Origin of the sequence: Fictibacillus sp. BK138, assembly GCF_004216955.1 — a bacterium.
Lineage (GTDB): Bacteria > Bacillota > Bacilli > Bacillales > Fictibacillaceae > Fictibacillus.
The window spans coordinates 1-43,891 of the sequence record NZ_SGXL01000007.1 but is presented as its reverse complement, the minus strand read 5'-3'; the positions used below and the strand labels follow the sequence as shown (position 1 = coordinate 43,891).

Below are 43,891 nucleotides of genomic sequence, written 5' to 3'. Positions count from 1 at the left end.
CTCTCCATAAAAGTGTTTGACTTGCTCTCATTTGTTACTGACGGAATTAATTCTTAATTCCTTACCTTTGCTTTTGTTCAGTTTTCAAAGAACTTCATCGCGTTACTTTCTTAAAGCAGCGACAAAAACTATCTTACCACATATCATCTATGCGATGCAACCACTTTTTTAAAAAAGTTTTGTTTGTTTTTGTCGAGAAATATGTAAGAAAAGCAACAACGTTTATTACTATATCAGCGTTCTGAAGCACCGTCAACGGTTTTTTGAAGTTTTTATAAAAAAACCTCTTTTCACATCGAAAAAGAGGTTCTGCAGTCTATAAAGAATACTTTTCTAGAAGGTCGTTTTTCGTCTTCCACACCTTTTCAGAAAGATCTACAAAGTATTCTTGCGGATTTAATCTTCTTAAATGCTGTGGCCAGAACAACTGAAGCTGCGCTTGGTGGTAGCTTCGGATCTCCTTCAGATTAGGGAGTTCATAAACAAGCTTACCTTCTATATAAATAGGTTGAAGCAGCTCTTCTGCCGTAAATGAAGATACAACCTTATTTTTATAGGTGTGAACGGGATCGAAAAGCTTGATATCTTTTTCAGGGATTACTTCATCCTCCATCGCAATATAATCTGCTTCCGCTTTACCTTTATTATTGATAATCCGATAAACTTTCTTATAACCGGGTGTTGTTATCTTTTCTACATTAGATGAAATTTTAATCGTAGGGACGTATTCACCATCTTCATATTTCGCTACCACTTTGTATACGCCCCCAAGTGCTGGCTGGTCAGATGCGGTAATCAGCTGTGTCCCGACACCCCAAGATGTGATTTTAGCCCCTTGAGTTTTAAGGTCTGTAATCACATCATCATCTAAATCGTTACTTGCAACAATGACTGTGTCATGCAGTCCCGCCTCATCCAGCATTTTTCGGGCTTGGATCGAGAAGTAAGCTAAGTCCCCGCTGTCCAGCCGAATCCCCTTCAGCGACTTTCCTTCTTCCTTCATCTTTAGCCCAACTTTTATAGCGTTAGGAACTCCGCTTTTTAATGTATTATACGTATCAACTAGAAGAATACTTTGATCAGGCAGCGCTTTTGCGAAACGTTCGAACGCCTCTTCCTCAGAATCATGATCTTGAACCCATGCATGTGCATGCGTTCCTTTTGTAGGAATCCCAAAGAGCTTTCCTGCGCGCATGTTTGAAGTTGCATCAAAACCTGCAATATATGCGGCACGCGCACCCCATATTGCCGCATCTGCCTCTTGAGCCCGGCGTGTGCCGAATTCCATTAACTGATCTTCCTTTGCAACATGGCGGATGCGTGCCGCCTTTGTTGCAATCAGTGTCTGATAGTTCATAAAGTTGAGGAGAGCAGTCTCCAGCAAATGAGCTTCAAACACACGGCATTTAATTCGAATTAATGGTTCGTTTGGGAAAACAACCGTGCCCTCTTTTACGGAAAAAAGCTCCCCGGTAAATTGAAAGTTCTTTAGCTCGTTTAAAAAGTCTTCATCATATTGCTCTTCCTGTGTTCTTAAATAATCGATATCATCGTCATTAAAACGTAAGTGGTTTACATAATGGATGATTCGCTCTAAACCTGCGAATACAGCATATCCGCTTTTAAAAGGGTTTTTTCGAAAAAAAGCTTCAAACACTCTAATGTTAGTATGCGTTCCGTTTTTCCAATGGGCGTACATCATATTAATCTGGTATTTGTCTGTATGCAGTGCTAAATCTTCATAGCTCATCTCGGAATCCCGCCTTTCTCTTGTACATTTTTCTCTTATTGTACAATTGTTAAACATTTTAAAAGGCCCGGCAACTGAAATGCCGGGCAAAGTGATTATTCTACAATTGATATTTTCTTTTCTGTTGCTTTGGAATTGCTTTCCTTTACTGTTTCGTTCTGGCTTCATCAGCCGCTTTTTGAATGAATTCTATAACACGCTCTCTCTCAGCTTTAAGAGCTTCCCCTTTGTCTTCATGCTTTTTTTTGGCATAGTCCATTAATGTTTCATATCGTTCTTGTATTAATTCATCAAGCTTTGCCAGCTCTTCATCAGAAAGCTTTTTCTGTTCTCTAAGGTTCATTTTCACATCTTTTAAAAGAGACCACTCATCCTTTAGACTTTCAATAACTGTTCCCGTATAGACTTTACCCATCTCCATACTTTTGTTCGAACTGCTCCAATTAATATCCGTAATATCCATGGCAGAAGCCCAGTTGATTCTTGTATCATGCATCGCTTTTGACCAATTGGATTCTACTTCATCAAACAATTCCTTCTGAGACGAAACGGATTGGAACTCACCGCCACCCGCTTCTGCTACAGCTTTAAGCTGCTGCTGTCCTTTATTATCAACATCAAATCCGATGATGTTTACTTCAGCTTTAATATTTGATTCATGCAGCCTTTTCGCTGCCTCTACCGGATTTCCATCACATGTCTCAATACCATCACTCACGATATAAACCACATTGTTTCCTTCTTTGCCTTGAAGATCTTTTTCAGCTGCAGCAATAGATGCGGCAAGTGGCGTCCAGCCGGTTGGCTTAAATTTAGATAGGGATTCTTGAAAAGCACCTGCTTCATATGTACCTAATAGATACATTACTTCAGTACTGCCGCATGATAACTTTTTATCCTTATCCGCATTGCTTCCCTTATGTCCGTAAACACGAAGCATAACGTTCGCGTCCTCTGGCAATCCTTCAGCAAATTTCTTTAGAGCTTCTTTAGCCGCTGTCATTTTATCTGTACCAGAAACTTTTGCGGCCATACTTCCACTGGCATCTAAAAGAATCGCGACATTAAGAGGGCCTTCCTTTTTCTCCTCGCCGCCTTCTTCCTGATATTTTTCATACTCTTCCACTTCTTCAAACGTGATATCAAAGTCTTCCAGCTCTTGAAAGGCTGGCTGATGATCAGCAGCAAATGCTGCGATAATGCGGTTATACGCGTCTTCGCTCTTAAGATTTTTAGGGAATTCCTTTGTGATGCTCTTTATTTCTTCATCCAAAGCATCCCCTTCTAGTTCCTTCACTTTTTTGTAATGCTCTCCAGCACCATTCGACACCATCTCTTCTGATTCAGTTGGCGCTTTTTCAACCGTTTCTTTCTGGGGCTCTTTCTTCTTCGGTTCAGAATCAGATGCTGTTTTTTCAGAAGAGCAGGCAGATAGTAATAGAACGACTAGTAAAATAAGCGGAATTAAATAATTCTTAAATCTTTTCATCTGTTCTCTCCTCTATCTAGAATGTTTTAGTTAAACACTCATTTCTTTCTCTCTAATTTTTTGAATATGATTTTGCTTCATAACAGGCAATGCAATCACAACAGGAATGATAAAGAACGGAAATGATTCTTCCCCAGCAAAAAACAGGATAAGACTTAAGGGAGCAACCATTCCATAGATTAAGATATAGAGAAAAAGATAAACCCTTCTCCAACGTTTTTCTTTCTTAGACTTACCTTCACCTCAATTGCTTAAAATTCTATTTCTTTCTTGGTATGTGTCTTCTGAAACTCTGCTGGTTTTGGATCGAAGTATTCCATCGTGAATTTAGGCACGAACTTGTTGTTCTGCAGATATCCTGAACCCCAGGTTGGATCCATTACCAGCCAGCGTTCATCCACTTTTGTTTCCACCCAAGCATGGTTTTGGCCTGCGTATCCTGTCACCATCTGAGTTTCCAACCCGCTTGCTCGCAGTAATGCAATTGCTAAATAAGCGAAGTCCTGACATACGCCTTTTTTCTCATCCAGCGTTTTTAATGCGCTATCATCAAATTCAAATGTGCGATTGTTTAGTTTATTAACGTCATAGCTCACGTTTTTGGCAACATATTCGTAGACAGCTAACGCCTTTTCTTTTTCCGTTTTCTTATTTTTTGTCAGCTGATCGGCCAACTTTTTAATTGCTGGTGCGTCTGACTGAATTCCTCTTGAAGGCAAGGTAAACCGCTGATCTTTTGCATTTGTGTTCTCTACTGTAAAACCTGCTACTCCAACAAAGTGCTGAACATACCCATTCGTTAGTGTAAAATCTGGTGCCATTAAAGAAACTTCATATTTACCCGGACCAAATCGCAGGAAGAACTCACCGTCAAATACATTGTTTTTTACCGGAATGGCGTACATAGCCTTCTGATTATCTTTTTCGGTTTGCACAAAAACAACCTCTGTTTTATTCGCATCTTTTCCGCTAGGGTCGATACTTCCTTTAATTCTATAAGTGAGATCTGTCTTTTCACCGCCAACTTCGGGATTCTCAAGATTGAATCCCTTTTCTTTATAAGCCGAAGAATAATTAATAGGTTCATAGGATTCACTTGATAGATTTTTCACATACAGATTTGCAGCTTCTGAATAATAATTCGACATCCCCTCTTTCGGTGTCATGATTTGGACTTCATGAACGCCTTCTCCATAATAAAGAGGGATTTTCTTGCTGAACTTCCCCTTCTCCACAGGAATCATGATTTTAGTAGATTCACTCTCTTTTTTGAGTTCCACCATGAGCTGTTCGACAATGGTATCTTCTACTTCTCCCGCTAACTCAAAAGATCCATCTATTTCCATATACCCATTTATGGAATTTTTTAACACCAACCCGTGTTCAAGAGCATTTTTTGTGAATGCTACGTCACGTCTTACTTCTGGATTCACGTTTTCCACATCAAACTCTGCGATATCGTAGAAATAATCTTCCGCTTTATCACTAGGAACACTGACTTTTACAGAATAGTTTCCCTTTCCGTTAAAGAGTTGTACTCTCTGCTCAAACTTCCCGTCTTTAATAGGTGCATAATAGCTGAATTCCCGGCCAGCAGGACCGTCTTCTTCGCTTCTCACCTTAATCCACACGTATTCAGACTTAAATCCGCTATACTTTTTTGCTTTTCCTTTTACTAAAACGCTAGAGTTCGTCGTAAACTCTTTATATTTTGGGCTTGATAAAGAAGCTTCAACCTCTTCTGCATAAGGAAGCAGCTCAAGCTTCTCTAACTTTTCATCTTGGTTCGCTTCTTCAGCAAGTGCAGTATATTTGTCCTTTTTTTCTTCTTTCTCAGTTTTATTAGAAGCATCCTGATCGGCGCTGCAGGCGGTCAGGGTAACGACAAAAAGTGAAAGAATCACACTCATAAGTTTAGTTTTCATTCTATAATCTCCTCTAAACGTATTCAAAAAGAAAGAGATGGGGTTGCCATCTCTTTGTTGTCAGTTCTAATTAAGACTGCCCTGTTCCTGATTTCTTTTGTTTTCAATCGTTTCCTGTAAAGCATCACGATTGTCTTCTATTTCATTCTGTAGTGACTTAAACGTATCATCATCATATTCAACGAGAGTGTTATATCGACTATTAATTAGTTTTTCAACTTCAAAACCGTTTTCGACTTTTTTTAATTCATTTAACAATCTTACTCCTTTTTCAAGTCGACTCTTTTCTTCAACGATTTTATTTAGGATATCACTATGCCGATTTTGCACTTCATTAAATTTATCACTGGCTATTTGTTGAGCTTGCATGAAATTTTCGTCACTCCAAGTTTGCCATTCCAGCCACAGTTTATTTTTTTCTCCAAGCAGATATTTTTCAAAATCAGCTGCAGAGTTAACCGATTGGTATTCTCCGCCACCAGCTTGAGCAATTTTCTCCAAAGACTGCTGCCCTTTATCATTGACATCAAAGCCAATTACGTTAACTTTAGCTTTTAGTGAAGATTCGACAATTGATTTAGCTGCAGCAGCTGGATCGCCGTCACAAGTCTCTACTCCATCACTCACGACATAAATTAAATTCTCAGCTTTATCATTGCTTTGGCCATCTAAGTCTTTTTGTGCAGCTTGAATCGCACCAGCAATCGGTGTCCATCCCGTAGGTTTAAATTGATCTAAACTATTTTGGAAATCGCCTTCGTTATATGTATTAAGTTCGTATACAACTTCAGTGCTTTCACACGAAACTTTTTTGTCACTGTCAGCATTGCTTCCTTTTTGACCATATACACGCAACATTACATTAGATCCTTGTGGTAACTTACTTGCATAATTACGAACGGCTTCCTTCGCAATTTCCATTTTGGTTTTCTCGCCAATTTTCGCAGCCATACTGCCACTAGAATCTAGTAAAATAGCAACGTTTAATGTTTTTCCATTACCTGGTTTATCACTCCCAGGGACCTCTATTGTTGTATTAAGATTTTTGTAATACTCATAGTCTTCCTTGTAATCCTCAGCCAAGTAATGAATAACAGCATCATAAGCTTCTTGGGTACTTAGCTTATTAGGGATCTTTTTAAAAGCTTCTTTCATTGCCTCTTCAGAATAGCTGTCATTCACCAACTTACCAGGGCCTTCAAGCATCATATCTTCGGGATCTGTTGCCGCTTTAGGAAATTCAGCTTTTTCTTCTTTTTCCTCTTTCTTTTTTGGAGGATCTTCATTCTTCGAAGCAGTTGAATCGGAACAAGCTGTTATTAGAAATAAAGATGACAAAATAATAATTCCTAGTGTAAAGAACCTTTTCATATATGCCTCCTTTTAGTGCAGTTTAGAGATTTACGGTTTTTCGGTTGTTACATACGTTCCGGCTACAAAATCATGTATAGCTCTCTTATCTTTTCTAACGATAATCATAAAAATTGTTACTATATATAATGTTAAAAAACTAATCGTATAAATAATTTGAGTAACAGGCATCCGAAGAATAGTATTTTTAAATCCGAGTTTCTCACCATCAACTCGCACGATTCTTACACCGGTAACCCGCTTTCCAACTGTATAACCATTCCAATAATAAGGAACAAGGATATAGTAGGCCATTACATACAGCCATATAGCGATTCTTGATAGATTGTCATCATCAAAAATCGGCCCAATAATAAGACCAATAATCGCCCCTACTCCAGCATCTATGATAACTGCAACTAAACGTCTCCAAAACCCAGCTGGTTGTTGTATCTCCATGATGTCACTTCCTTATAATTACAAAACTAATTATTAATAAAATATAACCAAACAGCAGCAATTGGAATAACAATAGCTGTATACAATACCGTTTTACCATTAATTTTATTCCCCATAGTTTCTCTAACTTTTCCAAAAACTAGTAAAATAGCACATAAGACAAGTAATCCGGCAAGAAAGTAAGTAAATAAATTTTGATCAAATATATAATTACCATTAGGGAGTTTAGTAGCTTGAGTGGTGAACATAATAATTGCTACTATAACTCCTCCTATCATTGGTCCCCAAAAAAAACCGTCTAACGACTTCTTCTTCATGTTTCCTCCTCCATTCACCATGGTTTTTTGTATAAATTAATAATAGACTGTTGAAATTGTGAAAATTTTTCCAATCCTGTATTGTATATTTTTTTTAAATTATTATCTGGATGGGACTTCGAATCATTCCAATAGTATACATCTGCAGTAATGGAATTAATTAAATTACCCATAGGTTGAGTTATTGGTTCTGCAAAATCGTTTAATGTATTTGCAATAACTGTGGTACCAGGAAGCGCTAATAAACCACCTATTCCACCTACGATTACATCTTCTGGAGTAAAGCTTCCATCAAGATACTCAGTAAAACTATATACACTTGCACCAATTCCAGTACTTAAACTACTCCACCCCACAAGACTTTTCCAACTTCTAACCGTAAGAGCACTCTTTAATTTACCAGCAATTGGCCCTCCGATCCCAGCAGTTAAACCATTTATCGCCATATTTCTTATGGTTTCTGTAAGATTAAATTGTTCATCTGTAAATGCTGCCATTGCAAAGTCGTAGAAAAATGATACGCCAGCACCGATACCTACTGCCTTAAAAAATGCACCCCAGCTACCATAAAAACCACCAATAGCCCTAATAGCAGTTCCGCCTCTGGCACCAGCCCAACGCCCGAATCTCATTGCATTTCTTCCAACAAAGCTTCCAAATCTTCTTGCACCTTGACCAATCCAACCGGCAAATGAACGAAGATACCTAGCACCTGTTCTAAGCCCTTGGCCTAGCCAGCCCCCGAACGTTCGCATTCCATTTAAGGCTGCAGTTAAACCTCTAGCTAATCCTGCACGTAGCAATCCCGCCATAGCACCCACAGCACCTATGCTATATAACCATGCACCTAATGCACCAAGGGCTGCTCCACCGAATACCCAAGCTAGCACACCCCAGCCAAATGCATCCGTACCTCCGTATTTCCAAAAATAAAATGCACCTGCTACAATTGCGCCTATGATTGCACCTATTAATAGAGCAACTCCAACAAAGGGAAGTAAGAAAAATGCAGCAACTGCAACAACGACAACGGCTAATACAGCTAGTACTGTATAAATGAGATCCTTCGTCCAGTCGTCTAAGGATTCCCACCAATCTGCAAGTCCTTTGATTCCTTTTGCTGCCCAGTCGATAGCATCCCCTAGAGCTTTAATAACAGGTTCAAAAAACTTTTCAATTTTCTTTAAAGTATCCTTTAATCCATCACCAAAATCAAAGGGCAAGAAATCCCAGAAGCTTCCCGTATCTTTTGCTTGCATTTCGGTTGGCTTTATTTGACTTTTATCATAATCAAGGCCCCCAGCAGAAGCAGGGGAAACACTTACGAATGAGAATAATAAACATAGAATAATAGCACATAACGATAGTTTCCGGCTCATTTTGTCTCCCCCTTAATCACAGCTAATATCAATCCCTTTTGGTGTAGCAATATTTACTGCGGCTTCTGCTCTTACTTTATTTTCATCACCTGAGAACATATTCTCGTCAACCGTAACAAATTCGGCCTTTTTCTTTACCTTCACAAAAACTTTAAATTCTCCTTCATACGGAAACTCTACTTCTATGTCATCCTCTGCACCATTAAGTTTTGCATAATGACGCGCTGCCTCTTCAATTTGAGGGAAGGCATCCTCTATAGATCCACAACTAATCTTATTGATCTCATCTTGTTCAAATAAATATTTTAAAGCCTCATTTAGATCAAGAGAATCAAGGTCTACAATACTCCCATTAATCCATTTCTCCACTCCAGGCGGCATCTCTTTTCCAAAGAGAGCATTACCTATTCCAGGCAGTGGAGTAGAAATCCCTTCATCTTCTGGGAGTTCAGCAGCATCGCTACCTTCTTCTTCAGCTTCTTGTTCGCTTTTAAGCTTTTCCAGGCGATCTTTAATTTGCTTTTTGAGTTCTTTATCATAAATTTGTTTCGCCTCTTCAGCAGCAGCAAGTGCAGCGGAGTCAGCTGAAGTTTGTCCCACCCTTTTTGCAGCAAATGTAGTAAAGAAATCAAAAAAGATGAAACTGATGAAAATGGCTGCCATAAGCAAACCCATAACTACTAAAAGGGTACTTCCTTTTTCATTTTTTAAGTAGTTATTATTCATCAGTTTCATCCTCCTCCATTGGCATGGTTGCATCGGCTTTCAAGTCATAATCAATCTTTCCTAAAAAGGGAACAGATACAGTCGGAACTTTTGCAACTACTGTAACCGTTACATTTTTTCCATAACTAGAATTGCCAGTCGAACTTGAAACACTTTGAAGATCTAATCCGTAAGCAGAGCTTTCTACAGCTGCTTCAAAATCCCCCTCGACCGATGCCACTCGTGCACCATCTCTAGCTGCTGCTTCTGAAACAACTACGGCATAGGCTACTAAAGCAACTTGCCAAATAAATAACAAAGCAAATATGATCATAGGGAACACAGCTAAAAATTCTATTAGCTGCGACCCTCTTTCATTCTTAATGTATTTTTTTATATGTCTCATATGGCACCCCAGAGACTCGGTTTAACCGCCAATCCCATTAATTAATTTAATTAACTGGTTTTTCACTGCTGTACCTACAGACGTGTCTCCCTTAAAAGCAGTAGCAATTGCAGCCATTATCGCTAGCACTAACATACCAAGGGCAATCCACTCTAATGCCTGTGCTCCTCTTTCATTTTGCACTTTTCTTGTAACGTTCTCCCAAGCATTAACTGTCTTTACATATAATTTTGTAAACATTTAAATCTCTCCCTAATTTTATTTTTTATTATTTAAAAGAAGCTATCTAATCCGAATGCTCCTGGATTATAAATAATGTTTAGTAGTAACAGCCCAATAATTAAGAAAAATACAGCAGGTGCAACAAAAAATGTAGTTACAAGTGTAATTTGAGGACTTGCTTTTGCTGCTTTTTCCTTCGCCTTGAATCCCCTCATAGCTCTCAAATCATCCGCTTGAATACGAAATGTTTGAGATACAGGGACTCCTAGCACTGACCCTTGAATAAGCGAATTAACAAGCATTTCAAGTTCTTTTGAAGAATTGCGAGATATTAAATTCTGATAAGCTAGTTTTCTAGTTACACCTAAATCTATCTCATAGTTAAAACGTTCAATCTCTTCACTCAATGGGCCATCCATTTGATTGGTGACTTGTTTTAAGGCTCCATCCAGACTAACACCTGCTTGAAGCGTAACACTCACAGTATCAAGAAAATCAGGCATAGAAACACTAATTGACTCTTGCCTTTCTTTAGCTTTCATCCGCAACCAAAGCTGCGGTCCTAAAAATCCAGCTATTGGAAAAACAAGTAACACCAATAATGCAAAGGGCATACCTAAAATGGAATATATAGAACTAAAGAATAGAGCACCTAGTCCAAGAATAAAACGCATTCCATAAAACTGGTCCAATGTAAGACCTAAAGGGTTTCCAGCTCTTGTTAAAAATAGAGCATCCTGTTCTTTATTCGCAAAAAATGGATATTTTTTGGCGGTAGGTTCAGCATATTTAGCAGCTCTTAAAAGCGGGCTTACCATACTGTCCTTAAAGGTCCGTTTTTTTCGTTTCTTCTTTTCTCTTAAATGCAGGTGTTTGATTAAGTTATCCTTTTTTATAATGTACAAATACAAATAAACAAAACCGATTAATATAAATAGTAAAATGAAAAATGTCATTAACACTGCGAATAAACCTAATATTTGACCCATAGCTTACACCCTAATCCTAGTAATCTTCTTAATAAGCAAGAAAGCGATAAACTGCATTCCTAGAAAAACAGCTAACAGTATTAACCCAAATGGTGTAAACAGAGGATTAAGAAATCCAGGAATAAAAAGATTCATCATCATAGCCATCATAATGGGCATCACAGGCAAAATATAAGAAATGAATTTCGCTTCTGCGGTAACGGTATCTATTTCTTTGCTTACCCGAGCTCGCTCTTCTAAAGTTTGAGCCATTAAACTCAAAACTTCGGCTAAGTTGCCCCCTACCTTTCTCTGAATGAGTAAAGTAGATACAAAAATATGAAGTTCCTTACTATCAAAACGATCTCTCAGTCTCATCATGACTTCTTCAAAATCATCCCCAAGACTAAGCTGCTGGTCTATTTTTTTAAATTCAGGTCCTGCAGGGGCTTTAACTTCTTGAGCAATCATTTCAATTCCTTGTGGAATAGTTAACCCGGCTTTAACAGAGTTACTCATCATCCGGCATATATTGGGAAGCTGTTTATTAAAATTTTCACTCCGCTTATTTTGCCGGGATTTTAATAAAAATTTTGAACCCAGCCAAATAATAAAATACGCAACTGACGCATCAAGCGGAAAAACGAGACTTAAAATAAAATGATTAACAAACCAGAGAATAAAGAAGAGCATAATACAAATTCCAGCATACTCAGATGCTTTTAAAGGAATATGGGCCTGGACAAGTTTTTTTGACAGTTCTTCGGCTAGTTCAGAATGATCGTATTTATCACCTATTCCTACAATAAAACTGCTTCGCTCTTTCTTTTTTTCTTTTACAAACCAAGTTTCCACATGCTTTTTTACCTGTTTATTATTAGAACTTCTTTTAATAAAATAAATGGCCAAGAAAAATGAGAAGATTGCTAAACTCATTGTTGTCCATGCGAGGATCATTGAACCTCCTCCTTGCAGAACATGTTCTCATTAATAGATATCCCAAATGTTTTCATCCGTTTATAAGCTTCTGGAATATAACCTGTAGGTGCAAAGTGTCCAATAACTTCACCATTAGCATTTACACCCTCTTGCACAAATTTAAATATCTCTAGGACTTTAATTTCTCCATCTTCCTCTTTAATTTCTGCGATACTTACAATTTTTCGTTTCCCATCAATTTGTCTGTTCGTTTGTACAATTAGATCGAGTGCTCCAACAAAGTAACTTCTAATAACATCAACAGTTAGCGGTAGACCAGACATAATTACCATTGCCTCTAATCTTCCCAAAGCGTCTTTGGGAGTGTTAGCATGGACTGTAGTTAATGAGCCTTCGTGACCTGTATTCATAGCTTGAAGCATGTCTATCGCTTCTGATCCACGCACTTCACCGACAATGATACGATCAGGTCTCATACGAAGAGCATTTCTAACTAGCTGGCGAATTGTTATCTCACCCTTGCCCTCCATATTTTCTGGTCTAGCTTCCATTTTTACGAGGTTTGCATGATGGAAACGTAACTCAGCCATATCTTCAATTGTAATAATGCGTTCACCTTGTGGAATAGATCCTGATAAAACATTGAGCAGCGTCGTTTTACCGCTACCTGTACCACCAGAAACGAGTATATTACATTTTGCACGAACAGCTGCTTGGAGAAACTCACCCATATCATGAGAAAACGTTTCAAAATTCCTCAGGTTCTCAAGATTAAATGGTATCTTATTAAACTTACGGATAGACAGGACTGATCCTTCAAGGCTTACTGGTGGAATTACGGCGTTAACACGGCTCCCGTCATGAAGTCGGGCATCTACCATAGGAGAACTTTCATCAATACGTCTTCCCAAAGGTGCGATGATTCGGTCGATGATATGCCGGATATGTTTTTCATCTTTAAAACGAATAGGTGTTTTCTCTAAACGTCCTTTTCTCTCAATAAATATCTCATTTGGACCATTTACCATAATCTCTGTTATCGAGTCGTCCTCTAATAATGCTTCTAACGGCCCGTAACCAACAGATTCATTAATGATTTGTGTAACAATCTGGTCCATCTCGTATTGAGGAATAATTACACGTTCTTCTTGTATCATTTGTGTAACCAGACGTTCAATGGTTTGTTTCCGCTCTTGTGCTGGCAGAATCGTTATGGATTCAAGGTTTGCTTCCTTAATAATCCTTGCTTTATAATGTCGGACAAGCTGTTCAAGCTGGCTGTCATTTACATCCCAGTCCTGATCAGGAACTAAAGGTGATTTTGCTGTTATTTCTTTAATCCAAGAACCCATTTTTTATCACCTCACTTTTCCATGCTAGTAACAAATTTCTTAATATCTTTTAGAGCTTTAGATGAATATTTTTCTTTTTTCGAAGTAAAGAACGGTTTGCCAATATTAACATGCGGTTGAAGGTTAAAGAAATCTGCTCGTATTTCGCTTACGATTGGTCTTGAAATCATTTCATCGATATCTTTCTTTGATAATTCATTCTTGGTATGAACTCTATTTAAAAGAATAGAGACATTATTCCTTAAGCCAAGCTGGAAGCGGGCAAATGAATCTTCTGTGTTTTTGTAGCCTCTTAACCCCATGCTATCTGGCGTCAAGATGTAATATATATGGTCAGCTTCTCCTAATGCAGTGTAGGTAATGTGATTAAAATAAGACGGTATATCAAGAAGTACATAATCGTAATGTTCTTTGCAAATACGAATTAATTTAATAATAAGTTCAGTGGTTACTTCTTCTGCTTTTGCAAGATCTTGAGGGCCAAGCACGATTACATTTCCAGTTCTCTCATCCTTATAGGCAATATTTTCGATATGTCTAATGTTCATTTCTTTTATTACGGGCTGAAGATCGTAATAAGACCTTTTATGGTCAATACCCAGAATAGTATCAAGACCGCCAAATTGAGCATTTAAATCAATAATCGCTACTTTGCTGTCTTCGAATATTTGAAGTCCTTGACCAACAGCAGCGGAAAGTAATGTTTTCCCGCTCCCACCTTTACTACTGTAAAAAGCATATGCTTTTCCAGTGCTCTCTTTTTTATCTAGAGATTGAAGTAAACTGATCTTCTCTTTTGCCGTATCAAGAACTTTTTGCACACGATGCTCTTCTTCAGGAAGAATAATTACATCTGATGCATCAGCAAGCATCCATTGACGCCCAAGTTCAAATGATTTTTCATTTAGTAATCCTATTACGATTAACTTATTTTGATTTTTAAAGACTTCAAATGATTTAAAGGATTGGTGATCGATAAAAAGGATAGAGTATTGATTAATTTCTAGATTCGTTCCACTCCACTCTTCAATAACATCAACCTGTAAGTTGTTTTCTTCAATGATTGGTTTAAGAGTGCTTATGTATGATTCGTTCTTTGTTACAATTAAAACCTTGTATCCATTCATGCCATTTTCTTCCCTTCTACAATACTAGTTTGCTTTTGGTTTAGCTTGAGGTGCTGGATTCTGTTTAGGAGCTGGTGGCGCTGGCGCAGCTGGTTTAGCAGCCGGTGTAGCCTCTTCCTTCTTCTCCTCTTTATTTTCCTCTTCTAATTCATTAACTCTCAATATTCTAATTTGCTGTGCAGTATTTTGGTAATGAATCAGCTTTTCTGCATCCTCTATAGAAAGGGAAACTTTAATTACACTAGCTGTCTTATTCTTATCAATTTCAACATCATCATCTACTTCTACTACATGAATGCCTTTTAATGCTCTTTTAGTTGTCATTGCATTTTTTTCTTCCATTGAAACAACGATGTCCACACGGTCACCTTCTGTTACATTCTCATCAATTAATACATTTTCAGTAGGATTTAGCCACACAACTCTATGTCCTTTTGCAATATCAATTTTTGAGCGAAGTACGTTCTTGGTTAAGATGTCTCCTTCTTTCATATCAGTTAGGACGACTTGATCCTTTAAATCTCCTTCTGATTGAATAAAGTTAGAAACAGCCGCATTTTTAGGAATTTCAACCCACTTAATCTTGGAGGATGTTATCGCCTCATTAGATTTCATGTCATTTTCTAATGCTGCTACTTTAGTCGTTTCAGTAAGACTTTGCTGAGCTTTTCGAATCTCGTTTAATACTACCCCAGCTGTTACAACCGCTAAAATAAATGCTACAACTAAAAAGATTAGTGCTTTGCGTTTTGCATCGACCATTATTTACTTACCTCCAATAATCAAAAAAACAAAAAATTATACAAAAAACGAAATTTAAAAAAGAATCATGCCAAAATTATCACATATTTTCCAAAAGCGTCAACCCCTCTAATCCCTTTGTATATAAAGGTTTGTAGGACTTGTCCACAACCTTATTACTACCACATTCAATATTCGACTTTAATCGACAACATTACAATATAACTATATTAGGAATATAATCATAAAAAAAATACAAAATTAACCATATTTACTAAATGTTAATTACCATCAATGGAATTTTTTTAAACCTTATATTATGTATTTTTCCGTGAAGATTATAAAAAAGCAGTGAAAAAATGCTGAAATTATTAGCATAAACAAAAAAACACTAATTCTCTCATAAAAAGAAGTTAGTGTTTCAAAAGACCTATTTATTATTATTTTGTTGCTTTAAAACAAAAAAGCAATTAACCCAGTTTTTAAGAAAAATGTCAGCAAGGCTCCAAATGCTAAATACGGTCCAAACGGAATAGCTGTTTTTCGAGTGAACTTCTTCATCAACAAACCTATCACACCAACAAATAAACCAACAACAGATGCAATCATGAGTGTTAAAAACGCTCCCTGAAACCCAAGCAAAAGCCCCAATACACCCATCAGTTTTATATCTCCTCCACCGATTCCGCCTTTTGATAAAATCGCGAGCAGCAGCAGAAAACAAAATCCGAGCAGACCGCCGGCTACTGCGTCCAGCCAGCTTCTGTATTCAAACACGACTTGCAGCACCAAAAACCAGATGAAAAACACGATTAATACTTTATCTGAAATGATGAAATACAATAAATCCGATACAAATATAATCGCGCACAGCAAAATGAGTGAGCATGCTAAAAGCAGCTCCACTGAGAAACCGTATTTCAGAAAAGAGAACGCGTATAAGCCACCTGCTAATAATTCAACGACTGTATAGATAACTGGAATGCGCTTCTTACACGTCCCGCATTTCCCGCCTGCTGCTAAGTAAGAAACGATCGGAAACAGCTCATACCATTTCAGCTGTCTTTCACAATGGTCACACTGTGAGCGTTCTACGCCCATCACCTTCATTTTCTTTGGAAGACGATAGCCGACTACCCCGCCAAACGAAGCCAATACTGCCCCTAAAATAAAAAACCACACGCTCCACATCATTTCCATTTCCCCATCTTCTCCTTAACGCTCAATCTGCACACTATTATAATGAAGAAACTAATTTTTTGCACCTTTCTTCCTTAAAGTTATCGGCTTATTTTTTTTATTATTTTCCTAAAACACAAAAAAGGGAATGCCCGTTTTCGGACATCCCTGTTATTGATTTTGCCTATTCCACTAAGAATACAAAATAGCTGATAAAGACTATGAACAGAACCCACATGATTGGGTGAATTTCTTTTGCACGGCCTTTTACTGTCATTGTTAATGGATACATAACGAACCCTAATGCGATTCCTGTTGCAATGCTGTATGTGAGCGGCATTGCGATCAATGTTAAGAACGCTGGTACTGCAATTTCAAGACGGTCCCATTTGATTTTGCTCAACACTGAAACCATCAACACACCTACAATGATCAATGCTGGTGCGGTTACAGATGGTGTTACAACAACTAATAAAGGCGAGAAGAATAATGCCAATAAGAATAGTGCGCCGGTTACGACAGATGTGAAACCAGTACGTCCGCCTGCTGCTACACCTGATGCTGACTCGATATAAGCTGTAGTTGAAGATGTTCCGAGAACCGCTCCGACTGCAATAGCTGATGAATCGGCAAGCAATGCTTTACCTGCACGAGGCAGCTTGTTGTCTTTCATGATGCCCGCTTGAGAGGAAACAGCCATAAGCGTTCCTGCTGTATCAAAGAAATCAACAATGAAGAATGTTAGAACGACAACCATCATTTCAACAGTGAAAATCTGATCAAAGTGGCTGAATGCCTGTCCGAATGTTGGCGCAAGACTTGGGATAGCCCCAACGATTTTATCAGGCTTATCGATCAAGCCAGCGAAGATACCTACAACGGCTGTGATCACCATTCCGTAGAAGATTCCTCCACGGATGTTTCGGATCATCATAAGAATCGTTACGATGAAGCCAAAGATCGCAAGCAATGTTGGTCCTTGTGTTAAGTCGCCAAGAGAAACGAGTGTTGCTTTATTTTGAGCGATGATTCCCGCATTTTTCAAACCGATAAAAGCAATAAATAGTCCAATACCAGATGCTGCTGCAAACTTCAAATCTTGAGGAATTGCGTTGATGATCGTTTCGCGAATCTTAAATAATGTAATAAAAATAAAGATAATACCAGACATTAATACTCCGGCAAGTGCCGTCTGCCAAGGAATACCCATTACTAAAACGACAGAGTATGCAAAGAATGCATTAAGCCCCATACCCGGTGCTAGCGCGATCGGATATTTTGCAACGATTCCCATGAATAATGTTCCAAGTGCTGCAGCAAGTGCAGTTGCTGTAAATACTGCTCCTTTATCCATTCCTGCGTCACCAAGTACCATCGGGTTAACGAATAGAATGTAAGCCATCGCAAGAAACGTTGTTAAACCTGCTGTTGCTTCTTTCTTATAACTCGTATTAAAATCCTTAAAGCCAAAATACCGTTCCATCTCTCTTTTCCCCCTATACACGCCTACGCTATAAAAAACAAAAGACCCAAGGGACTAAGCCCTTGGGTCTGAATACGAAAAGGTTAAAGAAAACCGTACATATGCCATAAAAATTGACACATCCACTTTTTCAATAATCCTCCGTAGTCAGACCATTTACGGCAGTCTGGTAGAAACTTTCGGGCCATATCCCCGATATTATACGTAGGAATTTCATTTAATTTTATTTACATCTTGAGTATAGGTCGAACTTTGTCGTTCGTCAAGCACTTTTCCGAATAATTATATGTTATTTTGCTATAATCGTTCGTCTTTTACTTTTTTAACCCTATTCCCACTCGATCGTTGCCGGTGGTTTAGACGTAATATCATAAACGACACGGTTGATGTGATCCACTTCGTTTACGATACGTGTAGAGATTTTTTCTAATACATCAAACGGGATACGTGCCCAGTCAGATGTCATTCCGTCGATTGATGTTACGGCACGGATGCCGATCGTGTAATCGTACGTACGTGCATCTCCCATTACCCCAACACTTCGGATATCAGGCAACACCGTGAAATACTGCCACACATCACGATCTAATCCAGCATTCAAAATTTCTTCGCGAAGAATGGCGTCTGATTCACGAACGATCTCAAGCTTCTCTTCTGTAATCGCTCCAAGTACACGAATTCCAAGACCCGGTCCTGGGAAAGGCTGACGCCAAACGATATGTTCAGGAATACCAAGCTCTGTACCTACTTTTCGCACTTCGTCTTTGAAAAGTGTGTTAAGAGGTTCGATCAGCTTGAACTGCATATCTTCAGGAAGCCCGCCAACGTTATGGTGAGACTTGATCGTTTGAGCGGTTGCAGTACCGCTCTCTACGATATCAGTGTAAAGCGTACCTTGAGCAAGGAACTCGATGCCTTGAAGGTTTGATGCTTCTTCATCAAATACGTAGATGAATTCGTTACCGATGATCTTACGTTTTTTCTCAGGATCAGAAACGCCTTCAAGTTTGCTCAAGAAACGTTCTTTCGCATCAACCTTGATGATGTTGATGTTAAAGCCTTCACTGAATGTTTTCATAACTTGGTCTGCTTCATCTTTACGAAGAAGTCCATGATCGACGAAGATACATGTCAGCTGATCACCGATTGCTTTATGAACAAGCACAGCTACTACTGAAGAATCTACTCCGCCTGACATCGCACAGATTACTTTTTTATCTCCTACGACTTCACGGATCTTCTGAACTTCATCTTCGATCCAGTTTTCCATCGTCCAGTTGCCTTCACAGCCACACACAGATTTCACGAAGTTGTCCAAGAACTCGATTCCGTATTCTGAGTGGCGTACTTCCGGATGGAACTGAACGCCGTATAGCTGGCGAGAAACATCGCTCATTGCCGCTACAGGACAAGACAAGCTTGTTGCATCTGTAACAAAACCTTCGGGCGGCGCAACAACAAGGTCACTATGGCTCATCCATACGACTTGCTGCTCAGGAAGGTTTTCATAAAGTTTGTTTGTATTTGTAACGGTAATCTGAGCTTTTCCGTATTCGCGATGGCTTGCACGCTCAACTTTTCCGCCAAAATGATGGCTCATCAGCTGCATACCGTAGCAGATACCAAGCACAGGGATGCCCAGGTCAAAAATCGCTTCATCACAAGCCGGTGAACCTTCTGCATAAACAGAGTTTGGTCCTCCAGAGAAAATGATTCCCTTTGGATTCATCTTTTTTATATCTTCCGCAGTTGTTGTATGCGGATGAAGCTCGCTGTATACTCCTAAGTCACGGATACGGCGTGCAATCAGCTGATTGTACTGTCCGCCGAAATCCAACACAACGATCATTTCGCTCATTACGTGCAAGTCATTCGTTTCGTGCATGTACTCACCCCATCTATTAATGTCAGCTATAGTATCCGTCAGCTTGCCTTACTTTATAAACTGTAAAACAAAAAGAATTCCACCCTTGTTTTCTACATAAAAAACAAAGGCAGAATTCCTTAAATAGCTATAAAGAACCCTGCCTTCATAGTCAGGTTGTTAATGGCAACCCGGTAGAGACTCTCGAACCTTATTATCGAGGATATACGAAGGAGAATATAATCTGACGCTATAATCTTAAAGACATAATAACAATGCCTTCTATAGCGGTCAAGGGCGGATTCTTTTAATTAAATTTTCCCACAATTCACGATGGAAATCGCTCCATAGATCTGTCTGCTTTTTCGGACTGAATTGGACACCTTCATACGCTTTCGCTAAAATTCTCATGTCTTTTGTATCCAGTGCTCGGTCGACGTAGAGTGCGTATTCTCTAAGCGTAAATGCAGGCTGTCTTCTAATGCCGTATACTTTTAGCAACCAAAGAAGTCGTTCGAACGCTTCTTCAAACGTTTCGGAACCTTGTTTTCGTTTATATCGCCAGATCGTATATTGACGAAGCCATTTTCTGCGGAACAAAAACGCCAGTCCTGCAACGATTAATAGTATTACAATCAATCCCGCCGCTGCATAGCCCGCTGTTTTTAAAATGGACGCAAAACTTGTTTCGTCAGATGAAGCAGATCTTTCATCGCTCATATCTTTTTCAGGTTTGTCCGGCTGATCAGGAACAGCTGCAGCTGGTGTTGATTCCTTCTTATCTTCTTCTGGCTGAAACGGATTATCGAAGCCGCGTGTCGGTTCAAACGGCACCCATCCGATGCCTGAAAAGTACACTTCTACCCATGAGTGTGCGTTTGCATTTGTTACCGTATATTCGCGAATACCGTCATCTTTCATACCTTCAAAAGTACCCGGAGTAAACCCTTTTACCCATCGTGCAGGGATTCCGATCGATCTCAGCATAACGATCATCGAAGTTGAGAAGTTATCACAATAACCTTTTCTAGTTTCAAAGAGAAATTGATCCACATAATCTTCGTCATCTTCAGGTACCGCCACTTCTATCGTGTTATAACCATACGCTTCTTTCGCAAAGTATCCTTCCACGGTCTTTACCTTGTCATAGATCGTTGGCTGATCTGCTGTTATCTCAGTGGCCAAATCCTTTACTCTCTTCGGCAATGTTTCCGGGAGCTGCAAGTAATTTTCCGTCACATACTGCGGGTAAGAATTCGTTGATTCTTTAAGCTGAGCTTCTTTTAATACAGGAAGCTGATAGTTCATACCATAAGAGGACAGCCTAACTTCTCCACCGTTTTGAAATGTTGAGATCTTCCCTTTTACCCCATCTAGCTGATAAGTCGTGTCAGGATCAGCATCGATTTTCGTCAGCTTTCCAGGAATCATAAGAAACGGATATTCTTTCCCTTTTTCCGCATCAATTCTGGCTGTTTTGTTTTCCATTTCAAGTCCTTCTTCCCAGACTTTAGTATAATCTGTCTGAGCGGAAGGCTGATTTGCATCGACGGGTACAGCAGTCGTCGGAATCTTGTTTTCCCATCCTTTTCCCGTGTAGAACTCTTTCGTTTCAATTCTCCAATAATGTCTCGCGTTATCGTATGTTTTAAAAATAGGTGTATAGTCAAATTCGAACGGACCGCCAAGCTGGCTGTCATTTTCGCCATAACCGATTTTCGCTATACCCTTTCCTTTTCCACCTTCGCCAATGTCTTCTTTTCCAGACATGTTCTGAATGAACGGAACCGGGTCAGGCCATATTGGCGAAGCTTTCGGAGCTACATACCCCAATACAGATGACAGCGCGATCACCCCTGAAAGAGGAGCAACCCATAGAACAGGAAACTTCCCTTTTAATAATGAAAATCCTTCTGTTTCAATGATCTTCATCATTCTTAAGATACCTATCAGCAGGAGTCCGATGAATACAGTTCGTATGATCGCCAGTTTTGCATCGTAAACCGTAAACGTATCAAGAATGGAAATGTAGATAATCGTAATTAAAAAGAATAAGAAGATGCGCCTCGTTTGAATCAACCAATAATGCATCAGATAGCTCACTAGCCATAATAAGATGAAGAACAGCAAAGAACGGCTGAGCGAGGTCATTTCATTCCAGTTCTGATCTGAAAATAACGTTAAGTTATAACTGATGTCATCGATCAAGTACGGAACCCACTTGAATGATAGAAATACATCAAAGAAATAAAGAGAATGTAATGCGTACAGCAGAGCTCCCAGCTTTACCGGAAATGAGATCCAGAATGGAAGCTGAAAATACGTCACGATGAATAAGAACATCGTATACATCACAAAAATATTAATATCATCAGTGGTCGTTATATCCTTTAACGGTCTGAGCCATTCCCATAACAAAAGGAACCCTAAACCGTAAAGCACGAGTGTATGCAGGGATGAAGGCTGTTGTTTAGATTGTTGCATACATGCCACCTGCCTTCAGTGATTCATTAAAGTCAGAGCCGATGATCGGTGTCACCGGAACGCCGCATTGCCTAATACGGTTCATATACGTCAGCTCCTGGCTATTCAGCTTAGACTCCAAAGCCAGGAAAAAGAAAATAACATTCGTTTGCTGCCTGGAAGCGATAAGTTCCAGTGTTTTCATCGTATATTCAGTCAAGTTAGGAGAGATGATCAGAGCTGTCTTCCCTTCCATATGACCAATCATGTATTCCTGTTTCAAGCGTTCTTCGAAAGGTTCTTTAATCTCTGCCTTCACTTTAGCCAACTCATGAAAGATGCGCCATTCCTGCTCAACCCCAATGTTCATCGGAATCTCTTTTCCTTTAAAAGGATGATAGCCGATGGAACCGCCTTTTGAGATTGAAAAATGAACAAGTGACGCTGCAAGAGAAACTCCCCGTTCGAAAAGCCAATCGTTCGCACCATAGCTTTTTTCACAATGATCCAGAACAATTACAAAATCATCGTTCCGCTGCTGCTCGAACACTTTTGTGAGCAGCTTATTGGACCTTGCACTCGCCTTCCAATGCAGCCAGTTCATCCTGTCACCAGCCACATAGTCACGCACACTTACAGTAGAAGTGTAATCTGTAAATGAGCGTTTTCCCACTTTTTTCATACCGGTTTGAAGCATCTTCCCATTTTCCCAGCGTTCAATATCCTGATACTGCGGGTAAACAAAAATTTGATCCTTCACCGATACACTCGTACTTTTTAATACAAAACCGAATATGTCACCGGTCTTTACCATGACCTGATCAAATTTGAACAACCCACGTGGTGCAGGGTTAATCGTGTACGAATATTCGAGGCGTTTTCGGAACAAAGGAAACATTAAGATACGGGATTGAATCTGATGAGTGTTTCCTTCATAGCGGGTTTCACGAAGCAGTGCTTCCGGCAGCACGTCCTCTAATACAACGTAAAAAAGAGGAAAGTTACTGCGGCGCGTCACCAGGATCGTAATTTCCACTTCTTCTCCGGCCATCAATTTTTCTTTTGAAATAATACGTTCAATCTTCAGCCGATGAATGGGATAGAACGCCATCGCAACGGAATATAAAACGAGCGGAAGAACGCTGTAGAACAAAAACCAGCTTACGAATCCGCCTTGAAACATAGCAAAAGAAAACGTTACGAGCAGTAAAAATATGATCCCTGAAAACCCGATCGGTGTTTTATAACGCTCCCAATTTTTTTTGAAAAATGCCTTCATCACGCATGCTGTTCCTTATGAATAGGTGCAGGAACACGGTTTAATAGATCCTTGATTACCTCTTCGGCAGTTACACCTTCAAATCGGGCTTCAGGCTTTAATAGCACGCGATGCACGAGTACAAACGGCGCCAGATATTTTACATCATCAGGGATTACAAAATCACGGTTCATTAACAGTGCATAAGCTTGTACGGCTTTCAAAAGGGAAAGCGATCCACGAGGACTTACTCCTAGTGCAATGGACTTGTGGTTACGCGTACGGTTGACAAGATCAACAATATAGCGTTTCACAGAGTCAGATACATAAATATTTCTCACTGCCGTTTTCAGTTCAGCAATCTCTTCAGCTGAGATCGCCGGCTTCAATAAGTGAATCGGGTGTTCGTTTCCGATCACGTTAAGAACGTTGAACTCTTCTTCCGGCGTTGGGTAGCCCATAGTGAGTTTCATTAAGAAACGATCCAGCTGTGCTTCAGGAAGCGGATATGTTCCTTCGTACTCGATCGGGTTTTGTGTTGCCATTACTAAAAAAGGATCAGGCAGGATGTGGGTTTGCCCATCAACCGTCATGCTCATCTCTTCCATCGACTCCAATAACGCAGACTGTGTTTTAGGAGATGTCCGGTTGATTTCATCGGCTAAAATAACGTTTCCGACTAACGGACCCGGTCTGAATTCAAAACTCATGTCTTTCTGATTATATATAGAAACCCCCGTCATATCGGACGGTAATAAATCAGGTGTAAACTGAATACGATTGAACGTTAAACCAAGGGATTTGGCGATGGATCGTACCATCATCGTTTTACCCACACCAGGCACGTCTTCCAACAATACGTGTCCCCCAGCCAACAAAGATACAAGCGTTAATTCTGTGACTTGTTTTTTACCTACCATTACTTTCTCAACATTTTTTATGACATCTCTTAGTTGTGGATGATATTCAAATGAATTTTCGACTCTAGCGCTCATGTAAGACTCCCCTCTAACATTTCTGTCTCTCTATTAGATTAATTTATTCCTTCCTATTAATTTCGCATTGGAGAATGTATATTCCTTGTTTTATTTACAAAAAAAGAGAAATTTCGAGATGTTGATTTGAGAAAGTGAGGGATTGTACTCGTAGTGGAGAAGCAGTTTATCATCAGAAGGCGTAAAAATGGCATAATCGCACGTTATTTATGAAAATCGCACATTAAACGAATTATTCGCACGTTAGCGACTTGGAATCGCACGTTATTTTAAAAATACGCGATTTTCGACAAAACTCCGCTTTTATATCGCGTATATGAAATTTTTAAAGGCAATAAAAAGAAGCTTCCTCATGAGTTGTTTAACTCCTGGAAAACCTCTAATTTATTTTCAATCGTTATCCTGTTCTACTTTTTTATATAAAAGGAATGAATTTATTAGTGTCGGATATCAGCGCAGAAATTGTAGATATTTCTCGGGAAATTGGAGAATTAGCGTTTGTGGTAAGGTGTACGTCTTATATGTATCAGATATTAATATCCAAGATTTATGATTCATATCGCACATCGCTATAAGTGGCAATAAAGAGATTCCTTATACTATTAACATACACTCTATATCGCCTTGCGATACAAAATACAATCCATTTGTTAATTTATTTTCTGAATAAGGAAAAGAATCCACCCGATTTATGTTTAGGCTTTTGTATCGCTTCTTCTAGCCGTTTATTAAAATCATTTTGTAAACGCCATTCTCTTGTTTGTTCTTCCCGAAGCTTTTGTAGTTCTTGTTGCAACAGTTCGCTTTTTTCTTTCTCTTGTTCTAATAGTGCTTCGTAATGATTTTTCTGCTGTTCCGTTAACTTTTCAATTTTAGCATTCGTTTTCTGTGCTGCATTTCCAACAGCAGAGCCTATAACATGATGATCTTGCTGCAGCCTGGAAACTGATACCTTAAGCTGGGACATATCGTTAGTCAGTTGTACATTCATTTCACGTGCCGCTGCAAGCTCGTTGGCTAACATTATTAAGACTTCTTTAATCTGATTAGGGTCTTGGGGCAAATTTTCGTATATATCGGGTATCGCTACGTCTGTTGCATTAGATTCATCTAATCTTTCTTTTTGTTGCTGCACGAGGTCTTTTGCTGTATCGTCTAATGAATTGGATGTATCGCGCAGCGCTATAAGTGCTCCAATATCAGATTGGACAAAAATACGCCTGTCGCCGTCTTTCAAGAATTCATATCCGTTCCGCTCTAAAATCTGCCCATACTTTCGGACAGTTGGAGTTGCAATTCCTACTTCTTCTGCTACTTCCTTTGAAGAATATGCACGTTCATTAGGTTGTATATCACGTCTCATATCGGACCTCCTTTTCTCATTATTATTGTATTTACATCTATTATAAGTTATATCGCCCAGCGATACGAACCTAAAGAAGCTAATAATTTGCCTATAATAGGCATTCGAAGAAATAAACCTTGTTTTGTGCTTGGTTCCAAAATTTATCTAATTATTTAGTAAACTGCCTTTCCTTTTTAATGTGATACGATCTTTTCATTTCAGTTTCCTTTATCCATAAAATAGCTATTTTCTTAGGCGTGAGAGAAAGATATAATGAATTGACAGGGTCTTCCCTTTTAAAATCTGAAAATACGAAACATAATAATAAATACGAAAGAGGTTTTTTTGTGAATACAACTATATCATCAAGAGCAACGAATAAAACACAAGCATTAGTCATTAATGCACTTTTCGTAGCATTAACCCTTGTAGCTACGATGTTCATCAACCTTAAGCTGCCAATAGCAGGCAACGGCGGACTAATTCACCTAGGCAACGTTCCCCTTTTTATAGCTGCATTCGTTTTTGGGAGAAGAACAGGAGCGATTGCAGGTGCCTTTGGAATGGGACTGTTTGATCTAATTTCCGGCTGGACGATTTGGGCTCCGTTTACCTTTATCATCGTTGGTGCAATGGGATATGTTGCTGGTCTTATAGGTGAGAAGGTACCAGGGAAAAGAGCGGTTGTATATTCAATAGCCGTTATTGCTGCCCTGCTTATTAAAATTGTTGGCTACTACTTTGCTGAAGTAGTCCTTTACGGTAACTGGATCGCACCATTCGGATCAATTCCAGGAAACGTGTTGCAGGTTGTTTTTGCTGGACTTGTTGTAGTACCGCTTGTAGCGCGTATTAAGAAAAGAGTTTTATAGTTAATAGTTGTTAACTAGCAAATCCCCTATAGAGCAGTACTTTGAGAAAAGTCTGCTTTATGGGGTTTTTTAGTGTCTTCTGCCAGTTCAATTAAATGTGCAGTAAATTGAAAATCACACATAACTACTTTCAGATGTTAAAATAAATACTACTTGAAAAATGTTAAGATTTTTCTCCTCCATATTTACATATCTGAGCAACTTAGGAGTGTTTTAATTATGAATAAAAAAGATATAGCACAGATCCGAAAGCAATTTAAAAAAGATAATGATCTACTGAAAATCTCAACTATTTTTAACGTCTATATTACAAAGGAATCCAGTGATATCTATCATCACGTGAGTCAGCCTTTCGAGATGCTGGACGCCGAGCAACAGGAGCTGTTTCTGAATAACTTTAAGAAATTACTAGGCGGAAATCTAGATGAAAAGCTTTTTGAGTTAAAGTTTCAAAAGAATGCCGAAAATAACAGCCAGCTCATTTTGCATCAAGGGATGCTGAGCAGTGATGTAGAAGACTGGAAAGAGCGAATGCTCCAAATGGTAGGCAAAATGCTTTTAGATCGCCAATATGAAAAGGATATTGTGATCACCTTTATTAAGGGAGAATACTATAAGCCGACAAAGCGGAAAAATGATGAGGCTGAAATAAGTGAACGAGATGCCGTCTACTCCTTTCCCTTTATTCTCTGCAGCATAAACAATACACAAGAACCGAAAAAAGAGTTGCTCTTTGACTATGTTGAAAAAGAATTCAAGTACAGTTTTGTCGTCGATCCTATCATCAACCTGCATGCACCGATCGGAGGGTTTCTCTTCCCTTGTTTCAGTGATAATGCAGCCGATGTGAACCATATTCTCTATTCAGCAGGCAAAGTCCATGAGCCCGATTATGATTTCATTGAGCAAGTATTAAATGGTGAAGATATCATGACGGCAAAAGACGATAAAATCGTTTTTGAAGAAATCATTAAAGACGTTACTGGAGATCAGTTAAATACATCCACTCTCTCCAATGTGTATGAAGAGATCAACCGAATGATCGAGGAAAATGAAGAAGAAGAACTTCCTAGATTAGACTCCAAGGATGTTGAACGTGTGTTAATGGCAAGCGGTGTTGAAGATGTGAGTCCGGAAAAAGTAGAAACCGCCTTCCAAAAAGTGATTGATGATAACAAATACGAGTTCAAAGCAAGCAGCGTGTTGCCAAAGTATAATTCAAAATCTATTAAAATCAATACAAAGGTAGCTAACATTTCGATTAGCCCACAGGATTTAAGATTCGTTAAACAAGTCCAGCTTAGCGGTAAACGTTATCTCATGATTGAAGTGGAAGAAGATACGGTTATTGAAGGGTTTACGATGATTCCAGAGGCTTTTGGAGAGAAGGTAGAGAAATAAACTAAATATCAGATAGAAAAAAGCTTCTCACAAGTTTGGTCAACTTGTGAGAAGCTTCTTTTTTTTATACAAACCCTTATATATCAAGGGTTGAGGGGCAAATTACATCATGCCGCCCATTCCACCCATGCCCATGCCGGACATGTCAGGCATTCCGCCGCCAGCGTTTTCTTCTGGCTTATCCGCGATTACTGCTTCTGTAGTTAGGAACATTGCAGATACGGATGCTGCGTTTTGTAGAGCTGAACGTGTAACTTTTGTTGGGTCAACGATTCCGGATTCAAACATGTTTACCCACTCGCCAGTTGCTGCGTTAAATCCAACTCCGATTTCTTCGTTCTTCAAGCGCTCAACGACAACAGATCCTTCAAGACCTGCGTTGTGTGCAATTTGACGAACTGGCTCTTCAAGTGCACGAAGTACAAGCTTGATACCTGTTAATTCGTCGCCAGAAGCTTCAACTTTTGAAATTGCGCTTAGTACGTTAACTAGAGCTGTACCACCACCGGATACGATACCCTCTTCCACTGCTGCACGCGTTGAGTTTAGTGCGTCTTCGATACGAAGTTTGCGCTCTTTTAACTCAGTTTCAGTAGCTGCACCAACTTTGATTACTGCTACTCCACCAGCTAATTTTGCTAGGCGCTCTTGTAATTTTTCTTTATCGAACTCAGAAGTTGTTTCTTCAAGCTGAGCTTTGATTTGGTTAACACGAGCTGCAATCTTGTCAGACTCGCCAGCACCTTCAACGATTGTTGTGTTTTCTTTTGTTACAACAACTTTAGAAGCTGTTCCAAGTTGCGTGATGTTAGCAGTCTTAAGGTCAAGACCTAACTCTTCAGTGATTACTTCACCGCCAGTTAGTACTGCGATGTCTTCTAGCATTGCTTTACGGCGGTCACCGAATCCAGGAGCTTTAACAGCTACTGCATTGAATGTTCCGCGAAGCTTGTTAACTACTAATGTAGCAAGTGCTTCACCTTCAACGTCTTCAGCGATCAACAATAGAGATTTTCCTTGTTGTACCACTTGTTCAAGAACTGGAAGGATTTCTTGAATGTTCGTAATCTTCTTATCTGTGATAAGGATGTACGGGTTCTCAAGCTCTGCTTCCATCTTGTCAGAGTTTGTAACCATGTATGGAGATGCATATCCACGGTCAAACTGCATACCTTCAACCACTTCAAGCTCAGTTGTGAATCCTTTAGATTCTTCGATCGTAATTACGCCGTCGTTTCCAACGCGCTCCATCGCTTCAGCAATCAATTGACCTACTTCATCGTCAGCTGCAGAGATAGATGCAACTTGTGCGATAGATTCTTTTCCTTCGATCGGCTTAGAAATCGCTTTAAGCTCCGCTACTGCAGCAGCTGTTGCTTTTTCAATCCCTTTACGAAGTACCATTGGGTTTGCACCACTTGTTACGTTCTTCAATCCTTCACGGATCATCGCTTGAGCAAGAACTGTTGCAGTTGTTGTTCCGTCCCCTGCTACGTCGTTCGTTTTGCTCGCAACTTCAGCTACAAGCTTAGCACCCATGTTTTCGAATGCATCTTCAAGTTCGATTTCTTTTGCGATTGTAACACCGTCGTTTGTGATTAGAGGAGAACCGAATTTCTTCTCAAGCACAACGTTGCGTCCTTTTGGTCCAAGTGTTACTTTTACAGCGTTCGCTAGTGCATCAACACCACGAAGCATTGAGCGGCGTGCGTCTTCACTAAATTTAATGTCTTTAGCCATGTAAAAACCCTCCCATTATTTTTAAAAGTTAGTGACTTACATTGCTTTTATTTATGTAGCTTCAACACATTGAAGCTTCCATTCTCTGAGATTAGCCTACGATCGCTAAAACGTCAGATTCACGAAGAATCAAGTATTCTTTGCCTTGGTACTTCACTTCTGTACCAGCGTATTTAGAGAAAATAATTGTGTTTCCTTCTGAAACTTCTAAAGAGATACGCTCGCCGTTATCCGTTACACGGCCCGTACCTACAGCAACAACTTTTCCTTCTTGAGGCTTTTCTTTTGCTGAATCTGGCAATACAATGCCGCTTGCAGTTTTTTCTTCACCTTCTACAAGCTCAATAATAATACGGTCACCTAATGGCTTTAACAAGTGAAACACCCTCCTTAAATAGTTAAAAAAATTTTCTTATTAGCACTCTTTGTTGGTGAGTGCTAACTCCATTTCTAATAATAAATAAAACTTTAAAACTTTGCAAGCAGGAAATATGAAAAAGTTCTCAAATTCGATATCCTCGCGAGCCATGCCTATTCTATGTTAAAATGGGTTAGCATATATAGAGTAGTACTAAGCAATAGTATTCAGGTGAGGAATTAAAGGAGAACTTAATTTGAAGAAAAAATACTGGTGGATCATCTTTATATACATACTAATGCAATTCTCGGGATATCTCGGAATTCCTCTATTAAATGAACTCGGTGTTCCCGAAAACCAATTGTTCGGAATGTGGGGCACAATAAGTTTTGTAGCCGCCCTATTCATTATCCTTTACATGCTGATTCCTGAGATGAAAAACCGACACCGTGATGCCGAACGGGTGTCCAAAGGTTCTGCGGTCATGTGGTCGATCATCGGTATTTTTATGGCGTATGCCGCTCAAATCATTGCCAGCCTCATCGAAATAAACGTATTTGGAATCCAGCCGGGTTCTGAAAACACCGAAAAGCTTGTTGAGATCGTAAAAGACGTTCAATACTTTATGGTTGTCACAGCTATTGTCGGTCCTATTTTAGAAGAGATTATCTTCCGAAAGATCATTTTTGGATCGTTTCATAAACGATTTAATTTCTTTATTTCTGCTTTGATCAGTTCTCTTATTTTTGCTGCTGTTCATGCAGACTTTAAACATCTCTTAATTTATACAGCAATGGGCTTTACCTTTGCATTTCTGTACGTTCGTACGAAAAGACTTATCGTACCGATCGCAGCACACGTCGCAATGAATACACTCGTATTAATTGTCCAGATTTTCCTTGCCGATAAGATCAAGGAAATGGAGCAACAGCTAGAAACAGCGCAATTGATTTTTGGAGGACTGCTATGAAGACATCACCTTTGTTTATGGCCTTTTTATATTTAGGAATCGGAGTCGTCTTTACGTACTTAGCGGTCCATTATGCTAGTGAGTACGGAATGACAAGCTTCTGGACGATCATCACAATGGTTGTCGCAACATTCGATTTCGCGAATGCCATCAGATATTTCGCATTGAATAACCACTTGAAAAGAAAACGAAAGAAATAGATACTAAACTGCCCTTTCGGGGGCAGTTTTTTTCTTTTTTAGATAGTAATTAAGCGCTTACTGCGTGGAACTGGAGGTGTTCTGCGTGAAACGAAGCTTCGTTTGAGTGGAAAAGTCGTTGTTTTGCGTGAAACAAGCTCTCCTTTGCGTGAAAGTCCACCTTTTCTGCGTGAACGTGTAATAATTATAAGAACACGTACCGTAAAATCCAGAACTCCCTAAAAAATACACAAAAAGAGGGTTCCCGCTTCGGGCACCCTCTTATTCGTTATATGCAGATTCAACTTCAGCTTCCTTCTCTTTCACAAGAGCTTCAACTTCGGCTTTCATCCGTTTTTTGTATGCGGTTCTGGATATGATGATGCTGATCTCATAAAGAAGAATTAAAGGAAAAGTAACCATTAAGTGAGACATTAGTTCTGGCGGAGTAATCAAACCGGCTATAACTAGAATCCCAAAGTAAGCGACTTTCCTGATTCTCTTTAAAAAGTCTGGTGTCACAATTCCCAATCGAGTTAGGAACATGATCAGTACCGGAAACTGAAACAGCAATCCAAACGGCAATGTGATGTTAAAAAGAAATGAGAAATATTCCTGAATTCCGTATTCTCCTTCAACACTAAGTGCCGTCGCAACATTGCCCATAAAACTGACGACAAAGGGAAAGAGAATAAAGTACGAAAATGCTAACCCCGTCAAGAAAAGCAAAAAGGCTATCGGGATATACATCAGTGTTACTTTTCGTTCATTTTCGTAAAGACCCGGACTTATAAACGCCCAGAGCTGATATAAAACTACAGGAGCTGCTAATACACAGCCGATAAAGAATGCGAATGTCATATAGACATTCAATGGGTCTGTTAAATGAAATGCGTTCATCTGAATATCTTTAGCGATTGGATCACTTTGCAAATACACGATCACATGCTTAGCTAAGAAAAATCCAACGATAAGAAATACAAAGAAAGCTATTAGAGACCACATGATGCGCTTTCTTAACTCACCAACGTGGTCGTATAACGTCATGCTTTTTTCAGAGGTCATAGAAAAACATCCTTACTTCTTCGGTTCTTCGCTTTCTTTTTTGTTATCATCATCGTCCATAATGCCTTTTGTTGCATTCTTGAACTCGCGGAGTGTCTTACCTGCTGCTTTACCTAATTCAGGCAGTTTCTTTGGTCCAAACATCACTAAAGCTGCCAATCCAATTATTGCGATACTTCCTGGTCCTAACATTGTACTTCCTCCTTTAAGAGTAATTTTTCATGAAATAAACAAGTGACTGCAATTCTACGGCTAAATCGATATGGTGTACGCGAATTTCTGAAGATACGGTTAATCGTGCTGGTGTAAAATTCAAGATCCCCTTTACTCCCGCTCTTTCCAGCTGATCTGCAATCGGCTGTGCTGCACCAACAGGCACAGTAAGAATGGCAACGTCAATTCCCCGGTTCTGCAGTTCGCTTTCAATATCATTTGTATGATAGATAGGTACCCCTGCAATCTCAGTACCTATTTTGGATTCGTCTACGTCGAATGCGACTTCTATTTTTGTATTATTATTTTTTGTAAAATTGTAATGCAAAAAAGCAGTTCCTAAATTACCTACTCCGATCAAACCAACCGTTGTTGTTTCATCCTGATTAAGAGTTTTGCTGAAGAATGAGAGCAAGTAGTTAACATTGTAGCCATAACCCTTTTTCCCTAACGCTCCGAAATACGAAAAATCTCTTCGTATTGTAGCAGAATCTACTTTTACAGCCTCGCTCAATTCAGCAGAGGATACCCTTTGCTTGCCTGAGGAAGATAGATTTTTAAGAAACCGGTAATATAATGGCAGCCTTTTCGCTGTAGCATGCGGTATTTTTAGCTGATCTTGGTTCATGTATGGGCCCTCCATATTAAGAAAAGCTTATCTTTTCTTATTGTATCATACTTTGTCAGGGCTTGATGAGCGTACAAAATCCCCATTCTTTCCGCCTGTTTTAGAGACAAGATATGTAGGACCGATGATCATTCCTTTATCGGCAGCTTTACACATATCATACACGGTCAAAGCTGCAGCAGATGCGGCAGTGAGTGCTTCCATCTCTACACCAGTACTTCCTTTTGTTCTTACTTCAGCTTGTATGTTTAATTTGTATCCATCATTATTTTCTTTGTCCCACTCGAAGGAAAGATCTACACCGGTTAATGAGAGCGGATGGCACATCGGAATCCAGTCAGATGTCTTTTTAGCTGCCATGATGCCAGCAACTTGAGCAACTGCGAGAACGTCCCCTTTTTTAAACTTGTTATCTCTAATCTTAAGGAAGACTTCTTCAGATACTGTTATCCCGCTGACCGCGATAGCAGTTCGGTATGATGTTTCTTTTTCTGAAATATCCACCATTCTGGCACGGCCTTCTTCGTTAAAATGGGTTAACTCTTTCATAAAACCCCTCCTCAAGTTGAATATACACGAAACCGCTTTTATTGTCGTTATATTCTTCCATGTAAATATTGCAAAATGTTGAACATTCCCTTTGTTGGCGTGAATCCCCAAACTAAGCTAAACTACTAGTAGATAGGGTTATGATTGTTATTTAAAGGCTAGTGGAAGCAGTTGATTTTTCGCTCCAACCAACTTGTCAATGAAGCAAACTCACTGCTTTGTTCACAAGCAGCACTTCTTTAGTACAAAGCCACCAATAAATAATCACCCTTTTTTCATAGAGGTGAATCGAAATGATTATATTACAAGTTCAGGACGTCACTAAGTCTTTTGGCGCTGACGTCATTTTATCCAATATAAAGTTAGAAGTTCAAACAGGAGAACGTATTGCGCTTGTTGGCAGAAACGGCGCAGGAAAGTCTACCCTTCTTCGTGTGATTACTGGGGAATATTCGTACGATTCTGGCCATGTCATGATTCCAAAAGATGTGAAAACAGGCTATCTTGCACAAGATGCTGGCCTTGATTCAGATGAATCCATATGGAATGAAATGCTATCGGTCTTTGAACCTCTTCGAAAAAAAGAGAAAAAGCTGCGTGAGATGGAAGCACGTATGGGCGATCCAGCCGTTTTGGAAAATGCTGCAGAATATGAACGTCTTTTAAAAGATTATGATGAGCTGCAGGTCCAATTTAAAGATGAAGGCGGCTACCAATATGAAGCTGAGATCCGCACTGTCCTTCATGGCTTTCAGTTTGCTGATTTTGACAGAGACACAAGAATCAACACGCTGAGCGGCGGACAGAAAACAAGGCTTGCTCTTGCGAAGCTTCTTTTAACAAAGCCAGATCTTCTTATTCTGGATGAGCCTACAAACCACTTGGATATCAAAACGTTAACTTGGCTTGAGCAATATTTGCAGGGTTATCCTGGCGGTATTTTGATTGTTTCCCATGACCGCTATTTCCTCGATAAGATCGTGACAACTGTTTATGAAGTATCGAGAAAGCGTTCCTACCGCTTTACCGGAAACTATTCAAGCTATTTAGAGCAAAAAGCAGAGCGTTATGCCCAAGAAATGAAAGAGTTCGAGAAACAGCAAGACCAAGTCGCTAAACTCGAAGATTTTATTCAGCGCAACCTTGTTCGTGCTTCAACAACTAAACGTGCACAGAGCCGCCGTAAACAGCTTGAAAAAATGGAGCTGAAAGAACGTCCTGCTGGATCTGAGAAATCAGCTTCCTTTTCTTTTGATATCGAAAGACAGAGCGGAAATGATGTGCTAAAACTTGAGGAAGTGAGTACCGGATATGAAGATGGAGCTCCACTTTTTAAAGATGTAAATCTGGCTGTAACCCGTCAAGATAGTATAGCGATCGTTGGTCCGAACGGAATCGGTAAATCGACACTATTAAAAGTGATCAGAAAACAGCTGCCGCTGATAAAGGGAGATATTCGCTATGGCAGTGGTTTGAAAATTTCACATTATGATCAGGAACAAGCAGATCTTCACTCGAGGAAAACACTGTTGAATGAACTTTGGGACGATTATCCTGAAAAAACGGAAAAAGAAATCCGTTCGATATTGGGTCAATTCCTTTTCAGCGGTGATGATGTGATGAAGCTTGTAAACGAGTTAAGCGGTGGTCAGAAAGCTAGGCTTGCCCTTGCAAAACTCATGATGGAAAAAGGGAATCTGCTGTTATTGGACGAGCCTACAAACCACTTGGACCTTGATAGCAAAGAAGTACTGGAACAAGCATTGATTCATTATCCAGGAACGATCCTATTCGTATCCCACGACCGTTATTTTATCAACCGGATCGCGACGAAAGTTGTTGAACTGGCTCCAGATGGTCTTACAGAGTATCTTGGGGATTATGATTACTACACAGAAAAAAAGAACGAAATGAAAGCCCGAGAAGAAATTGCAGAACGCCAAAAAACTGAGAGTGCTACAAGCGCGCCGTCCGCTGTACAGTCAAATAACGTAAAGAACTCAATCGATAAAGAAGCAAAGAAGCAAGACCGTAAACGGCAGCGCCGTATTGAGGAAATTGAAGAGTTTCTTGAGGGACTTGAGAGCAAAATTGCGTTTGCAGAAGGTGAACTTTGCAAACCAGAAGTATTTCAAGATTACGAGAAGACACAAGAATTCCAATCACAGCTGGATGCATTAAACAGTGAGATGGAAGCTCTTATGGAAGAATGGGAAGAATTGCAGAACGCTTAATGAAGGCTGGGTTTTTAATGAGTTTTGTTCAATAATCATCGCTCGAAGCGTCAACTTCACGGTACGTGTTCTTATAATTATTACGCGTTCGCTCAGAATCACTGAGTTTCGCTCAAAAAAGCCGAGCTACGCTCAAGATTCTCGAGTTTCGCTCAAACTGCCTTTCGTTTCGCTCAAAATCTTCTTTTTTCGCTCAAAGTAGCTAAAAACGAGGGACGTTCACCCCTTTATGCCCAGAGAAACAGCGTAATTCTTTTACCGTTTTCAAAAAACCGAGCACATGAGAGTAGAAATAACAGTTTCCAGCAGGAACCCAATGAACTTTAGAGAAAAAAGCTGATAACCCTATTTAAGGTTGTCAGCTTTTTGTTATCCACAAGCTAACAACAGGTTTTAAAGCTATATTTTAAGGTTATCCACTTTATCCACAATAAATTGTGTATACATCGTGTAATTTGTGTATAACACGAACCCTTATTTGTAGAACTCTTTCAAACATTGTCCACATTATCCACAAACATGTGTATAACTTTTCCACAATAAGATGTCGAACGAAGTCCTTTTTAGTCGACAAAAAAGCTCTTCCCCATTCAGGAGAAGAGCTTTTCTCTATTATTGAGCTTCTAGATCCAGGCCAGGAACTCCGTTAAGTGCCATATCAGCCCGTGTCCCCTTTTGATAGGCTACACTTCCTGCTGCTGCAATCATCGCTGCATTATCTGTGCATAAGTGCAAAGGAGGGATGACTAAATCATACCCTGTGTTATTAAATCGTTCTTCCAATGCTTTACGCAGCCCCTTATTTGCGGCTACACCACCTGCTAAAAGAACTTGTTTTACTCCATTTTGTTCAGCCGCACGAAATGTTTTTTCCACAAGCACATCCACAACGCTTGCCTGGAAGCTCGCCGCTAAGTCTTCTGGCTTAATTACTTCACCACGCTGAGTTGCATTGTGAACCGTGTTGATGACTGCAGATTTTAATCCACTGAAACTAAAATCCAGTGATTCCGGTTCAAGCCAGGCTCTAGGCAGGTCAATGTTCGGTTCTCCCTCTTGTGCAAGCTTGTCGATATGCGGACCACCTGGGTACGGCATGTTCAACGTACGAGCGACTTTATCGTACGCTTCACCCGCTGCATCATCTCTTGTTTCCCCGATTACTTTGAATGTTCCGTGTTCCTCCATGAGAACCAGTTCTGTATGTCCGCCAGAAACGATCAGTGACAACAACGGAAACGTCATTTCTTTTACCAGCCGGTTTGCATAGATATGTCCTGCGATATGATGAACGGGTACAAGAGGCAGTCCATGTGCGAACGCAAAGGCTTTTGCTGCGTTTACACCGATTAAGAGCGCGCCGACTAATCCCGGTCCCTCTGTAACAGCAACAGCTGTTAGATCAACCGGTTCAAGCTCAGCTTTAATTAACGCTTCATCAATGACGATCGTAATTTGTTCCACATGATGACGTGATGCCACCTCAGGCACAACTCCGCCGAACCGCTTATGGCTTTCAATCTGTGAAGCCACAATGTTCGCCAATAGCTCTGTTCCGTTTTTTACAATGGCTACAGCTGTCTCATCACAGCTTGTTTCGATTGCTAATATGATTTCATCTTTTTTCATAGTTCCACCCACATGACTAACGCATCTTCACCGTTATCACTGTAATAGTTTTTTCTAATACCGCCTGCTTCGAATCCAAGCTTTTTATATAAGTTTTGAGCAACATGATTGCTGACTCGTGCTTCCAGCGTCATCGTTGCTGCACCATGTCTTTTTGCGAGAATCATCGCTTCTTTCATAAGCTGCTCTCCTAGCTTTCTTCCTCTGTAAGAAGGAAGAATCGCAATATTTGTTACATGAGCCTCATCCATTACAAGCCAGATGCCGCAATAGCCAATCGGCTGAAAATGATCTTCAATAACAAGATAATACGCAAATTGATTTTCAACGATTTCTCTGTAAAAAGCTTCTCTCGACCAAGGAACAGTAAAGGAAGACTGTTCGATGCCAAGAATATCATCAATATCACTTACTTTAGCAAGTCTATAAGTATATGCCTCTCCCATCTGAAACACCTACTTGCCCTGTGACTTCAGCCAGTTTACTTCTGCTTCGGCTAGCTGGAGATAGCTTGGAGTAAATGAATGGATCTCATCGGGTTCCCTCTGCATACCGATTCGTCCTAGCTCACTAGGTCTTGGATTATGATCAGACACATGCCCAAATACAGCCTGACTTCCTAACACCTCAGATATTGTTTCCTGATGTAGAGGAAGATCGTTTCCTACGAATAGAATTTTCTTATCTGTGGTCTGCAGTTTTTCAAGCCAGTCTTTTAATAAAATGATGCGGTCTTCGCATAGGTTCTCAAATTCACCTGATTCAGCTTGTCCATAAAGACCTGTAAACAGCTGAGTTCGTCTTGCATCAAACAGCGGTACTGTGAAACCATTAAAATACTTACCGCTTTGTGCGAGTACTTCAAGGCTAGAAATACCTACAAGTTCTTTTTTCAGCGTCCATGCGAGCGTTTTTGCGATTGTGACACCAATCCGCACACCTGTATACGAGCCAGGTCCTTTAGCCACAACGATACGATCGAGTTCAGCAGGTCTCACACCCGTTTCTTTCATGAGCTGTTCGATTGCAGGCATCACGCGTATTGAATGATTTTTCTTTAAGTTTGTAATATATTCACCAAGCACTTTTCCTTCATCCATTACCGCAATCCCCATAACGAGGTTGGATGTATCTATTGCCAGTACTTTCATTGCGTAATCTCCTTAACACGTTCTTCGTATCTTTCCCCAAGCGGAGTTAATCGTATCTCTCGTTCGTCATCGCCAATGTGCGAGATGACGAGTTCCAGCCTCTCTTTTGGCAGATAATCTTCTATAAAGACCGCCCATTCTACCACACAGACTCCTTCACCTGAAAAGTACTCTTCAAATCCCAGATCCTCATCAGAGTCTTCCAGTCTGTACACATCCATATGATAAAGAGGCAAACGGCCATTGTATTCTTTAATGATGGTAAAGGTAGGGGAGTTCACGGTACGGGTTATACCTAAACCTTTAGCAAGTCCTTTAGTAAACGTGGTCTTACCTGCGCCAAGATCTCCAGCTAGTGTAAGAACGTCTCCTTTTTCGAGGACTGACCCTAGTTTTTCAGCAAAAGCCATCGTTTCTTCCGCTGACTTTGTTTTAATATGATAAACACTCATGACTTCCCTTACCTTTCCCGAAAATGATTAAAACCTTGTTTTGTAATTTGTTCTGGTGATTCGTTTTCGTTTCTATGCAAATAGACTGCTGCATTACCAGCTTCTCCAACTTTCCCGATTTCAAAAATCTTTAAAGAATGCTGTTGAAACAGTTTGCTCAATGGCTCGAACTGATCCTGATTAACAGTCCCAGTCAGTACATAATCTTCTCCACCGTACAGCTGAAAGTTCAACTGTTCATTCTTGGGGTATCGCGCTAACAATCGACTGACAGGGATTTTATTTTCATCAATATGTAGAGCAACCTGACTGGCTTCAGCAATTTCATTGAGTTCGCTTGCTATACCGTCACTAACATCGTTTAAAGAGATACGAAAGCCGCTGGAAGCTAATATTCTCCCCTGTTCTATATGAGGAGCCGGCATTTGGTGCTGTAAGATCAGCTGCTTTTCGTCACTGCTAAAATGATGGTGTCTCGTGTTTTTTAATAAGAGCTGTAGTCCTGCTGCAGATTCTCCCGTTACTCCTGTTAAAAAGACCGAGTCACCTGGCTTCGCATTTTTACGAAGCAGACTCTTCCCTTTTTCTACTTTTCCAATAACGGTAACGGTTAATACGAGAGGACCTTTTGTCGAAACGGTATCTCCGCCAATGAGGTCTGTTTTATACTTTGATGCAAGAACGGCCATCCCTTTATAAACTTCGCTAAGTTCTTCTGTGTTCCAGTCCTTTGCTATCGCGATAGATACTAAATAAAACTGTGGAATCGCACCCATTGCACCTAAATCACTTAAGTTTACAGCAAGCGCCTTATAGCCTACTTGATAGGGTGACAACGTATCTTTCGTAAAATGGACACCTTCAACCATCGTATCAACACAGACGACTTGATCCATTTCTTTGTTCACTGACCAAAGTGCGGCGTCATCCCCAATCCCCATTACTAACTCTTTTTGATAAGAAGAATCCGGTGTGATGCTTTTTATCCATTCAAATTCATCTTGAAGCACGGGAAACCACCTCTTTGGCTAAATCAGTTTATAAAAAAGCCTTAGGATCAGATGGAACTCCTAAGGTATCAGTAGTATATTTTAAGTTTAACTTACTTTTAGACATAAAAAAACACGAAACCTTGTTTCGTTTTTTAAAAGTGGCGGACCCGACCGGGGTCGAACCGGCGATCTCCTGCGTGACAGGCAGGCATGTTAACCACTACACCACGGGTCCAGCTTGTATGTAATTGATGTAGTTCATAAAAATTTAAATTGGTTGCACCCTATGGGCACTCTAGATATTTCATGGTCAAGAATAATCTCGACGTTGTTCATGAAATAAAAATTGGTTGCGGGGACAGGATTTGAACCTGCGACCTTCGGGTTATGAGCCCGACGAGCTACCAGACTGCTCCACCCCGCGACGTTATAAAAGGTTGTTTTTCAACAACTTGTTTCGGACATTTATTAATATAACACGTTTATTAGTATGATGCAAGTGTTAAATAAATATTAGGGCACTGGAATTTTATTTTTTTCCAGCGCCCTTTGTTTATGCTGCTTTTTTCGCGTTTTCTGGTCTCTTATGGAAACCTTTTGAGTAGTAGATCGCTGTTAAAAGAATCAGCCAGACTGGACCAACGATTAACGCAATACGTGTATCTGGAAAGTAAGCCATGATGCCTACTACAAATATTAATATCGCAAGTGCTATATAGGATCCAAAAGGATATAATGGCATCTTAAACTTCAATTCCGCTTTTTCTTCATCACTCAATCCTTTACGGAATTTCAACTGTGAGACAAGAATAACGGACCACGTCCAGATCGCTCCAAACGTCGAAATACTCGTTACCCAGACAAAAACTTTTTCAGGAACCAAATAGTTGAGTACTACACCGATCAATAATGCTGCAGCTGAAACTAAAATAGCTGTCGATGGCACTCCTGTTTTCCCTACACGATGAAGTTTTGCAGGAGCCTGTCTTTGTTCAGCAAGATTGAACAACATACGGCCAGTACTGAAAATTCCACTGTTACAGCTGGATAATGCAGCTGTTAATACAACAAAATTAATGATTCCAGCAGCTTGTCCAATCCCGATCTTTTCAAACGTTAATACAAACGGACTTCCTTGTGTGCCAATTTGATCCCAAGGATAGATCGACATAATAACGAACAATGCTCCGACATAAAATAATAAAATACGCCAGAATACAGTATTTACAGCTTTGGCAATCGATTTTTCAGGATTCTTTACTTCACCTGCTGTTACACCGATCATCTCTATACCTAAGAAGGCGAACATAACCATTTGCATCGACATGAGGATACCTTTCACACCATTTGGAGCAAATCCGCCATTTTCCCAAAGGTTGCTGATTCCGGTTGCAACTCCCCCGTTACCAAAACCAAATATAATCATTCCTAAACCAGTTACAATCATTAATACGATCGCTACTATCTTGATTAAAGCAAACCAGAATTCAAACTCACCATATGCTTTAATCGCAAGAAGGTTGATACTAGCCATAATAACAAGTGCAGCTAATGCCCAGATCCATGTTGGTATGTCTGGATACCACATCTTCATGTAGATTCCTACCGCTGTAATCTCCGCCATACAAGTTACAATCCATAAGAACCAATAGTTCCAACCTGTTAAGTAACCAGCTAATGGACCGATGTAATTTCTTGCGTATCGGCTAAAAGAGCCTGCTACCGGCTGATGGATTGCCATTTCCCCCAGAGCTCTCATAATCATAAACATAACTGCTCCACCTAGAGCATATGCAAATAAAATTGCCGGCCCTGCCATCTCAATTGCTGAAGCGGAACCTAAAAATAAGCCCACCCCAATAGCAGCCCCAAGTGACATAAGCGTAATATGCCTCTCCTCGAGCCCGCGATGTAATTCCTGTTTCGGCTTCATTTTTATGCCTCCCTTGATGTGTTTGATGAAGCGCTTTCACTCAGGTATCATAACACGATTCGACAAGGAGAACAATTTCTTTTATGTTACAGTTTAAAGCCCTAAAGCTTTTTGCGCAGCCGTTTTGAAGGCTTCAATAATATCCTCTGCATTTTCGATTCCGACAGAGATTCTGATTACATTTTTATTGATTCCAAGCGTCTCACACATTTCTTCTGGCAATGATCGATGAGAGGTTCCTAGTGGATAGGAAACAGTTGTTTCAACTCCCGCTAATGTTGGAACGATGTGTACCCAGTCAAGGGATTTAAAAAACGTATGAACATCACTGCTGTCATCAAGTTCGATGGTAACGATAGCCCCGTTCCCTTTTTCGCTGACAAACTCAGGGTAGTACACTTTCTTAATACCCTTTGTTTCTTTCAACTCGTCTGCTAGTGCCTTTGCATTGGCTACATGACGCTCCATACGTACGCTTAACGTTTTTAGTCCTCTTGAAGCCAGCCACGCATCAAACGGTCCGAGGTTGCAGCCAAGATGAACCATTTTAGACTTCGCTTTTGCGATTAGTTCCTCTTTTCCTACAACGACACCTGCGGTTACATCGCTATGTCCATTTAAGTATTTGGTTGCACTATGAACAACAAGGTCAATGCCTTGTGTGTACGGCTGCAATACAAAAGGTGTAGCAAAAGTGTTATCAATCATCGTAGTTAAATTATGCTTTTTAGCTAATTCAACGAGCGTGCCGAGATCTTCCACTCTTAAAAGCGGATTTGTAACGGATTCCGAGTACAGCAGTTTTGTATTAGGTCGGATGTTTTTTTCAATCTCATTTACATCATTAAAAGAGACAAATGAAGTTTCGATTCCGAAACTCTTCAAGTCATCTGAAAGAAGCTGATAAGTGCCTCCGTACAAATCATCGCAAGCCACAATATGATCGCCGGACTGTGCTACGGATAGAATTCCGACTAGTATTGCTGAAATACCAGATGACGTAACAACACCTGCTGGAGCTTGTTCAAGCTGTGCTACTCCACGTGCAAAGTCATCTTGGTTCGGATTGTTCATTCTTGTATATAAAAAGTCATTTTTTCCCCGAAAATAATCTTCTAAATCATCCAGATCGGAAAAAGAAAAAGCTGAAGTCTGGTAGATCGGCTTTACCTTGCTTACAGATTTAACATTGTTATGACCGCTTGCATGTACAGTGGATGTATCAAAGTGAACGTCTTTCATTTATATAGCCTCCCCATTATTTTTATCTCCTAGTGTAGCATAAAATAAGGCGGAGTAAGTGATATTTGATTATGTGGGGAGGATACGGTTAATGTGATGGGGATTGTGTTAGTGGTTGAATAGTTTGTCGCTTTTTATGTTAAATGACTGGTGTATGTGCTTTTAAGCTTTTACGGTACGTGTTCTTTTATTTGTTACACGTTCGCTCAAAGGTACCCTTTCTTCGCTCAAAATCTTCAAGTTACGCTCAGAATTGTCGTTTTACGCTCAAAATTCCTTACCTACGCTCAGAATGATACCTTGTTCGCTCAAACTTCCTGTACCATGTCACACCATGCACTTTATTGATAACAAAAATAGCTCTATATGTAGTAGTTTTAGAACAACCAGCTCGCAATCTTACAGATAGCAGCTAATCTTTAATGTTTCAGGTACTTTTCTTTCTTTTTTATACAAAAAAAGAAGATGGATTTTCATCCATCTTCCTCATTGCCTAGCGACGTCCTACTCTAACAGGGGGAGACCCCCAACTACCATCGGCGCTGAAGAGCTTAACTTCCGTGTTCG

General features: G+C 39.8%; 40 protein-coding genes, 2 tRNA genes, 1 rRNA gene and 2 riboswitches. Of the genes, 5 read left to right on the top strand and 38 right to left on the bottom strand.

The features are described from left to right. Positions 1-316: 316 nt before the first annotated feature. The 22 genes from EV282_RS19930 to EV282_RS19825 all read right to left on the bottom strand — a co-directional run bounded on the left by EV282_RS19930 (position 317) and on the right by EV282_RS19825 (position 25,734). On the bottom strand, positions 317-1,750 hold the full coding sequence (locus EV282_RS19930) for a nicotinate phosphoribosyltransferase (protein ID WP_130297569.1): 1,434 nt from the start codon (positions 1,748-1,750) through the stop codon (positions 317-319). Positions 1,751-1,895: 145 nt separating this feature from the next. Further along, a complete protein-coding gene (locus tag EV282_RS19925) occupies positions 1,896-3,239 on the bottom strand; it encodes a VWA domain-containing protein (RefSeq protein ID WP_130297568.1) in 1,344 nt (447 codons plus the stop codon). A 251-nt stretch (positions 3,240-3,490) separates the two neighbouring features. Continuing rightward, the gene (locus tag EV282_RS19920; protein WP_130297567.1) at positions 3,491-5,164 is read right to left on the bottom strand and encodes a transglutaminase domain-containing protein; all 1,674 of its coding nucleotides are present in this window, start codon (positions 5,162-5,164) and stop codon (positions 3,491-3,493) included. A 66-nt stretch (positions 5,165-5,230) separates the two neighbouring features. Further along, positions 5,231-6,535 carry a VWA domain-containing protein gene (locus EV282_RS19915; RefSeq protein ID WP_130297566.1) on the bottom strand — a complete coding sequence of 435 codons (1,305 nt, stop codon included), beginning with the start codon at positions 6,533-6,535 and terminating at the stop codon, positions 5,231-5,233. 30 nt (positions 6,536-6,565) lie between these two features. Further along, a complete protein-coding gene (locus EV282_RS19910) occupies positions 6,566-6,973 on the bottom strand; it encodes an RDD family protein (RefSeq protein ID WP_130297565.1) in 408 nt (135 codons plus the stop codon). Between the two features lie 26 nt (positions 6,974-6,999). Continuing rightward, positions 7,000-7,290, bottom strand: coding sequence for a hypothetical protein (locus tag EV282_RS19905; RefSeq protein WP_130297564.1), 291 nt, complete (start codon positions 7,288-7,290; stop codon positions 7,000-7,002). 14 nt (positions 7,291-7,304) lie between these two features. Further along, positions 7,305-8,669 carry a hypothetical protein gene (locus tag EV282_RS19900; RefSeq protein ID WP_130297563.1) on the bottom strand — a complete coding sequence of 455 codons (1,365 nt, stop codon included), beginning with the start codon at positions 8,667-8,669 and terminating at the stop codon, positions 7,305-7,307. Positions 8,670-8,681: 12 nt separating this feature from the next. Further along, a complete protein-coding gene (locus tag EV282_RS19895) occupies positions 8,682-9,395 on the bottom strand; it encodes a pilus assembly protein TadG-related protein (RefSeq protein WP_130297562.1) in 714 nt (237 codons plus the stop codon). After that, positions 9,388-9,780, bottom strand: a complete 393-nt coding sequence (locus tag EV282_RS19890; protein ID WP_130297561.1) for a TadE/TadG family type IV pilus assembly protein — start codon at positions 9,778-9,780, stop codon at positions 9,388-9,390. The genes EV282_RS19895 and EV282_RS19890 overlap by 8 nt, the downstream gene beginning before the upstream one ends. A 21-nt stretch (positions 9,781-9,801) precedes the next feature. Next, positions 9,802-10,020 (bottom strand): hypothetical protein, encoded by a 219-nt coding sequence (locus EV282_RS19885; RefSeq protein WP_130297560.1) that lies wholly within the window; start codon positions 10,018-10,020, stop codon positions 9,802-9,804. A gap of 32 nt (positions 10,021-10,052) precedes the next feature. Continuing rightward, positions 10,053-10,991, bottom strand: a complete 939-nt coding sequence (locus tag EV282_RS19880) for a type II secretion system F family protein (RefSeq protein WP_130297559.1) — start codon at positions 10,989-10,991, stop codon at positions 10,053-10,055. 3 nt (positions 10,992-10,994) lie between these two features. Next, positions 10,995-11,927, bottom strand: a complete 933-nt coding sequence (locus EV282_RS19875; RefSeq protein WP_130297558.1) for a type II secretion system F family protein — start codon at positions 11,925-11,927, stop codon at positions 10,995-10,997. Continuing rightward, positions 11,924-13,261: a CpaF family protein gene (locus tag EV282_RS19870; protein ID WP_130297557.1), complete on the bottom strand. Its 1,338-nt coding sequence runs from the start codon at positions 13,259-13,261 to the stop codon at positions 11,924-11,926. Before EV282_RS19870 ends, EV282_RS19875 begins: the two co-directional genes overlap by 4 nt. Positions 13,262-13,272: 11 nt before the next feature. Next, entirely contained in the window at positions 13,273-14,388 is a 1,116-nt protein-coding gene (locus EV282_RS19865; protein ID WP_130297556.1) for an AAA family ATPase, read from the bottom strand. 24 nt (positions 14,389-14,412) lie between these two features. Beyond that, positions 14,413-15,150 carry a Flp pilus assembly protein CpaB gene (cpaB, locus tag EV282_RS19860; RefSeq protein ID WP_130297555.1) on the bottom strand — a complete coding sequence of 246 codons (738 nt, stop codon included), beginning with the start codon at positions 15,148-15,150 and terminating at the stop codon, positions 14,413-14,415. Between the two features lie 432 nt (positions 15,151-15,582). Next, the gene (locus EV282_RS19855; protein ID WP_130297554.1) at positions 15,583-16,329 is read right to left on the bottom strand and encodes a prepilin peptidase; all 747 of its coding nucleotides are present in this window, start codon (positions 16,327-16,329) and stop codon (positions 15,583-15,585) included. Positions 16,330-16,492: 163 nt separating this feature from the next. Next, positions 16,493-17,791 (bottom strand): NCS2 family permease, encoded by a 1,299-nt coding sequence (locus tag EV282_RS19850; protein WP_130297553.1) that lies wholly within the window; start codon positions 17,789-17,791, stop codon positions 16,493-16,495. 124 nt (positions 17,792-17,915) lie between these two features. Beyond that, a riboswitch (purine riboswitch) is annotated at positions 17,916-18,017 on the bottom strand. Positions 18,018-18,119: 102 nt separating this feature from the next. Further along, positions 18,120-19,649 (bottom strand): glutamine-hydrolyzing GMP synthase, encoded by a 1,530-nt coding sequence (guaA, locus tag EV282_RS19845; protein WP_130297570.1) that lies wholly within the window; start codon positions 19,647-19,649, stop codon positions 18,120-18,122. Positions 19,650-19,804: 155 nt separating this feature from the next. Beyond that, positions 19,805-19,906: riboswitch (purine riboswitch) on the bottom strand. A 40-nt stretch (positions 19,907-19,946) separates the two neighbouring features. Beyond that, on the bottom strand, positions 19,947-22,139 hold the full coding sequence (locus tag EV282_RS19840; protein ID WP_130297552.1) for a DUF4129 domain-containing transglutaminase family protein: 2,193 nt from the start codon (positions 22,137-22,139) through the stop codon (positions 19,947-19,949). After that, positions 22,126-23,397, bottom strand: coding sequence for a DUF58 domain-containing protein (locus EV282_RS19835; protein ID WP_242611960.1), 1,272 nt, complete (start codon positions 23,395-23,397; stop codon positions 22,126-22,128). The genes EV282_RS19840 and EV282_RS19835 overlap by 14 nt, the downstream gene beginning before the upstream one ends. Beyond that, the gene (locus tag EV282_RS19830; RefSeq protein WP_130297550.1) at positions 23,397-24,371 is read right to left on the bottom strand and encodes an AAA family ATPase; all 975 of its coding nucleotides are present in this window, start codon (positions 24,369-24,371) and stop codon (positions 23,397-23,399) included. Before EV282_RS19830 ends, EV282_RS19835 begins: the two co-directional genes overlap by 1 nt. A 655-nt stretch (positions 24,372-25,026) precedes the next feature. Further along, on the bottom strand, positions 25,027-25,734 hold the full coding sequence (locus EV282_RS19825) for a hypothetical protein (RefSeq protein ID WP_130297549.1): 708 nt from the start codon (positions 25,732-25,734) through the stop codon (positions 25,027-25,029). Between the two features lie 329 nt (positions 25,735-26,063). On the opposite strand from EV282_RS19825, the gene EV282_RS19820 reads away from it, so the two are divergent. Together EV282_RS19820 and EV282_RS19815 are read left to right on the top strand one after the other, a co-directional pair. Then, positions 26,064-26,588, top strand: coding sequence for an ECF transporter S component (locus EV282_RS19820; RefSeq protein ID WP_130297548.1), 525 nt, complete (start codon positions 26,064-26,066; stop codon positions 26,586-26,588). A 219-nt stretch (positions 26,589-26,807) separates the two neighbouring features. After that, on the top strand, positions 26,808-27,989 hold the full coding sequence (locus EV282_RS19815) for a DUF4317 domain-containing protein (protein ID WP_130297547.1): 1,182 nt from the start codon (positions 26,808-26,810) through the stop codon (positions 27,987-27,989). A gap of 102 nt (positions 27,990-28,091) precedes the next feature. On the opposite strand, the gene groL is transcribed toward EV282_RS19815, so the two are convergent. Together groL and groES are read right to left on the bottom strand one after the other, a co-directional pair. Continuing rightward, positions 28,092-29,729, bottom strand: a complete 1,638-nt coding sequence (groL, locus tag EV282_RS19810) for a chaperonin GroEL (protein ID WP_130297546.1) — start codon at positions 29,727-29,729, stop codon at positions 28,092-28,094. A gap of 91 nt (positions 29,730-29,820) precedes the next feature. After that, positions 29,821-30,105, bottom strand: coding sequence for a co-chaperone GroES (groES, locus tag EV282_RS19805; protein ID WP_066242572.1), 285 nt, complete (start codon positions 30,103-30,105; stop codon positions 29,821-29,823). Between the two features lie 238 nt (positions 30,106-30,343). On the opposite strand from groES, the gene EV282_RS19800 reads away from it, so the two are divergent. Then, on the top strand, positions 30,344-31,057 hold the full coding sequence (locus EV282_RS19800) for a CPBP family intramembrane glutamic endopeptidase (protein WP_130297545.1): 714 nt from the start codon (positions 30,344-30,346) through the stop codon (positions 31,055-31,057). After that, entirely contained in the window at positions 31,054-31,257 is a 204-nt protein-coding gene (locus EV282_RS19795; protein WP_077365776.1) for a YdiK family protein, read from the top strand. Before EV282_RS19800 ends, EV282_RS19795 begins: the two co-directional genes overlap by 4 nt. Before the next feature lie 261 nt (positions 31,258-31,518). Here the strand turns inward: EV282_RS19795 and tatC are convergent, their stop codons facing one another. From tatC to moaC, 4 genes are read right to left on the bottom strand one after another with little or no spacing between them, the layout of a single operon-like run. Continuing rightward, positions 31,519-32,301 (bottom strand): twin-arginine translocase subunit TatC, encoded by a 783-nt coding sequence (gene tatC / locus EV282_RS19790; protein ID WP_130297544.1) that lies wholly within the window; start codon positions 32,299-32,301, stop codon positions 31,519-31,521. A 12-nt stretch (positions 32,302-32,313) separates the two neighbouring features. After that, positions 32,314-32,493: a twin-arginine translocase TatA/TatE family subunit gene (locus EV282_RS19785; protein WP_130297543.1), complete on the bottom strand. Its 180-nt coding sequence runs from the start codon at positions 32,491-32,493 to the stop codon at positions 32,314-32,316. Positions 32,494-32,506: 13 nt separating this feature from the next. Continuing rightward, a complete protein-coding gene (locus tag EV282_RS19780) occupies positions 32,507-33,142 on the bottom strand; it encodes a redox-sensing transcriptional repressor Rex (RefSeq protein WP_130297542.1) in 636 nt (211 codons plus the stop codon). Between the two features lie 45 nt (positions 33,143-33,187). Continuing rightward, complete coding sequence (gene moaC, locus EV282_RS19775; RefSeq protein WP_130297541.1) at positions 33,188-33,691, bottom strand: cyclic pyranopterin monophosphate synthase MoaC; 504 nt, start codon at positions 33,689-33,691, stop codon at positions 33,188-33,190. Between the two features lie 293 nt (positions 33,692-33,984). Between moaC and EV282_RS19770 the strand changes: the two genes are divergently transcribed. Then, on the top strand, positions 33,985-35,925 hold the full coding sequence (locus EV282_RS19770) for an ABC-F family ATP-binding cassette domain-containing protein (protein WP_130297540.1): 1,941 nt from the start codon (positions 33,985-33,987) through the stop codon (positions 35,923-35,925). Positions 35,926-36,537: 612 nt separating this feature from the next. On the opposite strand, the gene tsaD is transcribed toward EV282_RS19770, so the two are convergent. From tsaD to rrf, 10 genes are all read right to left on the bottom strand, one after another. Next, positions 36,538-37,554 (bottom strand): tRNA (adenosine(37)-N6)-threonylcarbamoyltransferase complex transferase subunit TsaD, encoded by a 1,017-nt coding sequence (gene tsaD / locus EV282_RS19765; RefSeq protein ID WP_130297539.1) that lies wholly within the window; start codon positions 37,552-37,554, stop codon positions 36,538-36,540. After that, positions 37,551-38,000, bottom strand: a complete 450-nt coding sequence (rimI, locus tag EV282_RS19760; protein WP_066286269.1) for a ribosomal protein S18-alanine N-acetyltransferase — start codon at positions 37,998-38,000, stop codon at positions 37,551-37,553. Before rimI ends, tsaD begins: the two co-directional genes overlap by 4 nt. A gap of 9 nt (positions 38,001-38,009) precedes the next feature. After that, positions 38,010-38,705 (bottom strand): tRNA (adenosine(37)-N6)-threonylcarbamoyltransferase complex dimerization subunit type 1 TsaB, encoded by a 696-nt coding sequence (tsaB, locus tag EV282_RS19755; protein ID WP_130297538.1) that lies wholly within the window; start codon positions 38,703-38,705, stop codon positions 38,010-38,012. Beyond that, entirely contained in the window at positions 38,702-39,157 is a 456-nt protein-coding gene (gene tsaE, locus EV282_RS19750) for a tRNA (adenosine(37)-N6)-threonylcarbamoyltransferase complex ATPase subunit type 1 TsaE (protein ID WP_130297537.1), read from the bottom strand. Before tsaE ends, tsaB begins: the two co-directional genes overlap by 4 nt. An 8-nt stretch (positions 39,158-39,165) precedes the next feature. Further along, positions 39,166-40,167 (bottom strand): thiamine-phosphate kinase, encoded by a 1,002-nt coding sequence (gene thiL, locus EV282_RS19745; RefSeq protein ID WP_130297536.1) that lies wholly within the window; start codon positions 40,165-40,167, stop codon positions 39,166-39,168. A gap of 141 nt (positions 40,168-40,308) precedes the next feature. Continuing rightward, positions 40,309-40,384: transfer RNA gene (locus EV282_RS19740), tRNA-Asp, on the bottom strand. Between the two features lie 112 nt (positions 40,385-40,496). Next, positions 40,497-40,573, bottom strand: a tRNA-Met gene (locus EV282_RS19735). Between the two features lie 129 nt (positions 40,574-40,702). Further along, positions 40,703-42,082 carry an amino acid permease gene (locus tag EV282_RS19730; RefSeq protein ID WP_130297535.1) on the bottom strand — a complete coding sequence of 460 codons (1,380 nt, stop codon included), beginning with the start codon at positions 42,080-42,082 and terminating at the stop codon, positions 40,703-40,705. 93 nt (positions 42,083-42,175) lie between these two features. Next, entirely contained in the window at positions 42,176-43,324 is a 1,149-nt protein-coding gene (locus EV282_RS19725; protein ID WP_130297534.1) for a trans-sulfuration enzyme family protein, read from the bottom strand. A gap of 491 nt (positions 43,325-43,815) precedes the next feature. Then, positions 43,816-43,891, bottom strand: a 5S ribosomal RNA gene (gene rrf / locus EV282_RS20710); the annotation flags it as partial.

What these genes read in the sequence shown, in the direction of transcription:
- EV282_RS19865 (WP_130297556.1), bottom strand. Translation starts at nt 14,388, where the DNA reads ATGAATGGATACAAGGTTTTAATTGTAACAAAGAACGAATCATACATA.
- EV282_RS19815 (WP_130297547.1), top strand. Translation starts at nt 26,808, where the DNA reads ATGAATAAAAAAGATATAGCACAGATCCGAAAGCAATTTAAAAAAGAT.
- tsaD (WP_130297539.1), bottom strand. Translation starts at nt 37,554, where the DNA reads ATGAAAAAAGATGAAATCATATTAGCAATCGAAACAAGCTGTGATGAG.
- EV282_RS19840 (WP_130297552.1), bottom strand. Translation starts at nt 22,139, where the DNA reads ATGCAACAATCTAAACAACAGCCTTCATCCCTGCATACACTCGTGCTT.
- EV282_RS19730 (WP_130297535.1), bottom strand. Translation starts at nt 42,082, where the DNA reads ATGAAGCCGAAACAGGAATTACATCGCGGGCTCGAGGAGAGGCATATT.
- tatC (WP_130297544.1), bottom strand. Translation starts at nt 32,301, where the DNA reads ATGACCTCTGAAAAAAGCATGACGTTATACGACCACGTTGGTGAGTTA.
- groL (WP_130297546.1), bottom strand. Translation starts at nt 29,729, where the DNA reads ATGGCTAAAGACATTAAATTTAGTGAAGACGCACGCCGCTCAATGCTT.
- guaA (WP_130297570.1), bottom strand. Translation starts at nt 19,649, where the DNA reads ATGAGCGAAATGATCGTTGTGTTGGATTTCGGCGGACAGTACAATCAG.
- EV282_RS19875 (WP_130297558.1), bottom strand. Translation starts at nt 11,927, where the DNA reads ATGATCCTCGCATGGACAACAATGAGTTTAGCAATCTTCTCATTTTTC.
- EV282_RS19890 (WP_130297561.1), bottom strand. Translation starts at nt 9,780, where the DNA reads ATGAGACATATAAAAAAATACATTAAGAATGAAAGAGGGTCGCAGCTA.
- EV282_RS19835 (WP_242611960.1), bottom strand. Translation starts at nt 23,397, where the DNA reads ATGAAGGCATTTTTCAAAAAAAATTGGGAGCGTTATAAAACACCGATC.
- EV282_RS19915 (WP_130297566.1), bottom strand. Translation starts at nt 6,535, where the DNA reads ATGAAAAGGTTCTTTACACTAGGAATTATTATTTTGTCATCTTTATTT.
- EV282_RS19920 (WP_130297567.1), bottom strand. Translation starts at nt 5,164, where the DNA reads ATGAAAACTAAACTTATGAGTGTGATTCTTTCACTTTTTGTCGTTACC.
- EV282_RS19880 (WP_130297559.1), bottom strand. Translation starts at nt 10,991, where the DNA reads ATGGGTCAAATATTAGGTTTATTCGCAGTGTTAATGACATTTTTCATT.
- cpaB (WP_130297555.1), bottom strand. Translation starts at nt 15,150, where the DNA reads ATGGTCGATGCAAAACGCAAAGCACTAATCTTTTTAGTTGTAGCATTT.
- EV282_RS19910 (WP_130297565.1), bottom strand. Translation starts at nt 6,973, where the DNA reads ATGGAGATACAACAACCAGCTGGGTTTTGGAGACGTTTAGTTGCAGTT.
- EV282_RS19830 (WP_130297550.1), bottom strand. Translation starts at nt 24,371, where the DNA reads ATGAGCGCTAGAGTCGAAAATTCATTTGAATATCATCCACAACTAAGA.
- EV282_RS19855 (WP_130297554.1), bottom strand. Translation starts at nt 16,329, where the DNA reads ATGGAAATGATGTGGAGCGTGTGGTTTTTTATTTTAGGGGCAGTATTG.
- EV282_RS19795 (WP_077365776.1), top strand. Translation starts at nt 31,054, where the DNA reads ATGAAGACATCACCTTTGTTTATGGCCTTTTTATATTTAGGAATCGGA.
- tsaE (WP_130297537.1), bottom strand. Translation starts at nt 39,157, where the DNA reads ATGAGTGTTTATCATATTAAAACAAAGTCAGCGGAAGAAACGATGGCT.
- EV282_RS19870 (WP_130297557.1), bottom strand. Translation starts at nt 13,261, where the DNA reads ATGGGTTCTTGGATTAAAGAAATAACAGCAAAATCACCTTTAGTTCCT.
- EV282_RS19885 (WP_130297560.1), bottom strand. Translation starts at nt 10,020, where the DNA reads ATGTTTACAAAATTATATGTAAAGACAGTTAATGCTTGGGAGAACGTT.
- EV282_RS19925 (WP_130297568.1), bottom strand. Translation starts at nt 3,239, where the DNA reads ATGAAAAGATTTAAGAATTATTTAATTCCGCTTATTTTACTAGTCGTT.
- EV282_RS19900 (WP_130297563.1), bottom strand. Translation starts at nt 8,669, where the DNA reads ATGAGCCGGAAACTATCGTTATGTGCTATTATTCTATGTTTATTATTC.
- moaC (WP_130297541.1), bottom strand. Translation starts at nt 33,691, where the DNA reads ATGAAAGAGTTAACCCATTTTAACGAAGAAGGCCGTGCCAGAATGGTG.
- tsaB (WP_130297538.1), bottom strand. Translation starts at nt 38,705, where the DNA reads ATGAAAGTACTGGCAATAGATACATCCAACCTCGTTATGGGGATTGCG.
- EV282_RS19780 (WP_130297542.1), bottom strand. Translation starts at nt 33,142, where the DNA reads ATGAACCAAGATCAGCTAAAAATACCGCATGCTACAGCGAAAAGGCTG.
- EV282_RS19905 (WP_130297564.1), bottom strand. Translation starts at nt 7,290, where the DNA reads ATGAAGAAGAAGTCGTTAGACGGTTTTTTTTGGGGACCAATGATAGGA.
- rimI (WP_066286269.1), bottom strand. Translation starts at nt 38,000, where the DNA reads ATGGGAGAGGCATATACTTATAGACTTGCTAAAGTAAGTGATATTGAT.
- EV282_RS19770 (WP_130297540.1), top strand. Translation starts at nt 33,985, where the DNA reads ATGATTATATTACAAGTTCAGGACGTCACTAAGTCTTTTGGCGCTGAC.
- EV282_RS19895 (WP_130297562.1), bottom strand. Translation starts at nt 9,395, where the DNA reads ATGAATAATAACTACTTAAAAAATGAAAAAGGAAGTACCCTTTTAGTA.
- EV282_RS19850 (WP_130297553.1), bottom strand. Translation starts at nt 17,791, where the DNA reads ATGGAACGGTATTTTGGCTTTAAGGATTTTAATACGAGTTATAAGAAA.
- EV282_RS19725 (WP_130297534.1), bottom strand. Translation starts at nt 43,324, where the DNA reads ATGAAAGACGTTCACTTTGATACATCCACTGTACATGCAAGCGGTCAT.
- EV282_RS19785 (WP_130297543.1), bottom strand. Translation starts at nt 32,493, where the DNA reads ATGTTAGGACCAGGAAGTATCGCAATAATTGGATTGGCAGCTTTAGTG.
- EV282_RS19930 (WP_130297569.1), bottom strand. Translation starts at nt 1,750, where the DNA reads ATGAGCTATGAAGATTTAGCACTGCATACAGACAAATACCAGATTAAT.
- EV282_RS19825 (WP_130297549.1), bottom strand. Translation starts at nt 25,734, where the DNA reads ATGAGACGTGATATACAACCTAATGAACGTGCATATTCTTCAAAGGAA.